Here is a 56,169-nt window from a genome sequence, read left to right on the forward strand (position 1 = left end):
ACGGGCAGTCGGCCCGCAGCAAATGGCCGGAAAAAATCAGCAACGACGAACAACTGAAATCTGTGGCCGCCAAGGAACAGCAACAGCTGAAAACCTGGCTGGCCGAGCGCGAAAAATCTTCGCTGGACAAGTTCGGTGGCTGGAATAAAGGGCCGGCGTTCAAGGCCAGCGGCTTTTTCCGCACTGAAAAGCGTGATGGTCGCTGGTATCTCGTCACGCCGGAAGGACATCCGTTCTATTCGCTGGGGGTCAACACCGTCAGCCCGCAGGTCAACCAGACCTACGTGGCCGGGCGTGAGTGGATGTTCGAATCCCTGCCCAAGGCCGATGAGCCGCTCGCCAGTCATTTCGGCGAAGGCGATAACCGTGGCGGCAACGGTGCCGATCAGGGCCGAGGCTATGGCAACGGGCGCTGGTACGATTTTTACGGCGCCAACCTGCAACGCCTGTACGGCGAACCTTGCGCAGCACAGGCGCATGCCGAACCGCCAGCCGCGCCGTGCAAGGCCACGGTCGATCAGCAGAAGTGGGCCACCCACACCCTCGACCGCCTGCAGGCCTGGGGCTTCAACACGGTCGGCAACTGGAGTGCCGACGCGCTCGCCGACGCCGAGCGGGTGCCATACACCTTGCCGCTGTCGATCGTCGGCGACTACACCAGCATCAGCACCGGCAGCGACTGGTGGGGCGGCATGCCTGATCCGTTCGACCCGCGTTTCGCCATGGCCACCGAGCGCGCCGTGGCCATCGCCGCCCGCGATCATCGTGATGATCCGTGGCTGATCGGCTACTACGCCGACAACGAACTGGCCTGGGCCGGTCCGGGCGATGATCCGCAGTCGCGCTATGCCTTGGCCTATGGCACGTTGAAAATGACCACCGACGTGCCGGCCAAACGCGCGTTTCTCAAGCAGCTGCGCGACAAGTACCGCAACCAGGCGGGCCTGTCGAAAGCCTGGGGCATTGATCTGCCGGCGTGGGAGTTGATGGAAGACCCGGGTTTCGTGCCACCGATGCCGAATCCGGAGCACCCGGAAATCGAAAACGACTTCAAATACTTCCAGAAGGTGTTCGCCGACACCTACTTCAAAACCATCTCCGATTCGCTGAAATGGCACGCGCCGAATCAGTTGCTGCTCGGCGGCCGTTTCGCCACCAGCACCCCGGAAGCCGTGGCGTCCTGTGCACAGTATTGCGACGTGCTGAGTTTCAACCTGTATACGCTGAAACCGCAGGACGGCTATGACTTCGCCGCTCTGCGTGCCCTCGACAAACCGGTGCTGATTACCGAGTTCAACTTCGGCTCCAGTGATCGCGGCCCGTTCTGGGGTGGCGTGACGCAACTGGCGAAGGAAGAAGATCGCGGCCCGGCGTATGCCAACTTCCTCAAACAGGCGTTAAGCGAACCGTCGATTGTTGGCGTGCACTGGTTCCAGTATCTGGACCAACCGGTAACCGGGCGTCTGCTTGATGGCGAGAACGGGCACTTTGGTCTGGTGGGGATTACCGATCTGCCGTATCAGGGTTTCGTCGAAGCGGTGCGCAAGAGCAATCTGCAAGCGGTTGATCAGCTCGGCAAAGAGGCCGAGAAGGCGGCCGCCGCTGCTGGTCATGAAGCTGAAGGAGGGCGCAAGGGTGAAGCCGGCAAGGGCCCGGGGGCCGGGCATGCGGGTGGGCATTCGGGGAATGGTCACTGAGGTTTGATGCCTTGAAGATCGCAGCCTTCGGCAGCTCCTACAGGGAATGGAATTTTGTAGGAGCTGCCGCAGGCTGCGATCTTTTGATTTTGCTTTGAAATGACCACCCGGCCCGCAGCTGTTCCCAAATCCTTCAAGGGCTGGAACAATGCGGGCCACTTTGTAGAGCGTTTTCGCGGGGGAGTTGCGGGTGCAGATTCAGGGTCATTACGAGCTTCAATTCGAAGCGGTGCGCGAGGCTTTCGCGGCACTGTTCGACGATCCCCAGGAGCGCGGCGCAGCCCTGTGCATCAAGGTCGGCGGCGAAACCGTCCTCGACCTCTGGTCCGGTACCGCCGATAAGGACGGCGCCGAGGCCTGGTACAGCGACACCATCGCCAACCTGTTTTCCTGCACCAAGACGTTCACTGCGGTCACCGCGCTGCAACTGGTGGCCGAAGGCAAACTGCAACTGGATGCACCGGTTGCCCGCTACTGGCCGGAATTCGCTGCCGCTGGCAAAGAAACCGTCACCCTGCGCCAATTGCTCTGCCATCAGGCCGGTCTGCCAGCGCTGCGCGAGTTGCTGGCGCCCGCCGCCCTCTACGAATGGCAGACCATGGTCGACGCCCTCGCAGCCGAAGCGCCGTGGTGGACGCCGGGCACCGGTCACGGCTATGCCGCCATCACTTATGGCTGGCTGGTCGGCGAGTTGCTGCGTCGTGCAGACGGTCGTGGGCCGGGCGAGTCCATCGTAGCCCGCGTCGCCAGACCGTTAGGGCTGGATTTCCACGTCGGTCTGGCGGACGAAGAATTCCACCGCGTGGCACATATTGCTCGCGGCAAGGGCAACGTCGGCGATGCCGCGGCCCAGCGTCTGCTGCAGGTGACCATGCGCGAACCGACCGCCATGACCACCCGTGCCTTCACCAATCCGCCGTCGGTGCTCACCAGCACCAACAAACCGGAATGGCGGCGCATGCAGCAGCCTGCCGCCAATGGTCATGGCAACGCGCGCAGCCTGGCCGGTTTCTACGCTGGCTTGCTCGATGGCAGCCTGCTCGAAAGCGAAATGCTCGAAGAACTGACCCGCGAACACAGTTACGGCGAAGACAAGACCCTGCTGACCCGTACCCGTTTCGGCCTGGGCTGCATGCTCGATCAGCCGGACATGGCGAACGCCACCTATGGCCTCGGCCCGCGGGCGTTTGGTCATCCGGGGGCGGGCGGTTCGGTGGGTTTTGCTGATCCCGAGCACGATGTCGCATTCGGTTTTGTGACAAATACCCTTGGGCCGTACGTCTTGATGGATCCGCGCGCGCAGCAACTGGCGCGGGTACTTGCCACTTGTCTGTAAAGCGTTACATGAGGTTCCAGGGTTGGAACCAGATCCGGTTTTTTGATTCAAAGCGTCTGTTTATCCGGGCAAAAGAGCTCTGATCTTTCATTACTTCACTTTGTGGATTTTCAATGTCATCCAAAAAAACTCTCGCCCTGGCCCTGTGTGTTGCGATCACCGGTTGCGCACAGACTCCTAAAAACGATGCGGACGGCGGCAGCTGGTGGCCGTTCGGCTCTTCCGACAAAGTGGCGGCCAAAGAGCCGGCCCCAGCCCCGGCTTCTGTCGCAGCCCCAGCCCCGCTCAAACCTGCCGCGACCGCACCTGTGGCCAAGGCTGAAAGCAGCAGCCACTGGTACTGGCCGTTCGGCAGCTCCGATGACGCGGCGGCCAAGGCCGACGTGAAACCCGAAGTCAAACCAGAAGCAAAACCGGCGGTAGTGGCCAAGGCCGATGCTGACACCGGCACAAAGTGGTGGTGGCCGTTCGGCGGCAAGGATCAGTCCACGGCCAAAGTGGTGCCGATGCCTGACCCGAAAGTCACTCAGGCCTGGCTGGATGACTACGAGCCACGCCTGCGTGCAGCGATCAAGGACAGCAATCTGCAACTCGAGCGCCGTGACAACGTGCTGGTGGTGATCGCGCCGGTTGAAGGCTCGTTCAACCCGAAACGTCCAGCGATGCTGTTGCCGGTGACCCTCAGCCCGTTCACCAATGTCGCGAAAATCCTCGAAGCTGACCCGAAAACCGCTGTCCTGGTGCTCGGTCACAGCGACAACACCGGCGCCGCGCCGGCCAACGTCAAGCTTAGCCAGGAACGCGCTCAGTCCGTGGCGGCGATTTTCCGCCTGAGCGGCTTGCAGCGTGATCGCCTGATGCTGCGCGGCATGGGTGGCGATGCCCCGCGTGCGGCCAACGACAGCGCCGAAGGCCGTGCCCTGAACCGTCGCGTCGAACTGCTGGTGACCCCGCAGAACACCATGGTGGCCCTGCTGAGCAAGTACAACATGCCGGCGCCCGCACCGACCACGATGCTTGCCGCACAGGACGTCAAGCCTGCAGCCAAACCGGTTACCCCGGCGCCGGCCGCTTCGAAGGCCGCCGTACCTGCAACCAAAAAGGCTCCGGCGAAGAAAGCCGCTGCCAAGGCACCAGCGAAGAAGGCGGCGAGCAAGGCTCCGGCGAAAACCCCAGCCAAGAAAACCGCTCCGGCCAAAGCTGCGACGACTGACAAGAAAGTTGCCGCCAGCGATACTTCCAAGCAGTGATCCGCTAACGAAAAGGAATGCGCCATGACCCAGGCTCTGGCAGATATGCGTCGTGATTACACCCGGGATGGTCTGACCGAGGCGCAAGCTCCGGCTGAACCCTTTGCGTTGTTCCACCAGTGGTTTGCCGATGCGGTGAAAACCGAACAGGCGCCGGTGGAGGCCAACGCCATGACCCTGGCCACGGTCGATGCGGACGGTCGCCCGCACTGCCGCATTCTGCTGCTCAAGGGCCTGGACGAGCAGGGCTTCACCTTTTTCACCAATTACGACAGCGCCAAGGGCCAGCATCTGGCGGCCAACCCGTTGGCTGCCATGACGTTTTTCTGGCCGACCCTGGAGCGCCAGGTGCGCATCGAAGGGCGTGTGGTGAAAGTCACGCCTGCTGAGTCCGATGCTTATTATCAGGTGCGTCCGCTGGGCAGTCGGCTCGGGGCCTGGGCTTCACCGCAGAGCCGGGTGATCAACGGGCGCGGCGAACTGGAAGAGCTGCTCAAGGCTACCGAGCAGCGTTTCAGCGATACGCAACCGCACTGTCCGGAACACTGGGGCGGTTATCGCCTGCTGCCTGAGCGCATCGAGTTCTGGCAGGGCCGTCCAAGTCGTCTGCACGATCGCCTGAACTACCGTCAGCAGGGTGCCGACTGGATTCTTGAACGTCTGGCGCCTTAAGCAGTCTACCGAGCGGGATAGCTTGCCGCAGCGGCCTCAAGCCACTTCGGCAGGTCCCGACGCTTGATCTTCTGCACGCGGGCATCGGCCAGTCGTTGCAGCATGAAGGCGCGTTTGTCTTCATCCTTGCCCGCCAACGACAGGGCCAGATCACGATCCATCCAGCGTTTGATCCGCACGTACAGCCACCCATGGAAGTACAGACCGGCGACGGTGGTGACGAAAATGATCAGGTAATCCATGAAAATCCTTGGGTTGGCAGGGCGGATTGGGCGATTTGGCGCTACTGTTGGGTGGGTCTGCAGGTGCCTGTACCGGGCCTGAATAAAATCAAGTTTATCCGGGCTGCGTCGTGACAGGCGTCAAGCAGCGGGGTTTAATGAACACCTGTTCTTTTGGAGTTGATGCTATGCGTAAGTCTGTTCTGCTGGTTGCTTCTTTTTCCACGATGGCGATGTTGCTGACCGGCTGCCAGTCGAGCCTGACCGGTGACTCCTACTCCCGTGACGAAGCGCGTCGTGTGCAGACGATTCGCATGGGCACCATCGAATCCCTGCGTCCGGTGAAAATCGAAGGCACCAAGACCCCGATCGGCGGCGCTGCAGGCGCAGTGGTCGGCGGTGTCGGTGGCAGCGCCATCGGTGGCGGCAAGGGCAGCATCGTTGCGGCGGTCATCGGCGCCGTGGCCGGCGGCCTGATCGGTTCGGCCACCGAAGAAGGCCTGACCCGCACCCAGGGCGTGGAAATCACCGTGCGCGAAGACGACGGCAGCATGCGCGCCTACGTGCAACAGGTTCAGGAAAACGAAGTGTTCCGTGTCGGTGAGCGCGTACGCATCTCCACCGTCGGTGGCACCAGCCGCGTTTCGCACTAAGCGGCAACGAGCGGTAAAGAAAAACCCCGATCAGGTGACTGGTCGGGGTTTTTTGTTGTGGTACTCACCACTTGTCGCGGTAGACGAACGCTATCTGATAGTCGAAACGAGTTAAATCAATAACTTGGTTGAAATGTGGTTGAAGAGTATCCGCCCAATGCGAAAGCATATCGAACCCTCCATTGTTCACATTGTTCTCGATCGGCATGCCAAGTGATTCGATGACGGATCCATCGTCACCGAAGTCTTTCGATAGCTCCTCTCCTTCATATAGTTCGGATTTCTTGTCATACCATTCAAGCCTGACTCTAAGTCCCATAGAACCCTCATAGATATTTTTTGATACTGCGTTTCTTCTTTTTCGGTGGATCTAATTGCTTACCGGTTCTATGGTCGAACGATCCCAAGTGCGTACCGTCACTTGCCCGGTATGTTTCAAGTTCACCGTGAAGAAAGTCCCATTCATATATTGTCCTGCCCTTCGCATCTGTCCAGCGATCTCGAAGACCACCCGCGTACGGCGTTTTCTTTTTTGCTCTTCTTAAACCTGGAAATGCAGTGATTTCGCTTGTTTCGGGGGCAGGGTGGTAGATATGGCCGGCCTCGGCTGTACCGTGGCGACGTACATTCAAAACAATGTAAACCGGCTTAACCCCCGAATCCGCCGGAAACACCAGAATGAAATCCCGATACTCCGGCGGATAAACCGGATTCACCAGAATCCCGTCCGCCGCTTTCGTCGGCGGATAAACCCAGATGTGCGGTGCTTGCGGGGCGGCCTCCAGTGCCGGGATGCCGAGAATGTCAGAACCATCCACCGCCGGTGTCCAGATCAATTCGACGCCTTCACCAAGGTTCGCAATGAATTGACTACCACGCGTGCTGAACTGCACGACATCGACCATTTCCCAATCGCGATTCCTGCCGGTATAGAAGCCGTAGCCCCTGAGGCTGCCGTCGGCCTGTTGTTCGACGCGCAGGCGCACGCGGGTACGGGCCTGTTTGAGGCTGCGCAGTTGCTCGTCGCTATAGAGTGCGCTGTCGCCGAGGCTGGAAGGCATGAGCAGCGCCACCAGTCCTGCCAGGGTGGCGGTGGCCGTTCCGGCGGCGATGGCGGGTAGCGCCTCAAAGGCGGCGCCGGCCAGGGCGAAATTGCCGAGCCCGGCGGGAATGGCTGCGGCGCCGATTTTCTTCAGGGCAATGCCGCCGTTCTCATCGCTTTCGCGTGCACCCAGCAGGATCAGCTCGCCGTAATCCTTGAGGCTGTCGGTCGGCACCATCCCCGAAGGATTCGCGTAGTCGATGATCGCGTCCGGCAATTTGCAGGACTTGGCGAACACGCATCCGGCACGCACCGGATCCGGCTTTTGGGCCGCTACCTCGTGGCTGCGCTCGAAGGCCTCCTGCCGCGCCAGCATGGCGTCGTAAGCGTTTTGCCGGGCTTCGCGCTCGGCCAATTCGGTGGCTGTCATGTAACGCCAGGTGACGTGATGTCCGTCGCCCGCCGGTGGGTTGGGAACCCGGGGAATGTCCTTGTTGCGAGCCACTTAGCGTCCTTTCGTTCATCCATCGACAACCCTTCGAAAGGGCTGTGCGACGTTAACGAAGCGGACAAATGCTGGCTGTAGGACGGATCTTTGATTAAGTGCGGATTGTTCGCTATTTGTCAGGCAGGGATTCGAGCAGGCCGCTTCAGCGCAGAGAACGGGAGGAAAGGTTCTGCGTCGTTACTGCAAAAGCCTGATACCCATTTGCACAGAACCTGGCAGTTGGTGGATGAATTGAGCCTCAGCTGTATCTGTGAGGCCTGCAGGTTTTTTCCTATGCTTGATAGCTGAGCCTGTGACGAGGCAATTCCTGCCTGAATCAACGAGAACATGACCATGAGCGACACCCGACAGTGGGCCCGTGAAGCGATCCGCATCATCGAAGCGGACTTCCAGCGCAGCGCCGACACCCACCTGATCCCTTTGCCGCTGCCGGGCTTCGCAGGCATCGAGTTGTACTTCAAAGACGAGTCGAGCCATCCCACCGGCAGCCTCAAGCATCGCCTGGCGCGCTCGCTGTTTCTGTATGCGTTGTGTAACGGCTGGCTCAAGCCCGGCGCGCCGGTGATCGAGGCGTCCAGCGGTTCGACGGCGATTTCCGAAGCGTATTTCGCGCGCATGCTTGGCTTGCCGTTCATTGCGGTGATGCCGGCGACCACTTCGAAAGAAAAGATTGCGCAGATTGCCTTCTACGGTGGCCAGAGCCATCTGGTTCAGGATCCGACGCAGATTTACGCCGAGTCCGAACGTCTGGCTCGCGAGCATGGCGGCCACTTCATCGACCAGTTCACCTACGCCGAGCGGGCCACCGACTGGCGGGCGAACAACAACATCGCCGAGTCGATCTTCCAGCAGATGCGTTTCGAGAAACATCCGGAACCGAGCTGGCTGATTTCCAGCCCCGGCACCGGCGGCACCACCGCGACTCTCGGCCGCTACGTGCGTTATCGCCAGCATTGCACCCGGGTGTTGTGCGCCGATGCCGAGCGTTCGGTGTTCTTCGATTACTACCAGACGGGCGACGCGAGCCTGCGCCTGGACTGCGGTTCGCGGATCGAAGGCATCGGTCGGCCCCGGGTTGAGGCGTCGTTCCTGCCGCAGGTGATCGATGCGATGGTCAAGGTGCCGGACGCCTTGTCGCTGGCGGCCATGCATTATCTGGCGCAGCGTCTGGGACGGCATGTCGGCGGGTCGAGCGGCACCAACCTGATCGGCGCGCTGATGGCGGCGCAGCAGATGAAAGCGGCGGGGGAGTCGGGGTCGATCGTGGCGATTCTGTGCGATGGCGGCGAGCGCTATGCCGATACCTATTACGATCAGGACTGGCTGAAGGCGCAGGGCTATGAGCTGGAGGGATTGATTGCAGCGGTGGCGGCGAGTGCCGAACGCGGTGAGCCGCTGCCAACCACAGTACTGCGCGCGAATATCTGATACACCAAAAACCATTGTGGGAGCTGGCTTGCCAGCGATAGCGGATTGTCAGTCAACATCAATGTCGAATCTGAGTCCGTCATCGCTGGCAAGCCAGCTCCCACAGGATTGCGCGTTTTGCAGATTTGGCTGATCAGGCTTCCAGACCGAGGATATCCCGCGCCACGGCCTCGGCAATCCGAATCCCGTCCACACCCGCCGACAGAATCCCGCCCGCATAACCCGCGCCTTCACCGGCCGGGAACAGACCTTTGACGTTCATGCTCTGCAGCGACTCGTTACGCGTGATGCGCAGCGGCGACGAGGTGCGGGTTTCGATGCCGGTCAGTACGGCATCGTGCAGCGAGTAGCCACGAATCTGCTTCTCGAACGCCGGCAACGCTTCACGAATCGCTTCGATGGCAAAGTCCGGCAGCGCCAGGGCCAGGTCGCCCAGGGCCACGCCCGGTTTGTACGACGGCTCGACTTCGCCCAGTTCGGTGGACGGGGTGCCGTTGATGAAGTCGCCGACCAGTTGCGCGGGGGCCTTGTAATCGCTGCCGCCGAGGATGAACGCGTGGGACTCCAGACGCTCCTGCAACTCGATACCGGCCAGCGGGCCGCCCGGGTAATCGACCTCCGGGGTGATGCCGACGACGATCCCGGAGTTGGCGTTGCGCTCGTTACGCGAGTACTGGCTCATGCCGTTGGTGACCACGCGGTTCGGCTCGGACGTCGCCGCGACCACGGTGCCGCCCGGGCACATGCAGAAGCTGTAGACCGAACGGCCGTTCTTGGCGTGGTGCACCAGTTTGTAATCGGCAGCGCCCAGCTTCGGGTGGCCGGCGTACTTGCCCAGCCGCGCACGGTCGATCAGCGACTGCGGGTGTTCGATGCGGAAGCCCACCGAGAACGGCTTGGCTTCCATGAACACGCCACGGCTGTGGAGCATGCGGAAGGTGTCGCGGGCACTGTGGCCGAGGGCCAGGATTACGTGTTTCGAATGCAGGGTTTCACCGCTCGCCAGCTCGACGCCGACCAGTTGGCCGTCTTCGATCAGCACATCGGTGACGCGCTCCTGAAAGCGTACTTCGCCGCCCAGGGCGCGGATCTCTTCACGCATGGTCTCGACCATGCCGGTCAGACGGAAGGTACCGATGTGCGGTTTGCTGACATAGAGAATTTCTTCCGGCGCGCCGGCCTTGACGAATTCGTGCAGGACTTTGCGGCCGAGGAACTTCGGGTCCTTGATCTGGCTGTACAGCTTGCCGTCGGAGAACGTGCCCGCGCCGCCTTCGCCGAACTGCACGTTGGACTCGGGGTTGAGCACACTTTTACGCCACAGACCCCAGGTGTCCTTGGTGCGCTGGCGGACTTCAGTGCCACGTTCGAGGATGATCGGCTTGAAGCCCATCTGTGCCAGCAACAGGCCGGCGAAAATCCCGCACGGGCCGAAACCGACCACGATCGGGCGCTGGCTCAGGTCGCTCGGCGCCTGACCGACGAATTTGTAGCTGACATCCGGCGCCACGTTGACGTTACGGTCGTCGGCGAACTTGCCGAGCACCTTGGCCTCGTCGCGCACGGTGAGGTCGATGGTGTAGATGAAGCACAGTTCGGAAGACTTTTTGCGCGCGTCGTAGCTGCGCTTGAACAAGGTGAAATCGAGCAAGTCATCGCTGGCGATGCCCAGGCGCTGCACGATGGCGGCACGCAGGTCTTCTTCGGGATGGTCGATTGGCAGCTTGAGTTCGGTGATTCGTAACATGGCGAGGATCCGGATTCGCGGGGCGCACAACGGCGCCAGGGCGTTTGAAGGCCGCGATTATAAGCCGCAAAGGCCGGATCCGGTGAGGCTAAAACGCTCAGTCGTTGCGCGATCCGCCGAAATACCCGCAACCACGCTCGACCTTGCCGTCGATGCGCAACTCGGCGCTCATGTGCTGCACGCTGCCGGTGCTGCTGTCGACGCAGCGTTGCGGCGCGACCCACAACTCGATGCGCTGGTTGTTGGCTTCGCTGCTGAGGTTGAAGCGGCCGTCGCCCAGTTGTTCTTCGACATACGGCACGGCCAGCGCCGGTTGGCCTTCACGGTCGATGACCATGCCCTTGCCACTGACTTTGACGTTCCACTCGGGACCGTGGCCGGCGGCGCGCAGGATCAACAGTTTGAAATTCGGGTCATCGCACGCGGTGCCGGAACGCTCGACGCGATACAACTGACCGAGGTCGAGGCGGTCGCCGGCGATCTTCCCGCGTACATCGGCAAACAGCTTGCCCTGCTGATCGGCGAGGGTCGCAGCCTCTTGCAGCACGCTGGTGCCGCCGATGTCATTGACCACGTACTGACGCTGTTCGCCACAGGGCTGGAACACCAGTTTGCCGTCGGCCGCCGTCAATTGCCCCTGCATCCGGGATTGCCCGACGTGGGACGCGCTTTCACGCGGGCCGTCGAGCAACTGGCAGGCGGCGAACAATGGCAGCAGGGCAACAACGATCAACGAACGGGCAACACGCATCTTCGGCTCTCCAGACAAGTGCCGCCACGTTACGCAGGCTGACCGTTGATCACAAGGGTTTAGCCCACGTGAAAGGTCTGACCGGTTTGCAGGCCTTCGACACTTTTCGCGTAGGCCAGCGCCACATCGGCTGCCGGAACCGGCTTATAGCCACGGAAGTACGGAGCGTAGCTGCCCATGGCTTCCAGCAGCACGGTGGGGCTGATGGAGTTGATGCGCAGGCCACGCGGCAACTCGATGGCGGCGGCTTTGACGAAGCTGTCCAGTGCGCCGTTGACCAATGCCGCCGAGGCGCCGGTACGGATCGGGTCGTGGCTGAGCACGCCGCTGGTGAAGGTGAACGAGGCGCCGTCGTTGGCGTATTCGCGGCCGATCAGCAGCAGGTTGACCTGGCCCATCAGTTTGTCTTTCAGGCCCAGTGCAAAGCTGTCAGCGTTCATCTCGCCGAGTGGGGCGAAGGTTACGTTGCCGGCGGCGCAGATCAGCGCGTCGAACTTGCCGGTTTGCTCGAACAGTTTGCGAATCGATGCGCTGTCGCTGATGTCCACCTGGAAGTCGCCGCTGCTGCGACCAATGCGGATCACTTCGTGACGCTGGCTCAGCTCTTTATCCACGGCCGAACCGATGGTGCCGGCGGCACCGATCAACAGAATCTTCATGGGACTGTTCCTCAATGGGTTGAACGAGGTTTCAGTCTAGAGTGGTTTTTTCCGCGGATAAGCGCACTAATAGGCAACCTTTGGTTTTCAAATGGAAACAATCCATGAGCGAAATGGATGATCTGGCGGCGTTCGCGGTGTTGATCGAGGCCGGCAGTTTTACCTTGGCGGCACAGCAACTGGGTTGCAGCAAGGGCCAGTTGTCCAAACGCATCAGTCAGCTGGAAGCACAGTTTTCCGTGGTGTTGCTGCAACGCACCACGCGCCGCTTGACCCTGACAGCGGCGGGCGCCGCATTGTTGCCGCAAGCCCAGGCGCTGGTGGTGCAAGTGGAGCGGGCACGTCAGGCGTTGGCGCGTTTGAAAGACGACATGGCCGGTCCGGTGCGGATGACGGTGCCAGTATCGCTGGGGGAAACGTTTTTTGACGGCTTGCTGCTGGAGTTCTCGCAGCAATACCCCGAGGTGCAGATCGAGCTGGAGCTGAACAACCACTATCGCGACCTGTCCCGGGATGGCTTCGATCTGGCGATTCGCTCCGAGGTGGCCAATGACGAGCGGCTGGTGGCCAAGCCCCTGCTGGCGTGGCAGGAGTTGACCTGCGCCAGCCCGATATACCTTGAACAATTCGGCGAACCGCTGACCCCGCAGGAGCTGGCCGAACACCGCTGCCTGCTCAACAGTCATTACAGTGGCCGTGAAGAATGGCTGTATCACCAACAGCACGAATTGCTCCGGGTGCGGGTGTCGGGGCCGTTCGCCAGCAACCATTACAACCTGCTGAAGAAAGCCGCCCTGGCCGGCGCCGGTATCGCACGGTTGCCGTCGTATCTGCTGCAAACGGAACTGGCTGACGGCCGGTTGCGCTGGCTGCTGCGCGATTTTCAGACGCGCCGGATGCCGATGTATCTGGTGCACCCGTACCAAGGTGGGTTGCCCAAACGCACGCAGGTGCTGGCGGATTATCTGATTGGCTGGTTCAAACGCAGCGGCGAGGCGCTGGATCGCCTGGCGCATTGACCACGATGCCCGTGATACCCGTGATACCCGTGATACCTGTGATACCTCTGGAGCTGCCGAAGGCTGCGATCTTTTGATTTTTAAGGTCAAAAGATCGCAGCCTTCGGCAGCTCCTACAGAGACATCAGAGACATCAGACATCAGCGTTTGTAGTACCTGGCGATCATGTGATCGATCGACAATTTCCCCGGCCCGGTCGCCATCAGGTACAGCAACACCGCCGCCCAGGTGCCATGGGTCGGGTAGGCATCGGGGTAGACAAACACCTCGATGACCAGCGTCATGCCCAGTAGCGCCAGCGCCGAAAACCTCGTGGCGAAGCCAATTAATATCAGCACTGGAAAGAAGTGTTCGGCGAACGCTGCCATGTGCGCGGCGATTTCCGGTGACAGCAGCGGCACAGTGTATTCGCTCTGGAACAACGGAATTGTCGAGTCCGCCAAGCGTGGCCAGCCGAGTTGAAAGGTGCCGTCGACCAAGTCGATGGCCAGTCCCTCGACCTTGGTCTGCCCGGACTTCCAGAACACCGCGGCAATCGAGAACCGGGCGATGAAGGCGATCAGGCTGTGGGGAATCTTTTCCATTAGCCCGATGGCGCGAGTGATGAGGTTGTTCATGGCGATACCTTGTTGTTCAGGTCGGTGATGGCATGGTGGCCGATCAGCAGGGCGAGGGTCTGCGGCAGATCGAAGGGCGGGCTGTCTTGCGCCGCTTGCAGCAGCGGTCGGTGATGGAGCAGATGGCGGATGAATACGCTGGCGCCGTGATCGAGGGCAAAGACCTCGACCTCCAGACCGTTGCGCAGCACCAGTGCGTGTTGCCCTTGATGGATATCGATATCCGCCAGTGTGGTGTCTTGCTGATGCGCGGCCCAGATCGAAACCACTGCGTAGGCGGAGTCGAGCAGGTGCAGCGAGGGGTGCAGGGCGATGTGCAGTTCGGCCAGTGTTTGTGGATCGGCCAGTGCAGCGCTGATCTGTTGCGCACTGACCGTCGCGGCATCGGCGGCGTGATAAGCGCGGGTGCGCAAGCGTTCGAGCCGTGCGACATCGGCCAGATACGGCACCTCGGCCGCCGGTTCGAATGCGTCAATGAAGTCCGCCAGACCGTCGCCGTAACGGCTCATCAACGGACTGTGCGGCGGCTGCTGCTGGATGAATATGCCGGCCATGCTACGGAAGAATTCCTCGCCGACCAACTGCTGCACCACCGGATAACTGTCGGCCAGCGCGTTGATCAACGAGCCTTGCACGTTATTGCGATACACCAGGAATCGGCTGGCAGGATCGGCACCGTTGGCGCTGAACAGGCCGGCGGGGCAGGGCAGGCGAGTGTCGAGCAGGGCGGCGCTGAAGTCGGCTTGAGTGTTCATGGCTGACTCCTTGAGCGCCGCAGCAACGCTTCGGCCTGCTGTGCCTCGGCCAGCAGCACGTTGAACGTCGGGAGGTGATTGTCCCGTTCGATCAAGGTTGCCACCGGGCCAACACGTTCGAGTGCCTGTCGGTATAACGCCCAGACGGCATCATCAACCGGCGCGCCGTGATCATCGATCAGCAAGCGGTCGCCGAGGCTGTCGGCGTCTTCGGCGAACCCGGCCAGATGAATCTCGCCAACCGCGTGCAAAGGCAGTGCGTCGAGGTAGGTCAGTGGATCGCGTTGATGGTTAATGCACGAGACGTAGACGTTGTTGACGTCAAGCAGCAGACCGCAACCGCTGCGGCGGATCACCTCGGTGATGAACGCCGGCTCGTCGATGGTCGAGCGCTCGAAGCCAAGATAGGTCGCTGGGTTTTCCAGCAGCATCGGGCGCTTGAGGGTGTTCTGCACTTGGTCGATATGCGCGCAGACGCGGTCAAGCGTCGGCGTGTCATACGCCAGCGGCAGCAGGTCATTGAGGAACACCGGGCCGTGGCTCGACCAGGCCAGGTGTTCGGAAAAGGCTTGCGGTTGATAACGCTCGATCAGTGTTTGCAGGCGTTGCAGGTGTTGCAGATCCAGTGGCCCTTCGGCCCCGATCGACAGCCCGACGCCGTGCAGCGACAGCGGATACTGCTCGCGGATCAACCCGAGAAAATGATGAAACGGACCGCCGTCGACCATGTAGTTTTCGGCGTGGACTTCAAAGAAACCGATGTCCGGTTGGGTGCCGAGCACTTCACGAAAGTGCCCGGTCTTGAGTCCCAGCCCCGCGCGGGGCGGGAGCCCGCAGAGGACTGCCCGAGTGCGCGGTGGGACAGGTTCGTTGAGGGTGAACATGAGCGTCACTCGGGCAGGTCGTGGATCAGGACTTGGCTTTGAAGGCTTCCATCTGACCGAAGCCGGTCGGCGAGGTTTTGCTCTCGGTGGTGGTGCAGGTGCCTTTTGGCACGAACTTCCAGGAGTTGGCCTGGTAATCCATTTTCGCGGTGCCGGCACATGTGGTGCCTGCGCCCGCGGCGCAATCGTTGTGACCCTTCATGGCCACACCGAAGCATTTTTCCATGTTGCTGTTGTCGGCGGCATTGGCGCTGGAAACGGCAGTCATGCTCAGGGCGGAACCAAGAGCCAGAACCAGTGCAGCGGCGGACAGGGTACGAGTGGTAGCAGTCATGATGTTTCTCCAGATTTGAGCTTGGGTTTTACAAGCGAAGTGCGCTTGCTTACCCCACTAGAGAACGCCCATGGCGATGCGTTACAGCGCCACCGAAATTTTTCAGAAAAAAATGCAAAACCCTGTAGGAGCTGCCGCAGGCTGCGATCTTTTGACTTTGATTTTAAAACCAGAAGCCAGATCAAAAGATCGCAGCCTGCGGCAGCTCCTACAGGGGATTTCTGTGGTTGCGCGTCTATAGTCATTGCAACGGCCCCTGTCACAGGCCGATTTACCAGGACGGTATCTCATGACGAAGGATCGATCAGTCCGCGCTGCGCTATTGCGCACGACTTCATCTTTTACGCTCGCCTGCACGCTGCCCCTGCTGTTCGGCACGGCTTGCGCCCAGACGCAGGTTGATCCGCTGGACACGCTCAAGCGCATCAACAGCAACTACAACACCCTCAAGGACGCTTGCCAGGAACCCGATACCGGCGCCGCGCGCGGGCTGTATTACTGCAGCGGCGTGACCCTGCGCATGGTCAATGACGGGCCCTTCAATCCGTGGGATTACAGCCCTTATGCAATCAAGATCGGCGCGACGTCCTACTCGTGGATTCGCAAGGATCTGAGTACGCGCATTCTCATTCACCCGGCCGGTTTCATCCTGCGCACACCCACCGATGCAGCGGCGCTGAAGCTGCCGGTCAAGGAGCAGGGCTTCACCTGCATCTATGCGTTTGATGGCGGTACCGGGCCGGAGCGCAAGTGGTATGGCTGCGGCTTCTTCGACAGCCGCGAACCGCCGCGTGCGGCGCAAGGCACGCTGAACAACCGCAATGCCGCACTGGCCTACGGCACTTGTGCCGAGGCGGGTGTCACCACCGCCGAGCAGTGGACGCAGAAATACACCGGGCTGATGAAGGGGCCGATCCAGTACAGCCAGTGTTCTTGGAACGCGGAAAAACCCAGCGACTGGCACGCGATGATCCGCGTGCATGAGTCGCGCCCGAACACCACCAACAAGGACCCCTTTGCCTTCAGTGCCCAGGTCAACGAGTTCATGTTGAAGAACGCCACCGCGAGCAACGATGGCAGCGAAAACATGAAGTACATCGATGCCTTCATCTACAACGTCAACAGCACGCAGAATTTTGCGACCCGCGGTGATCAGGCGCCGCCGAAACCGGAGAACGGTCTGAACAGCGCGCGCAATTTCCAGAAAAAACTCCAGGCCCAGGGCTACAGCGTGCCGATCCTGCGTCTGGACTTCACCAAGCCAGCCGAACAGCGTTTCAGCTATGTCGCTGCCGATCAGGCGATCGCCGAAATGGTGGTGGGTGGGGCCCCGGTGCCGCAATACATCGCCTCCGCCGACTGGATCAAACGTTACGACCCCGGCACCCGCAAGGATGAATGGAGCCTGAGCATCGTGCCCACCGCGGCGGGGCGCGCCTTGCCCGGTGAGCAGGTCGGCGCTCTGTACGATCAGTTGTTCGCCCTCAAGGGGCCGGACAGCAACTGGCGCGACAACGAAAAGTCCGCTGGCAGCATGCGTCAGCAACTGCGCTGCGTGCTGGTCAATTACCGCAACAAGACGCCATGGAATCTGGAACCGTTCAGGCCGGCGTTGTCGGACAGCGAGACTCGCGCCGCGGGTTGCAACCCGGTCCCGCGTTGAGTGTGTTGGCTAATCAAGGAGATGCAAGCCATGAAGAAACGTTTGAACAGGATCGCCCCGTTGCTCGTATTGCCGCTGTTGGTGCATGCGGCATGGGCCAGTGCCGAGTCATGCGACGAGACGCTGAGGAAGGTGGAAAAGCTCTATAACAATACCGTCGACAGTTGCGGGCAGGACCCCGCATCGGACTGCTCGGGGCTGCTGGTGCGCGGCACGCACCGCGCCGATCCGGCCAAGGGGCAAAAGTGGGACGTCTGGAACCCCAGCCCGAAAGCCGTGGAGCTGGGCACGTTTGCCGCCTCGTTCATGCGCGCCGACGGCATCAGTTATGAAGACCCCGGCATGAGCACGCAGAACGGCTACCTGATTACGCCACGGGATCTGGTGAAAGACCCCGAGACGCCGGTGCATGTCTATTGCGCGTTTCCCAACGATGCCTGGACCGACTTTCGCAACGACCGTGGCTGTGGCGACAACAAGAACACCGCCCCGACCGAAGCAGTCTGTCAGGCCATGAAACCACCGATCACCACGCCGAATGCCTGGGTCGCGCACTTCACCCAGTACAACAACAATCGCCAGCAGGACCAGTTGCAGTGCGGCTTCAACATGCGCAATCCGATGAGCAGCAAGGAGCGGGTCGACGCCTTTCGCAATTTCATGGGCGCGCGCAAAGTCATCAACAGCCGCGAGTTTCAGACTCAGACCGAGCTGCGTCTGGGTAACCCGAAAACCGATGAGCTGCCGATTCTGGCGTTCTTCTACAGCGATCAGCGCGGTCTGAACGATGCGTTGGCCAATCAAAAGGACTACAAGGCCAAGACCGGCAAGGATCGCAACATCATCAAGATCGACTTCCCGAGAACGCCGGTCGCCAAGGCCTCTTTCTCGTGCATCCAGACCTCGACGCCGGCCGCACCAAAATTTTGCGACAAGTACATCGAGTCCAGCACCTGGGTGCAGCGTCCCGATCCGAAACTGGGGCCGAACACCTGGTCGCTCTCGGTAGTGCCGACCGCGTGCGGGCGGGCAATCAAGGACGACCAGACCGACCGGATGTTTGCCGAGCTGTACAACAAGCACAAGGACGATGCGCAATGGCGCGAGTACAGCGTCAATGGCGGGTCGTTGCGGCGGCAGATGGTTTGCCATCTGGCGGCGGTCTACGACGGCAAACCGGTGAGGAACAAGCCTGAGTGGAACCTTGAACCGGCCCGGCCGTATGTCGATCAGGCGACGGCGGTGGCGCAGTACTGCAACCCGTACTGACGGCGCTTCCCTGTAGGAGCTGCCGCAGGCTGCGATCTTTTGATCTTGCAAAAGGCAAAGTCAAAAGATCGCAGCCTGCGGCAGCTCCTACACGGGGGATGTGTGAGGTATAAAAAAACGGCCCGAAGGCCGTTTTTTTGTTCAGCGAAAAGCCTCAACCGCCGAGGTACGCCTCGCGCACTTTCGGGTCGGTCAGCAGCGCTTCACCAGTACCTTGCATGACCACGCGGCCGTTCTCCAGAACGTACGCACGGTCAGCGATTTTCAGCGCCTGGTTGGCGTTCTGCTCGACCAGGAACACCGTTACACCGTCCTTGCGCAGTTGTTCGATGATGTCGAAGATCTGCTGGATGATGATCGGTGCCAGGCCCAGCGACGGCTCGTCGAGCAGCAGCAGTTTGGGCTTGCTCATCAGCGCGCGGCCGATGGCGAGCATTTGCTGTTCGCCGCCGGACATGGTGCCGCCGCGCTGGTTGAAGCGTTCTTTCAGGCGCGGGAACAGGCCGAGGACCTTGTCCATCTGCTCCTGATAGTCGCCCTTGTCGGTGAAGAAACCACCCATCGACAGGTTTTCTTCGACGGTCAGCCGGGCGAATACCCGACGACCTTCCGGCACCACGGCGATGCTCTTGCGCATGATCTGCGACGAGTCCTGGCCGACCAGTTCCTCACCCATGTAGCGGATGCTGCCGCTGTGCGCCTGCGGTGAACCGCAGAGCGTCATCAGCAGCGTGGACTTGCCGGCACCGTTGGCGCCGATCAGGGTCACGATCTCGCCCTGACGGACTTCGACGTTGACGCTGTGCAGGGCCTGGATCTTGCCGTAGAAGGTGGAAACGTTTTCGAACTGCAGCATTTACGCTTCCCCCAGGTAGGCTTTGATCACTTCAGGATTGTCGCGGATCTGTTCCGGCGTGCCATCGGCCAGCGGTGTGCCCTGGTTGATCACGACGATGTGGTCGGAAATGCTCATGACCAGTTTCATGTCGTGTTCGATCAGCAGCACGGTCACGTTGTGCTCTTCACGCAGCACGCTGATCAGCGCCTTGAGGTCTTCGGTTTCCTTCGGGTTCAGGCCGGCGGCCGGTTCGTCGAGCATGAGGATCCGCGGACGGGTCATCATGCAGCGGGCGATTTCCAGGCGCCGTTGCTGACCGTAGGCCAGGGTGCCGGCGGTACGGTTGGCGAACTCTTTCAGGTTGACCTTTTCCAGCCAGTATTCGGCGTACTCCATGGCCTCGCGCTCGCTCTTGCGGAACGCCGGGGTCTTGAACAGACCGGACAGGAAGTTGGTGTTCAGGTGACGGTGCTGCGCGATCAACAGGTTCTCGACCGCCGTCATGTCCTTGAACAGCCGCACGTTCTGGAAGGTGCGCACCACGCCCTTGAGGGCGATTTTGTGCCCCGGCAGGCCCTGGATGGGCTCGCCGTCGAGCAGGATGCTGCCGCCCGATGGCTGGTAGAAACCGGTCAGGCAGTTGAACACGGTGGTTTTGCCCGCGCCGTTCGGCCCGATCAGCGCCACCACTTGTTTTTCCTTGACGGTCAGGGCCACGCCATTGACCGCCAGCAAGCCGCCGAAGCGCATGCTCAGGTTTTCGACTTTCAGGATCTCGCGGCTCATTTTCGCAACTCCATGTGTGGGCGTTGCATCGGCAGCAGACCTTGTGGACGCCAGATCATCATCAACACCATCAGCGCACCGAACATCAACATCCGGTATTCGCTGAATTCACGCATCATTTCCGGCAACAGGATCATCACCACGGCCGCGAGAATCACGCCCAGCTGCGAGCCCATGCCACCCAGCACAACGATGGCGAGAATGATCGCCGACTCGATGAAGGTGAACGACTCCGGTGTCACCAGCCCCTGACGGGCGGCGAAGAAGCTGCCGGCGAAACCGGCGAAGCTCGCGCCCAGGGTGAACGCCGACAGCTTGATCACGGTCGGGTTGAGGCCAAGTGCGCGGCAGGCGATTTCGTCTTCACGCAGCGCTTCCCACGCACGGCCGATCGGCATGCGCAGCAGACGGTTGATGATGAACAGCGCCGCCAGTGCCAGCAACAGAGCAACCAGGTACAGGAAAATCACCTTGTTGATCGAGTTGTATTCGAGGCCGAAATACTCGTGGAAGGTTTGCAGGCCTTCCGCCGCTTTGCGTTCGAAGGTCAGGCCGAAGAACGTCGGTTTCTCGATGTTGCTGATACCGTTCGGACCGCCGGTGATGTCCGTCAGGTTACGCAGGAACAGCCGGATGATCTCGCCGAAGCCCAGGGTCACGATCGCCAGATAGTCACCGCGCAGACGCAACACCGGGAAGCCCAGCAGGAAGCCGAACGTCGCCGCCATCAGGCCGGCAATCGGCAGGCAGATCCAGAAGCTCAGGCCGTAGTAGTGCGACAGCAGCGCGTAGCTGTAGGCGCCGACGGCGTAGAAGCCGACGTAACCCAGATCGAGCAGACCGGCCAGACCGACGACGATGTTCAGGCCGAGGCCGAGCATCACGTAGATCAGGATCAGCGTGGCAATGTCCACCGCGCCACGCGAGCCGAAGAACGGCCACACCAGTGCACCGAGGATCAGCGCAATGATGATGTAGCGTTGCGTGGTCGGCAGGGTCAGGAAGTTGCTGGCTTTGGCCGGGATCAACGGCAGGCCCGGCGAGGATTTCCACGCCTTGCTGATCTGCTGGTTGAACAGCACCCGCAGGAACATCAGCACCGAGCACACGGCGATGGTCGCCAGAATGGCCGGGCTGGTGCCGTGCACTTCGAGGTTGATGCCGACAATGGTCAGTTTCAGACCGAGTACCGGGTAGGCCACGGCCCACACCAGCAAGGCACTGAACAGTGCCTGTTTAAGATTCCTAGTCATACTTTCTCAACCTCCGGACGGCCCAGAATGCCGGTCGGACGGAACAACAGCACCAGAACCAACAAGCCGAAAGCCACGACGTCCTTGTACTGGTCGCCGAAGATATCGGCGCCAAAGGCTTCCGCCACCCCGAGCACCAGCCCGCCGAGCATGGCGCCGGGGATGCTGCCGATCCCGCCGAGTACCGCAGCGGTGAAGGCCTTGAGGCCGACGAGGAAACCGGCGTTGGGGTTGATCACGCCGTACTGCATGCTCAGCAGCACAGCCGCAACGGCCGCCAGCGCAGCACCGATGACGAAGGTCAGGGCGATGATGTTGTTGGTGTTGATGCCCAGCAGGTTGGCCATCTTGATGTCTTCGGCGCAGGCGCGGCAGGCGCGACCCAGGCGAGAGCGGGAGATGAACAGCGTGAGGCCGAGCATGGCGACCAGGGTCACCACGAACACCACGATTTGCATGTAGGAAATCAGCACTTCATGTGCGCCACCTGGCCCGATGGAGAAGTTGCCGGGGATCAGGTTGGGGATGGATTTGTCCTTGGAGTCTTGCGCGAGCAGAACCGTGTTCTGCAGGAAGATCGACATACCGATCGCGGAAATCAGCGGAATCAGACGGTTGCTGCCGCGCAGGGGGCGGTAGGCGATCCGTTCGATGCTGTAACCGTAGGAACTGGTGACGACGATGCTCGCGATGAACGCGGCGGTCATCAACAGCGGGACGTTGTCGATTCCCATCATGGCCAGCCCGGCGATGGCGATGAACGCCACGTAGGAACCGATCATGTACACCTCGCCGTGGGCGAAGTTGATCATTCCAATGATGCCGTAGACCATCGTATAGCCGATGGCGATCAGGGCATACGTGCTGCCAATGGTCAGGCCATTAACCAGCTGTTGGAAGAAGTGATAGATGTCAGGCATTACAACGCTCCTAAAAACCTGATACGCATTTCACTGGTGGAGTCATTTTCCCGCCCGGCCCCGTGGATCTTTATCCACTTCGAATCCGGGTTTTGCCAGCGAACCGCTGATGACGGTTTTGAGATTTTCAGGTGGGGAGACTGGCGGATCACGCCAGCGCGGCCCATACATTCGTAAAACAAAGCCCACGGCACGCCGTGGGCTTTATTGGCAGTCAGTCAGGGCGCGCCTTACTGAGGCGAAACTTCAGTTTTCGGTTTGCCGAAGTGCCACTCGTAAACCACAAATTTGAAGTCCTTCAGGTCGCCCTTGGCGTCGAAGCTCAGGTCGCCGGTAGGGGTCTTGAAGGTGCCGGCGTGAATGGCTGCGGCCACTTTGGCTGCGTCTTCGGACTTGGCTGCCTTGATGCCTTCGGCAATCACTTCAACCGCCGAGTAGGAAGGGAACACGAACGGGCCGCTCGGGTCTTCTTTCTTCGCCTTGAACGCATCTGCCAGGGCAACGTTGGCCGGATCCTGGTCGAAGGATTTCGGCAGGGTCACCAGCAGGCCTTCGGAGGACTCTTTGGCGATCTGCGAAATGGAGTCGTTACCCACGCCTTCCGGGCCCATGAACTTGGCTTTCAGGCCTTTTTCCTGGGATTGACGCAGGATCAGGCCCAGCTCCGGGTGGTAGCCGCCGTAGTAAACGAAGTCGACGTTGGCTTGTTTGAGCTTGGCGATCATCGAGGAGAAGTCTTTGTCGCCGGCGTTGACGCCTTCGAACACGGCGACTTTCACGCCTTTCTTCTCAAGAGTCGCCTTGACGGCGGTGGCGATGCCTTCACCGTATTGCTGCTTGTCGTGCAGTACGGCAACGATTTTCGGCTTCACGTGATCGGCAATGTAGTTACCGGCGGCAGGGCCCTGGGCGCTGTCCAGACCGATGGTGCGGAAGACCATTTTGTAACCACGGGCGGTGATGTCCGGGCTGGTGGCAGCCGGGGTGATCATCACCACGCCTTCGTCTTCGTAGATGTCCGAAGCAGGCTGAGTGGAGCTGGAGCACAGGTGACCAACCACGAACTTGACGCCGTCGTTGACGACCTTGTTCGCGACCGCTACGGCTTGTTTCGGATCGCACGCGTCATCGTATTCAACGGCTTCGAGTTTCTTGCCGTCGACGCCGCCCTTGGCGTTGATCTGCTCGATGGCCATTTTCGCGCCACTGAACTGCATGTCGCCGTATTGGGCTACAGGACCGGTTTTAGGGCCGGCGATACCGATCTTGATGGTGTCAGCGGCGAACGAATGGCTGGCAACCCCGGCCAGAACCATAGCGGCAAACAGTTTGGAAATCTGCTTAGTAGCCTTAGTCATAGTGCTCCACTCTTACTGTTGTAATTTTTTTGAGTTCTGGCGCCGTAGCAGCAGAACCGGGTCAGATATCTTGGCGATACCCTCCGGAAATGCCCCCGGCAACTGTACCGGTACAGTGTAGAGCGCCGGTTGTTGGCCTGGGAAGCTGGCGCCAGGGGGCAAAACTTGTGGGTGTCGCATTTTTGAATGAAAAAGACAGAATTGCGGCGGGGCTTTCGGGGGGCTTATGCCCCAAACAGCAGCATTCCTTGGCGTTCCTGCTCTTTTCGTTCGGTGAAGCCATTTGCAACCGGGTTTTTCTGCCGAACCACCGACGTTATCATTCGCGTCGATTTCTTTTCCGGACAAACCCATGAATCAAGAACCTAGCACCCTCTATGCCAAGCTGCTTGGTGAAACCGCATCTATTACCTGGAAAGAGCTGGAGCCGTTCTTCGCCAAGGGTGCCCTATTGTGGGTCGACCCGGCCCTGGATTTGATCGCCGCTGCCGAGGCCGTAGCCTCGGATGATGGCGAGAAAGTCGCCGCCTGGCTGGCCGAAGACAAGGTCGCCAAGCTGTCTGAAACGCGGGCGCTGGATATTTTCGAGCGTGATCCGCAGATGTGGGCGGTGGTGGTAAGGCCGTGGATTCTGGTCCAGGAAAGGGCGCAGGCCTGAGTGTGTGCACCTTGATGGTGCGCTCTTCGTGCGCCGGAAAGTGTGTAGCCGAGTAGCGTGATGGCACGTTGCCGTAGAGAAAGGCCACAAGCGTGCGTGGCCTCACGGTGACGTAAACGTAACGGGAACAGTTTATTGAGCAGCCTGAGAGCTGCTTAATTGTTTCTTGATGTTGGCGATGAAGGTTTTGCAGTGTGTGGAGTGGCCTCTTCGCGAGCAGGCTCGCTCCCACATTTGGAATGCATTCCATTGTGGGAGCGAGCCTGCTCGCGAAGGGAGCGACTCGGTCTTCGATCAGACCGAGTAAGTCTTCCCGGTATGGTTATTCAGGGAAATAACCTTGGTCTTGCCGATGCGGTGACGGTAGATCTCGCGCAGGTACTTGATCGACTTCTTCACGCAGTCGCGCGACAGGCGAATGTCGTTGATCGAAACAAACTTGTCCTTGTCGTTGATCAGTTCGCGGTATTTCTTCTCGTACATCGGCTTGATCGCGTACCAGTTGGTGTCGAGGATCTTCGCCGGGTTTTCGAACTCGTTGAGCAGGTCGTCGATGCGGTCTTCGTCAAAGTCTTCATTAATGATGAAGTCGAGGATCGAGTTGTCCAGGGTCTCGTCGAAACGGTACGGGGTCTTGGCGAAGCAACGCTTGATGAACGCCACGATCAGGGTCAGGAAATCGTCCGACAGGCACGGACTCTTGGCGATCAGGGTGGTCAGCGACAGGTTGGCCGACGCACCGATCACCAGCGCATAACGCTTGAGTGTGGTGTTGGGGAACAGGCTGTTGAGGTGGGTCTTCAACCGGTTCAGATCCATGTAGGACAGCTTGTAGTCTTTCGGCAACGAAACGATCGACACCACCGATGAGCAGTTCTTGAAGAAGTGCAGGTCGTGCAGGGCGGCGGCGTCGTAGCCGGAATTCTTGTACTGCTCCAGCGACGCGCGATAGCGCTTGGATTCGATTGGCAGCAGGCTGATGCCTTCGATGGCCTGGGTGACCTTGTTGAAGTGCGGCAGGTCGATCGAACGGAAGAACAGATCGTCGATGTTCAGGCGCTGCGGCTCTTTGTCGAATACCTTGAACTTGTCGCTGCTCGGCGGCGGGGTTTCCGGCACCACCGATTCGGCGTAGGCAATCGCCACCGGGCCGGCCAGGCTCATGAACAAGTCGTTGGCATCCAGGCGAATTGTTTCGCCGATGTCGATGCCGGCGCGGCGGAAGTAGTTCTGGTCGTAGTCGGTGGTCACCGCCTGCGCCGTCAGAATGTTGAAGATCTGCTGGGAGATGTACTGGTTGGCGTGCTTCTCCATCGCATTGACATCAATGTTCTGGATGTTGCCGTCATCGCTCTCTTCGGCGTAACGCATGATGTCGTTGGAGATCAGCATCATCGCGTTCCAAGGGCGAATACGGCCCATGACGCTGGCTTCGCTGCTGTCTTCATTGGCGAAGTTGTAGGAGAAATCCCATTCTTCCGACAGGTATTTGCACAACAGGCGTCCGGCGTTGATGTGCAGCGCCTCAGACATTTCGCTGCGGTGATCGGAAATGTTCGGCAGCACGCAGATGCCGCTGGTGAAGATCGGCTCGAACACGAACGAATGCCCGCTCTTGCCGTCATGCTCGTCCATCGGCTTGGTGTCGAAGGTCTTGTTCATGTACGAGTGCTGCTGGGCCAGGCCGAATTCCGAAGCCATGCCCGAACCGGTACCGCCGCCGGCACTGAAGATCGAGAAGTACAGGCGCGACTGGTTGGCCTTGATGCCGCAGCTGTCGATCAGGTACGAGTGGATCATTTTCCAGTCAGGGCTGGAGAAGCGCTGGGTGTCCTTGTTGAGGATGATCTTGGCCAGGTACTGACCGAGGATCGGCGCGTTACCGGCGCCACCGGCATGGACTTCGGACAAGTCCATGATCTTCATTTTGCTGTAATCGCGCAGAAAGCCGCTTTTCTCGCCCTTGCGCGAGAATCGGATGCGCCCGGCGATGTCCTTGTCGAGGTCGCCGAGCATCACCAGCGGTTCGACCAGGAACACCGGTTTGCTCGACTTGTTCGGGCCGATCCGCAGATTCTGCTTGATCCACTGGGCCGGGCTGTAGCCCTTGTCGGCCAGACGCCGGTCAGCGGCGCGGTCTTCGTTGTTGAATTCGTTGAGGTAGAACTTGCGCGCGTTGTACACCAACTCCGCGACGTCGAGGGCGATGTTCGAGCCGCAGCGACCGAGGCCGATCAGGCATACCGACGGGAATTCCTGGTCGTTGTGCTGTTCGTTGTCGCCTTCCAGGTGCGGCGGGCGCGGGAACACCAGGTCACGCAGACCGTCGAGGTTGTCGAGGATGCGGTCGGTGTTGGTTTCGGTGTAATACAGATATTGCTGAGTGCCCAGCGGGCGCGAAGGAGGCAATGGCTTCATCGGAGCCGGGCTGTTCGCCGCAGGGCTCAGGGGCAGATCGGATACCGCAGTGGCCGGATTGTTTTTAGAAGTCATTGTGCGCCATATACCTGGACAGGGTTGGCTCGGCGACCGTTGTCATCGAGCCTCACGGAAAGAGGATCTCGCGTCTTTGACTGCGCGTATTTGGCCCGGGCGTCAGGGGCTTGGCCTGATCGTCGCGCGGGGGAATCCTTTCCTGATCGTTCATGAATCGGCCATTATTCGGTGATCTTTAATCGAAAAGAGGCAAAATGATGTCAACGCTACCTTCGTTGGGCTTTGCCGGAATCGGCCTGATGGGCTTGCCCATGTGCCACCGTTTGCTGGCGGCGGGCTACCCGTTGACCGTGTGGAACCGCAACCCGGCCAAGTGCGCGCCCCTGGTTGAAGCCGGCGCCCGGCAGGTGGCGACTCCAGCCGAGCTGTGCGAACACGCGGACGTGGTGATGCTCTGTCTGGCCGATACGGCGGTGGTGCGCGAGGTGGTGTTTGGCACTGGCGGCGTTGTTGAAGGTGCGAAAAACGGCCAGTTGCTGGTGGACTTCTCCAGCCTCGAACCGACGGCTACTCGCGAGATGGCCGCCGACTTGGCAGGCAGGACCGGCATGGCCTGGCTTGATTCACCGGTGTCCGGCGGCGTGGTCGGTGCCGAGGCGGGCAGCCTGGCGATCATGGTCGGTGGTGCGGTGACGGATCTGGATCGGGTACGCCCGATGCTGCTCAACCTCGGTCAGCGCGTCACGCACATGGGCGGCATTGGCGCGGGGCAGGTGACCAAGGCTTGCAATCAGATGATCGTCGCTTGCAACGCGTTGGTGATTGCCGAAGTGGTGGCGCTGGCCGAACAGGCCGGAGTCGATGCGCGCTTGATTGCCGAAGCGCTGGCCGGTGGCTTTGCCGATTCGAAACCGCTGCAGATCCTCGCCCCGCAAATGGCCGAAAGCCGTTTTGAACCGGTGAAATGGCACGTGCGCACGCTGCTCAAGGATCTCGATACGGCGGTGAAATTCTCCCGCGAACAAGGCTCGGCCACGCCGATCAGCGGATTGGCCGCACAACTGATGCGCCTGCATGGGGCACAGGGTTTTTTGCAGAAGGATCCAGCGACTCTGGTACGCATGTACCGCGCGCCAGACTCAGTGGATTGACCGAATGCGCGTGTTTGCGCTGGTTGATTTCCTCCAGCACCGGACGGAGTTCATCCAGCGGCACCGGGCGGCTGAGCAGATACCCCTGAATGAAGTCGCAGCCCGAACGTTCGAGAAACTCGTACTGCTCCAGGCTTTCCACGCCTTCGGTCACCACCTGCAAGTGCAGGGTGTGGGCCATGACGATGATCGCCTGGACGATCTCCATGTCGGCGGTCGCCGCAGGAATGTCGAGGATGAACGAGCGGTCGATTTTCAGCGTATTGAGCGGCAGACGTTTGAGGTAGGCCAACGATGAGTATCCGGTGCCGAAGTCGTCGATCGACAGCGATACGCCGAGGGCCCGGATCTGCCGCAACAGCACCAGCGTGTTGGCGATGTTGCCCATCAGTGCGTTTTCGGTGACTTCCAGCTCCAGCCGTTCCGGCGCGACCCCAGCGCTGCGCAGTGCACTTTCGATTTCGTTGGCCAGTTCTTCCCGGGCCAGGTTGAGCGGTGAGCAGTTCCAGGCGATTTTCAGTTCGTTGCAGCCGTGGCGCGTCAGTTCGCCGAGGTCGGTGCAGGCGCGGCGAAGCACCCAGTTGTCCAGTTCGGCGATCAGGCCGTTGGTTTCGGCAATCGCGATGAAACGGTCCGGGGCCAGCAGGCCATGCACCGGATGCTGCCAGCGAATCAACGCTTCGAGTTTGGTCACCCGGCCGGTTTTCAGTTCGAAGATGGGTTGGTAATACAGCGTCAGCCCGTGGTCTTCACGCAAAGCCTGGCGCAGTTCTTCTTCCAGTTGCAGTTCGAGGCTGGCGCGGGTCTTCATGTTCGAACTGAAAAAATGCAGGCCGTTACGCCCGGCACCCTTGGACTGATACAACGCCAGATCGGCGTGCTTGAGCAGTTCTTCGCAGCTGGTGCCGTCGTTGGGGAACAGGCTGATACCGATGCTGGTGGTCATCACCATACGACGTCCGGCCAATTCGATCGGCTCCTTCATTTTCTGCATGATCCGTTGCGCCATGCTGCGCGCTTCCTCGCGGTCGTGCAGGCCGATCAGGATGCAGAACTCGTCACCGCCAAAGCGTGCGACCACGTCTTCATGGCTGCGCACCGAGCCTTTGATGTGGTTGGCGATGACTTTGAGCAGGGCGTCGCCGGCGTCATGGCCGAGGCGGTCGTTGATCCGCTTGAAGTGGTCGATGTCGAGAAACATCACCGCGAGCATGCCGCCTTCGCTGGTTTTCTGGCTGAGTTTCTCGGCGAAGATCTGGTTGAAACCGCGACGGTTGATCAGGTTGGTCAGGGCGTCGTAATTGGCCACTTGTTGCAGCGACATCCGAGCCTGATCGAGCTGGCTGAGCAGGGCATTGACTCGGCGCAGATCCTGCTCCTTGCTTTGCAGTTTCTTGTCGGCCAGTGCCGCGCTGATCGCGCTGCCGAGAATCAACAGTGTGATCAGCGCGATGGTCAGGCCCAGTTGCAGGTGATTGGTTTCGGCACTCAAGGTCGGCGTGGCGCCTTCGGGCAACACCAGATGCAACGCGGCCATCCCGGTGAAATGCATGCTGATGATGCCGGCGCCGAGGATGATCGCGGCGGTGTATTTGAACAGTTGATGAAAACGCCCACTGCCTTCACGCAAGTAACCGGCGACCCACAGCGCGGCGAAACTGGCGCTGATCGCAATCACGATCGACAGGCAGAACAACAGCGGCTCGTAATAGGCGGTGGCCACCGAGTGCATCGCCGCCATGCCGACGTAATGCATGCCGGCGATGCCCAAGCCAATGACGATGGCGGTTTTCAGGTAATGCACCCGTGAGGGATGGGGCACGCTCAGGGTGTGCATCGCCAGCCACGAAGCGAGCAGGGCGATCACCAGGGAAAACAGGGTGGTGGCCAGTTCGTAATGGATTTCGATCGGTGTCTGGAACGCCAGCATGGCAATGAAGTGCATCGCCCAGATACCGCCGGCCAGGCAAGTGGCGCCGATCCAGCGCCAGACCCGTTGCGAGCCCGGGTCTTCGGCATGGCCGACCCGCTCGGCCATGTCGAGGGTGGCAAAACTCGCGGCGCAGGCGACCAGATAAGCCACCAGCACCAGCAAGGGATTGTGTGTGCAATCGAGAATGACCTGCCCGCCGTCCGGCAGCTCGGTAACAAACTGCAAACCAAGCCACTCCATAGCATCCCCGTCTCTGAAGTCGTCCCTTCTGCGTCAGAAACGCAGGCGAATGAGAGGAGTATAGAGGCGGTTTTTATCGTGCAAGCGATAGTGGCATATTGGCGCCAACCATTTCGGCATGAGCCTCATAGCGATTGGCGCTAAGCGTCAGGCGCTCTGGTCGTAGGGGATCTGATTCCAGTCCTTCTCAAGGGGCGGCAAGCCGAAGCGGGCGCGGGCCTTGTCGCAATCGACATTCTGTTCACCGTTCTCCCAGGACGATTCGAATTCGCGGCAGGGGCTGGAGCGCTGCTCATAAATCGAGCACTGCACCTGACTGCCCACCTCGCCGACCAACGCCGTACAACGCGGTGACTTGCAGTCGGTGCCGTTCATCGCCACCCGGCTGGGGCTGATCTGCGTCACCAGCTCATCGGGCACTGTGCCGCCGGAGGAGGCGCATTCACCCCAGAAAAAAGACACGCGAAAATGGGAACAGCAGGCACCGCAATTCAGACACGGACTGACTTCGGACATTAGGAGGGCATCAAAGGGGTTGATCGGCGAATCCGGACGGATCCGGCGGCTATTCTAGGCTTCGCCATGAACTTGGGAAGGGGGGCGCGAAAGTATTTTTTTGTAGCCGGGTTTTGCCTCTAAACCCCCGGTTTACGGGGGATTGCTGCGTTATCAAGGGCTTACGTTTCTTTACAGAGCCATGGCTCATTATCAGCTTGACGAATGATCACAGACAGCTACGCACCGCCTGTCTAGATTGCAGGTTCCGGGCTCGGATGCGTCGGCAGTGAAGCCCTCATAACAATAAAGAGACGGACCCATGCAGAACTCGACCCAAGCGGCGAATGCCTGGCGCATTCTGTTCCTGTTGTTCCTTGCCAACCTGTTCAACTTCTTCGACCGCACCATTCCGGCGATCATCATCGAGCCGATCCGCATGGAGTGGCACCTGAGTGACTTTCAACTGGGGATCGTCGGTACCGCGTTTACCCTGGTTTATGCGATTGCCGGTCTGCCGTTAGGCCGCATGGCCGACACTGGCTCGCGCAGCAAACTGATGGGCTGGGGCCTGGCGACCTGGAGCGCACTGACGGCGGTCAACGGTCTGGTTGGTAGTTTCTGGAGCTTTCTGTTGGTGCGCATGGGGATCGGCATTGGCGAAGCCAGTTATGCACCGGCCGCCAACTCGCTGATCGGCGACCTGTTCCCGGCACACCGCCGGGCGCGGGCCATGGGCATTTTCATGCTCGGGCTGCCCTTGGGATTGTTGCTGGCGTTCTTCACCATCGGTGCGATGGTCAAGGCGTTCGACAGCTGGCGTGCGCCGTTCTTTATCGCGGCGGTGCCGGGGCTGATCCTCGCGGTGTTCATGTTCTTCATCAAGGAACCCAAGCGCGGCGCGGCGGAAACCGTGCAGGTGTCCCAGGATAAAGTCGACAGACCGATCCGCCGTGTCCTCGCCGTGCCGACGTTCCTTTGGCTGGTGATGGCGGGCCTGTGTTTCAACTTCGCCACCTATGCCTGCAACTCGTTCCTGGTGCCGATGCTGCAGCGCTACTTCCTGATGCCGTTGCAGGACGCGGCGGTGGCAACCGGGGTGATTGTGGGGATCACCGGGTTGATCGGCCTGACACTCGGCGGCTGGCTCGCTGACAAGATTCATCAGCGAGTCGCCAACGGCCGGCTGCTGTTTGCCGGCTTCAGTCTGATCATCTCGACCCTGTGCACGGCCTGGGCGTTGCACGCCGGACGGGTCGAGATCGGCGTGTTCGTCGCGGTGTTCAGCGTCGGCTGGCTGTTTGCCTATAACTTCTACACCTGCGTGTACACGGCGATCCAGGACGTGGTCGAACCACGCCTGCGGGCCACGGCGATGGCGTTGTTCTTTGCCGGGTTGTACTTGCTCGGCGGCGGCTTGGGGCCGGTGGTGGTGGGGGCCTTGTCCGATCACTTTGCCAAGTCGGCGATGCTTTCGGCGGGGGCTGAGCAGATGACCGAGGCGTTCAAGGCTGTCGGCCTGCATGACGCGATGTATCTGATTCCGGTGGCGCTGTTTTTCACCATGGTGTTTCTGTTTCTGGCCGCGCGGTGTTTTGTGCGGGATGCGCAGCGGATGAAGGAGGGGTTGGTGGCAGTGGTTGAGCCTGATGTTTCTGTGGCGACTGCATGATTGCTATCGCTGGCAAGCCAGCTCCCACAGTGACCGAGTCACACGCATAATTTTGTAAACACTCCAAACCCTGTGGGAGCTGGCTTGCCAGCGATGGGGCCATCAGCATCAGCTGATAAATACCAGGCAAACAAAAAGGCCCGCATCACTGCGGGCCTTTTCATTTACAGCGGTGGGGCAGGGTGGCTTAACCCGCCACAAGTACCCGAATCGCTTCCAGACGCAGCGCCGCTTTATCCAGCATCGCCAGACCCTGTTCACGCTGCTGGCGCAACGCATCGAGTTCGCTGTCGCGCACGGTCGGGTTGACCGCTTGCAACGCGGTCAGGCGCGCCAGTTCTTCTTCGGTGTCGGCTGCCAGACGGCGCCGGGCCTCGGCCACGCGCTCGGCGTGACGCGGAGTGACCTTGTCTTCACCCGCGTTGATCCGTGGCGTCAGCTGATCGCGCTGGGCCTGGATGAACTTGTTGGCGCTGGCGCGAGGTACGCTTTCCAGTTGATCGTTGAGGGTTGCGAACGAGACCCGTGGCGACAGGTCGTTACCGTTGGCATCGAGCAGGCAGCGCAAGGCGGCCGGTGGCAGGTAGCGGCCCAGTTGCAGCGAACGCGGGGCAACCACTTCGCTGACATAGAGCAGTTCCAGCAGCACGGTGCCCGGTTTCAGTGCCTTGTTCTTGATCAGCGCGACGGCGGTGTTGCCCATCGAACCGGACAGCACCAGGTCCATGCCGCCCTGCACCATCGGGTGTTCCCAGGTGATGAACTGCATGTCTTCGCGCGACAGCGCCTGGTTGCGGTCGTAGGTGATGGTCACACCTTCGTCGTCGCCCAGCGGGAAGCTGGCGTCGAGCATCTTCTCGCTCGGCTTGAGGATCAGGGCGTTTTCCGAGTGGTCTTCGCTGTCGATGCCGAACGCATCGAACAGGGTTTCCATGTAAATCGGCAGGGCGAACTGGTCGTCCTGTTCAAGGATCGCCTCGACCAGCGCATCCCCTTCGCCAGCACCGCCGGAGTTGAGTTCCAGCAGACGGTCGCGACCGGTGTGCAGCTCTTGTTCCAGACGCTCGCGCTCGGTGCGGGCCTCGTCGATCAGTGCTTGCCACTCGCCGTCATCGGCTTCTTCGAGCAGCGGCAGCAGGCGCGGGCCGAACTGATGCTGCAAGGCGTTGCCGGTCGGGCAGGTGTTGAGGAACGCGTTCAATGCTTCGTGGTACCACTGGAACAGGCGCTCTTGCGGGCTGGTTTCCAGGTACGGCACGTGCAGTTCGATGATGTGCTTCTGGCCGATCCGGTCGAGACGACCGATGCGCTGCTCGAGCAGGTCCGGGTGCGATGGCAGATCGAACAGCACCAGGTGATGAGCGAACTGGAAGTTGCGACCTTCACTGCCGATTTCCGAGCAGATCAGCACTTGCGCGCCGAACTCTTCGTCGGCGAAGTAGGCGGCGGCGCGGTCACGCTCAAGGATGTTCATGCCTTCATGGAACACCGTGGCCGGAATGCCGGAACGCACGCGCAGGGCGTCTTCCAGGTCCATCGCGGTTTCGGCGTGGGCGCAGATCACCAGCACTTTGGTGCGCTTGAGCATTTTCAGCTGATCGATCAGCCACTCGACGCGCGGGTCGAATTTCCACCAGCGCTCTTCTTCGCTGGCGTCCGGCTGGGCCTGGAAGCTGACTTCCGGGTACAGCTCGGCGTGATCGCCCAGCGGCAGTTCGAGGTATTCGTCCGGGCATGGCAGCGGGTAAGGGTGCAGTTTACGCTCGGGGAAACCCTGCACCGCGGCGCGGGTGTTACGGAACAGTACGCGGCCGGTGCCGTGGCGGTCGAGCAGCTCACGCACCAGACGGGCGCTGGCTTCGCTGTCGCCATCGTTGACCGCGGTCAGCAGGGCTTCGCCTTCGTTGCCGAGGAAACCGTGGATGGTCTTGTGCGCTTCGGGCGACAGGCGTCCCTTGTCGAGCAGCTCCTGCACGGCTTCGGCCACCGGGCGATAGTTCTCGCTCTCGGCGCGGAAGGCGGCCAGGTCGTGGAAACGGTTCGGGTCGAGCAGGCGCAGACGGGCGAAGTGGCTGTCCTGACCGAGTTGTTCCGGGGTCGCGGTGAGCAGCAGCACGCCGGGAATCACTTCCGCCAGTTGCTCGACCAGCGCGTACTCCGGGCTGACCTTGTCTTCGTGCCACACCAGGTGATGGGCTTCGTCGACCACCATCAGATCCCAGCCGGCGGCGAACAAGGCGTCCTGCGCCTTCTCGTCGTCGACCAGCCACTCCAGGGCAACCAATGCCAGCTGGGTGTCTTCGAACGGGTTGGTGGCATCGCTTTCAATGAAGCGTTCTTCGTCGAACAGCGCGACCTGCAGGTTGAAGCGGCGGCGCATTTCCACCAGCCACTGGTGCTGCAGGTTTTCCGGCACCAGAATCAGCACGCGATTGGCGCGGCCCGAGAGCAGTTGGCGATGGATCACCAGACCGGCTTCAATGGTTTTCCCCAGGCCCACTTCGTCTGCCAGCAGAACCCGTGGCGCGATGCGGTCGGCGACTTCACGGGCGATGTGCAACTGGTGCGCGATCGGTTGCGCACGCACGCCGCCCAGGCCCCAGAGCGAGGACTGCAATTGGCGGCTGGTGTGTTCCAGGGTGTTGTAGCGCAGGGAGAACCATGGCAGCGGGTCGATCTGTCCGGCGAACAGACGGTCGCTGGCCAGACGGAACTGAATGAAGTTCGACAGCTGGGTTTCCGGCAGGGTGACGGCTTCGTTCTGCCCGTTGAGACCGTGATAGACCATCAGCCCGTCGACATCGTCGACTTCGCGCACGGTCATCTTCCAGCCTTCGAAGTGAGTAATGGTGTCACCCGGCGAGAACCGAACGCGGGTGAGGGGCGCATTCCGTAGCGCGTACTGGCGGGTTTCGCCAGTGGCCGGGTAAAGCACGGTCAACAAGCGGCCGTCCTGTGCCAGAACGGTGCCTAAACCAAGCTCTGCTTCGCTGTCACTGATCCAGCGTTGCCCCGGTTGATACTGCTGCGCCATGCTGCCTGACTCCCACCTTGAAAAAGCGGGCTATCTTAACGGAATGCAGGCCTCCAGACCAAAGGTTTACGAGTGTAGGAGCTGCCGAAGGCTGCGATCTTTTGATCTTCGGGAACGCTTGCGTTCTACGGTGTTCCATTAAAGATCGCAGCCTGCGGCAGCTCCTGCAGTGCCAACCCGATCACAGATTTGCGACGGATGGCTCAAGGCGCCTTTGCCGCAGCCGATAGCCTGCTGACAGGAGACCCTTTATATGCTGCCACCGATGCTCCCCCTGAGCGCTGTGCCGATCACTTCCCAGCAGGATCCGATTCGCCAGCGGCCGGACATTCCTCCGGTGGTGCCGGTGCAGGAAAGCTCCAACGAAAGCACGATCGACCTGCAAAAGCGCGACCCGGAAGAGGACCGTCTGCTGGCGCGCGAAGAACAGCGCCGTCAACAGGAACGCGATCGGCGCCGTCGCGAAGCCGATGAAGACCCGGAGGAGCATCTGGCCGTGCCGGGCACCGAGCTCAATGCCGACAACACCGTGCCGGTGGTGCCGCTGATGGAAGACCAGCCGCGCCAGGGCTTGTGGGTCGATATCGAGATCTGAGTCCGCCGATTTACACGAATTGTTGTCGGGTGCTGGTGTCAGGCTGCATGATTGGCGCAGCCCTGCCGCTGATGCGGCAGTTGTGTTTTCTTCAAGTGATGCGCTGAACGCCATGAGCCAAGATGAAAAACTGATCGACCTCGGCACTGAACGCGCCAAGCGTGTGCATGATCTCAACGAAAAGCGCCTGAACGAAGTGCGCAAGGCTTTCGAGCAGGCCATGCCGTTGGGAAAAACCCAGAAAAAGCCGAAAAAGAAACCGAAAAAGCGTTGATCTTCCCCTGCATCCTTTGATGCAGGTCAGTTATTTTCCCGCCTTTAGCCTCTGTGTTGACCGGACTTGATCCTGGTCAATTTCTGCGCCTGCGCGATTGGTTAACTTAGCTCCATCGCAGCAAAGCAGGGGCCAGGAGGCCACAGTCATGTTTTTCGATAACGTGGTGTTTGCCGGGGTTCTGACCGTAGGTCTCATGGTTCTGTTTTTTGCAGGGTTTGGATTTTTTATCTGGAAGGACGCGCATAAGCGCAAGAAGTAGTCCTTTCTGGATTGAATGAGCACGCAAGGCATTTTGGGCGACTTCGGTTGCCCTTTTTTTTTGTGTTCTTGGCGGCCTTTGGGCCGACCATGTTGTGGGTTGTTGGGTGTGAATATCCGTTGCTGCGGGTGTTGCTTATTACGGTTCCGCCCTTACGGCGGGTCACTTTGGCAAACGCCCCAAAGTAACCAAAGGGCTTTACCCTGACGTTCGGCCCTCGCTCAGGCTCGGGTTCCTTCGCTGCGGGATTCATCCGGGGGGCAGCGCCTACGGTTTGCTTCGCTGCACCTCCTCTCGCTGTGTTTGGCTGCGCCAAACGGTCGCTGCGCTCCCACCCCCGGATAAATCCCTCCACTCAGCCTGCCGACGGGCCCTGAGATCAAAAGCTTTACTCGAGCTAACGCTCATCGTGTTGAGTGGGGCGGCTTCGCCGCATGGGGTGTGCACGAATAAAATTGTGGGAGCGAGCCTGCTGGCGAAGGCGGCCTGACAGCCGACCAATTTCTAACTGAAAACACTCAATCCCATGTAGGAACTGCCGAAGGCTGTGATCTTTTGATCTGGCTTTGGCTTTGGCTTTGGCTTTTGATGTGGCTTTTGATCTTCAGCCCCTTCGGCAGGCCGAGCGTAGGTGTCCATCCGGGGGGGAGGCGCGCAGCGCCATGCGGCGAAGCCGCATGCATCGAGAGGAGGTGCAGCGAAGCAAACCGTAGGCGATGCCCCCGGATGGACACCGTAGCGAGGGAACACTGAGCCTAAGCGAAGTGCCGTACGCCGGGGCAAAGCCTTTTGGGTTACCTTTTCGGCGTCTGGAAAAGGTGACTCGCTGTAAGAGCGAAACCGCCAGCAGCAACACCCGCAGCAACGGATATGCCCCCAATCCAACTCTCGACCAAAACAAAAAAGGCGCGATCCTTACGAATCACGCCTTTCTCATGTGCAGCGGTCTATCAGCTACCCAGCGCTTTGGACGCCAACCAGAACAACCCGGCCGACAGCGCCACCGTCGCCGGCAAGGTCAGCACCCACGCCAGCAAAATGGTACGAACAGTCCCGCCTTGCAGGCCGCTTTTGTTGGCGACCATGGTGCCGGCCACGCCCGAGGACAGCACGTGGGTGGTGGATACCGGCAGGCTGAAGATGTTGGCCATGCCGATCAGACTCGCGGTGGTGATCTGCGCCGACATGCCCTGGGAATAGGTCATGCCTTGCTTGCCGATCTTCTCGCCGATGGTCAGTACCACGCGTTTCCAGCCAACCATGGTGCCCAGGCCCAAGGCCAGCGCGACCGCCAGAATCACCCAGAACGGGGCGTATTCGGTGGTGGTGGTCAGGTCTTTGCGCAGTTTGTCCAGGTCAGCCTTTTCACGCGCTTCCAGGCCTGGCAGCTTGCCGACTTTCTTCGCAGTGTCGTCCAGGCACAGCAGGTAGCGGCGCACTTCGATGCGGCTTTCCGAGGACAGCGAATGGTAGTCCGCTACACCTTTGAGCGTATCGAGCAGGGCGTTGATGGTCGGTTCGGTCTGCTGCGGGTTGCAGCGGAATTTCTCCGGCAGGTCGCCTTGAACGCTTTTGCCCAGGGCCAGGAATTCGCCCAGGGAATCAGCATTGCGCTTGTAGAACTGGCTCAGGTGCAGGGTCGCATCACGAGTGCGTTCGATCTGGTAAGTGGTGCTGCTCAGGTCGAGGACGAACTGCGCAGGCACGATACCGATCAACACCAGCATGATCAGGCCGATGCCTTTCTGGCCATCGTTGGAGCCGTGCACGAAGCTCACGGCCATGGCCGAGATCACCAGGACCAGGCGGTTCCAGAACGGCGGATGTTTCTTGTCGTCGATCTTGCGGCGCTGTTCCGGGGTCTTGTGCATCTTCGACAGCGGGCGCCACCACTTCAGGCCGATCAGGATCAGCGCGGCGATCAGGAAGCCGGCCATTGGCGAGAACACCAGCGAGGCGCCGATGTCTATCGCTTTCTGCCAGTTCACACCGTCGGCCAGCGGGATGTTGTTGATCAGGGCGTTGGCCAGGCCAACGCCAAGGATCGAGCCGATCAGGGTGTGGGAACTGGAGGCCGGGATACCGAAGTACCAGGTGCCCAGGTTCCAGGTGATCGCCGCGGCGAGCAACGAGAACACCATTGCCAGGCCATGGCCGGTGTTCACATTGATCAGCAGTTCTACCGGCAGCAGGTGAACAATGGCATACGCCACGCCAACGCCGCCCAGCAACACGCCGAGGAAGTTGAACACACCGGAGAAGAACACCGCCAGGTGAGGCGGCATGGCTTTGGTGTAGATAACAGTGGCTACCGCGTTAGCGGTGTCATGAAATCCATTGATGAACTCGAAGGCGAGGACAAACGTCAGGGCGAGCAAGAGGCTCACAAGCACCCAAGCATCCAGTCCGCTGAATAAATCGATCATGAAGGTTTTCTGACCCGGTCATAAGGGGGCGCGATTATGCCAGAAAAGACTGGAAATCGATCCCCTACCTGCTCATCGGTAGCAATCAATGTCGAATTAAATTGTTGCAAGGTGCAAAGCCCGAGCGTGTTGCAGGGTTTTTCAAGTGTTTGATTCTCCTGAAAAAACCTTCAGGCAGCAGGCGTTTCGTCGAGTGCGCGAGGGCCTCAAACGCTTGTGTGAAATATCTCTGAAATGAGTCAGACACGCTCCTTTCCCGCGCAACACGGGGGAGGTGGCCGCTGCCCGCGGATAGCGGGCGCGCAAGGCATTGTCGGGTCACCGCGCTTGTAGCCGGTGGCGACGCAGACCCTCGAAAAACTCACAATCGCCGGTTCATGGCTCTTCGGTTTTGAGTTCTTCTTCCATCTTTTTCAGTTCTTGCTGGAAAACCTGATCCTGAACAGTGGGGCGTTTACGCCATGCTTTGCGTTCCGGTTCCGGTTGAGCGGCGTAGGTGGTGACTTCCCCGCCGTAAACTTCCTTGTAACGTTGTTCCTGGCGCTCAAGTTCCGCGCGCAGTTCGTCTTTCGTCACAGTGCTACCTGTTTGAGTTGAGATGAATGTCTGGTGAAACGCACGGCAACGAGTCGATTGAGCGCGTCCACCGAAAGGTCATGCCCGTAAAGGCATTGGAGTTATCGGCAGGGCGGTCAAGACTTCCATGTTGCAGGCGGCTACGACACCAGATTAAAACTGACGCAGCATCAGTTGCCTGTTTCAGCGGGCGCTGTCGTTGCATGAGTCATGCGCGTCAGCGCTGGCCGGAGCTGTCGGCGATTGGCATCGCTTCGGCAGGTGGCGGCTTCGGTGAATAAAACCGGCCCCACTGAGAGGCATTATAGCGGTCGATTCGGGATTGACTATCTTTGCCAAATTAAAAACGGTTCCGGATGTGTGATTGTTTTTGTGACTGACAATTTTTATCGCTAGTTGAAATCCGCTGAAACCTTTATGCGCTCAGTGTTGTGTTTCTGACGCCATTAAGTCGAACAACTAACGCACGATGGAAAGTTGGATTAACCCGCTCCATGGTCGATCAGGCAAACCATGAAGAGCCTGTGCCGCGGATTGCGATAATCGGTCGACGGTTCGATAATCGCCCAATCTTGGCGTCCCGGTCCTTGTGCATTTGCCGGCGAGCCGCTTGTATAGCCATTGATCCGCGCCGCAAAAAAGGACAAGAAATGAACGATCAAATGCGCAACTCCTTCACCTCCGTGGCGCCGCCGATCGTCGCGTCGCCAGCCAAGCGTATCCAGGCGCTTACCGGCGATCCGGATTTCATGACCTCGCTGGCCCGTGGCCTGGCAGTGGTGCAGGCGTTCCAGGAGCGCAAGCGGCACCTGACCATCGCCCAGATCAGCCATCGCACGGAAATTCCCCGCGCCGCCGTGCGCCGTTGTCTGCACACCTTGATCAAACTGGGTTACGCCACCACCGATGGCCGCACGTACTCGTTGTTGCCCAAAGTGTTGACCCTCGGCCACGCATATCTGTCGTCGACGCCGTTGGCGGTCTCGGCCCAGCCGTACCTCGACCGCATGAGCGAGCAACTGCACGAAGCCTGCAACATGGCCACGCTCGAAGGTGACGACATTCTGTACATCGCCCGTTCAGCGACCACACAACGCCTGATTTCGGTGGATTTGTCAGTGGGTGGACGCCTGCCAGCCTACTGCACATCCATGGGCCGCATCCTGTTGGCGGCACTGGACGACACCTCGCTGCGCGAATACCTCGACCATGCCGAACTGGTGGCCAAGACCAGCCGCACCCTGCATACCCCGGAAAGTCTGCTCGCATGCCTGCAGGAAGTGCGGCAACAGGGCTGGTGCATCGTCGATCAGGAGCTGGAGCAGGGCCTGCGCTCGATTGCGGTGCCGGTCTACGATGCATCGGGCCAAGTGGTGGCCGCGCTCAACGTCAGTACCCACGCCGGCCGCGTCAGCCGCACCGAGCTGGAACAACGCTTCCTGCCGGGCCTGCTCAGCGCCAGCCGCGACCTCAGCGCACAACTGTTCGCCTGATGAAGCTGTTCGATAAACGCACAGTGTTGCGTTTATCGAATTGACGCTAAAACCCTCGGATCATTAATGTCGCGGCAGCGTCATCCGGCGCCGATATGAATGAACCTGCCGGATTGTCGACTCCCATAATAATGACAAGAGGCAACTCACCATGCGCATGCTCCCCGACTGTCTCAGCTCCGTTCCCTGTTGCCGGATTCACCGCAACGCCTGATCCCGACCTTCTATTCTTGTGACCGTGCCGCTCTCTGGCCGGCCGCCGTTCGACTGCGTTTTTTGCGTGGAATAAAAATAATGAACCAGCCTCAGTCCGCTGTAGGTAACTGCCTCGACGTGCAGACCTTCATCAATGCCCAACCGATCTCGCGCTATCAGTGGCGGGTGGTGATCCTGTGTTTCCTGATTGTGTTTCTCGATGGCCTCGACACAGCGGCGATGGGCTTTATTGCCCCTGCGCTGTCTCAGGATTGGGGCATCGACCGCGCCAGCCTCGGCCCGGTGATGAGTGCCGCGTTGATCGGCATGGTCTTTGGCGCTCTGGGTTCGGGCCCTCTGGCGGACCGTTTCGGGCGCAAAGTGGTACTGGTCGGCGCGGTGCTGCTGTTCGGCGCTTTCAGCCTGGCCTCGGCCTACAGCACCAACGTCGAGCAATTGCTGGTGCTACGTTTTCTGACCGGTCTCGGCCTGGGCGCCGGCATGCCCAACGCCACCACGCTGCTCTCGGAATACACCCCGGAGCGCAAAAAGTCATTGCTGGTGACCAGCATGTTCTGCGGCTTCAACCTCGGCATGGCCGGCGGCGGTTTCATCTCCGCCAAATTGATCCCGGCGTTCGGCTGGCACAGCCTGCTGCTGATCGGCGGGATCCTGCCGCTGATCCTCGCGGTGGTGCTGCTGTTCTGGCTGCCTGAGTCGGCGCGTTATCTGGTGGTGCGCAATCGCGGCACCGACAAAGTGCGCAAGACCCTGTCGCCAATCGATCCGGTCGCCGTGGCCCAAGCCTCGAGTTTCAGCGTTCCGGAGCAGAAAACCGTCAAGGCGCGCAACGTCTTCGCGGTGATTTTCTCCGGCACTTACAGTGTCGGCACTTTGTTGCTGTGGCTGACCTACTTCATGGGCCTGGTCATCGTCTATCTGCTGACCAGTTGGCTGCCGACCCTGATGCGTGACAGCGGCGCGAGCATGGAGCAGGCGGCGTTTATCGGCGCGCTGTTCCAGTTCGGCGGGGTGTTGAGCGCGGTCGCTGTCGGCTGGGCGATGGACCGCTTCAATCCGCACAAGGTCATCGGCACGTTCTACCTGCTGGCTGGGGTGTTTGCCTACGCGGTGGGGCAGAGCCTGGGCAATATCACATTGCTGGCGACCCTGGTGCTGGTGGCGGGGATGTGCGTCAACGGTGCGCAATCGGCGATGCCTTCGCTGGCTGCGCGGTTTTATCCGACGCAGGGACGCGCGACCGGAGTGTCGTGGATGCTCGGGATTGGCCGCTTTGGCGCGATTCTCGGGGCGTGGATGGGCGCGACGTTGCTGGGGCTGGGCTGGAACTTCGAACAGGTGCTGACGGCGTTGGTGATTCCGGCGGCGTTGGCGACCACGGCGGTGGTGATCAAAGGTGTGGTCAGTCATGCGGATGCGACCTGATATTTCGATGTAAAGCGAAAAGATCGCAGCCTTCGGCAGCTCCTACATGTGAACGCGTAACCCTGTAGGAGCTGCCGCAGGCTGCGATCTTTTGGCGGTCAACACGGAACGATAGGGTGATAACAATCCGTTCGATAAACGAACACTCAGTCGATTATCGGATTGTTTGGCGATTTTCAGCGGCTTAATCTGCAGTGACTCCGGCGCTGAACCTCGCGCCTTTTTCTCACTGGCGATTCACTACAAAAACGGGAGCCTGCTCCATGGCTGAGATCCTTTCGCTGCACGACGCGGTGAAGCAATTCGTCAACGACGGCGACACCGTCGCGCTCGAAGGCTTCACTCACCTGATCCCTACGGCGGCGGGTCATGAAATCATTCGTCAGGGCAAGAAAGATCTGACCCTGGTGCGGATGACGCCTGACCTGATCTACGACCAACTGATCGGTGCCGGTTGTGCACGCAAGCTGATCTTTTCCTGGGGCGGCAACCCCGGTGTGGGTTCGCTGCACCGCCTGCGCGATGCAGTCGAGAAGCAATGGCCGCATGCCCTGGAAATCGAAGAACACAGCCACGCCGACCTGGCCAACGCCTACGTTGCCGGCGCTTCCGGCTTGCCGTTCGCCGTGCTGCGGGCCTACGCCGGTTCCGACCTGCCGAAGGTCAATCCGCTGATCAAATCCGTGACCTGCCCGTTCACCGGTGAAGTGCTGGCCGCGGTGCCGTCGGTGCGTCCGGACGTGACCGTGATCCACGCGCAGAAAGCCGACCGCCAAGGCAACGTGCTGTTGTGGGGCATTCTCGGGGTGCAGAAAGAAGCCGCGCTGGCAGCCAAGCGCTGCATCGTCACGGTTGAAGAAATCGTCGACAACCTCAACGCGCCGATGAACGCCTGCGTGCTGCCAACCTGGGCCTTGAGCGCGGTCTGCCATGTACCCGGCGGCGCGCATCCGTCCTACGCCCATGGTTACACCGAACGCGACAATCGTTTCTATCAGGCGTGGGATCCGATCGCCCGTGACCGTGAGACGTTTACCGCGTGGATCAACGAATACATCCATGGCTGCGCTGACTTCAGCGCGTTCCAGGCCAAGTTGGCCGCTGCTTCGGAGGCCAAGTAATGACTTACACCACCAATGAAATGATGACCGTCGCTGCGGCCCGTCGCCTGAAGAACGGCTCGGTGTGCTTCGTCGGCATCGGCCTGCCGTCGAAAGCCGCCAACCTCGCGCGCCTGACGTCGTCGCCGGACGTGGTGCTGATCTATGAATCGGGCCCGATTGGCGCCAAGCCAAGCGTGCTGCCGCTGTCGATCGGTGATGGTGAACTGGCGGAAACCGCCGACACCGTCGTGCCGACCGGTGAGATTTTTCGCTACTGGCTGCAGGGCGGGCGCATCGACGTCGGTTTTCTCGGCGCCGCGCAGGTCGACCGTTTCGGCAACATCAACACCACCGTGGTCGGCGACTATCACGCACCGAAAGTACGCCTGCCGGGTGCCGGTGGCGCGCCGGAAATCGCCGGTTCGGCGAAGAGCGTGTTGATCATCCTCAAGCAGTCGGCGCGTTCGTTCGTCGACAAGCTCGATTTCATTACCTCGGTCGGTCACGGCGAGGGCGGCGATTCGCGCAAGCGTCTGGGCCTGCCGGGGGCCGGTCCGGTCGGGATCATCACCGACCTGTGCATCATGGAGCCGGAAGCGGGCACCCACGAATTCGTGGTCACCGCCCTGCATCCGGGCGTGACCCGTGAACAAGTGGTCGCCGCCACCGGTTGGGCCATTCGCTTTGCCGACAACGTGGAAACCACGGCGGCACCGACCGAGACCGAACTGACCGCGCTGCGCGATCTCGAAGCGCGCACCGCCGCCGCCCACGGCCAGGCACCGGGAGAAGCATGATGCGTGACGTGTATATCTGCGATGCGATTCGTACGCCCATCGGCCGCTTCGGCGGTGGACTGGCCGCCGTCCGTGCCGACGATTTGGCCGCTGTGCCGATCAAGGCGCTGATGGAACGCAATCCGTCGGTGGACTGGAATGCAATCGATGAAGTGTTCCTCGGCTGCGCCAACCAGGCCGGCGAAGACAACCGTAACGTGGCGCGCATGGCGCTGTTGCTGGCCGGTCTGCCGGAGAGCGTGCCGGGCGTGACCCTCAACCGTCTCTGTGCCTCGGGCATGGACGCGATTGGCACTGCGTTCCGCGCCATTGCCAGCGGCGAGATGGAGCTGGCGATTGCCGGCGGCGTCGAGTCGATGTCCCGTGCGCCGTTCGTGATGGGCAAGGCGGACGCAGCGTTCTCGCGCAACATGAAGCTGGAAGACACCACCATCGGCTGGCGTTTCATCAACCCGCTGATGAAAGCCCAGTACGGCGTCGATGCGATGCCGCAGACCGCCGACAACGTCGCCGACGACTATAAGGTGTCGCGCGCCGACCAGGACGCGTTCGCCCTGCGCAGTCAGCAACGCACGGCTGCTGCAGAATCGGCGGGCTACTTTGCCGAAGAAATCGTCGAAGTGCGGATCGCCCACAAGAAGGGCGAAACTGTGGTCAGCCAGGACGAACATCCGCGCGCCGACACCACGCTTGAAGCGTTGGCCAAATTGAAGCCGGTCAACGGCCCGGACAAGACGGTTACCGCTGGCAACGCGTCCGGCGTCAACGACGGTGCTGCTGCGCTGATTCTCGCGTCTGCCGAAGCGGTGAAGCAACACGGCCTGACCGCCCGCGCCAAAGTACTCGGGATGGCCAGCGCCGGAGTCGCACCTCGGGTGATGGGCATTGGCCCGGTACCAGCGGTGCGCAAACTGATCGAGCGCCTCGGCGTGGCGGTCAGCGATTTCGATGTGATCGAACTCAACGAAGCCTTCGCCAGCCAGGGCCTGGCGGTGCTGCGTGAATTGGGTCTGGCGGATGATGCGCCGCAGGTCAACCCGAACGGTGGCGCGATTGCCTTGGGCCATCCGTTGGGCATGAGCGGCGCGCGACTGGTGCTGACTGCGCTGCATCAGCTGGAAAAGACCGGCGGCAAGAAAGGTCTGGCGACCATGTGCGTCGGCGTCGGGCAGGGTCTGGCCCTGGCCATCGAACGCGTCTGACGCAGCGCGTCGACTGATAAGAACAGAGGAAAGCGAAATGACTGACAAGCCTGGCTACCGTCGTCCGCAGGAAGGCACCCAGCCTGAATATCTGCACCCGACGTATCAATCCACCAACCTGCGCTCGCCGTCCAAGCCGTTGGTGTTTCTGCCGCATTCGTTGTCGGAGATCACCGGCCCGACTATCGGTGCCGAACGTGTCGCCGACAAGGACAACGACCTGACCGCCCAACACGACGGCGAGCCGTTGGGCGAGCGCATCATCATTCACGGCCGTGTGCTCGACGAAAACGGTTTGCCGGTACCGGGGATTCTGGTGGAGATCTGGCAGGCCAACGCCGCCGGTCGCTACAACCACAAGCGCGACCTGCACGACGCGCCGCTGGACCCGAACTTCACCGGCACTGGCCGAACTGTGACCGATGCCGACGGTTGGTATCAGTTCCAGACCATCAAGCCCGGCGCCTATCCGTGGGGCAACCACCACAACGCGTGGCGTCCGGCGCACATCCATTTCTCGCTGTTCGGGCCGAGCATCCTCACCCGTCTGGTGACGCAGATGTACTTCCCCGGCGACCCGCTGCTGGCCTACGACCCGATCTACAACTGCGTGCCGGACACTTCGGCCAAGGAACGTCTGATCGCCGCTTTCGATCTGGAAAAAACCATTCCGTCCTACGCCCTCGGCTATCGCTGGGACATCGTCTTGCGCGGCCGCGACGCCACGCCGATGGAGAAATAAGATGACGCTGACTGCCACCACGTCCCACACCGTCGGGCCGTACTACCACATCGGCCTGACCTGGCTGAATCGCGAAAACCTCGCGGTCGAACAAACCCTCGGCGAGCGCGTGGCGATCACCGGCCAAGTCGTTGACGGCAACGGCGATGTGGTCAACGACGCGATGCTCGAAGTCTGGCAGGCCAACGCCGCAGGCAAGTACGCGCACCCGGAAGACGAGCAGGACAAACCGCTGGATCCGCACTTCGAAGGTTTTGGCCGGGTGCCGGTGGACGCCGAAGGGCGCTTCCGTTTCACCACGATCAAACCAGGCACGGTCGAGGGCCTGAAGGGCACGACCCAGGCGCCGCATCTGGTGGTGCTGGTGTTTGCCCGTGGCTTGGTCAAGCACTTGCTGACGCGCATCTACTTCGAAGGTGAGCCGGCGAACGTCAATGATCCGCTGCTCGAATGTGTGCCGGCCGAGCGACGCGCCACGTTGCTGGCGAAGCCGGATGCGGCGGGTGTGTATCAGTGGAATGTGATTTTGCAGGGCACTGAGGCGGAGACGGTGTTCTTCGATTATTGATCGCACCTCATTCCATTGGAGTGAGTTTGTGGTGAGGGGATTTATCCCCGATGGGCTGCGAGGCAGCCCCAAGACCGGAGTTCACGGTGAAACTGACACACCGCGTCTGCCGGATTTGCGAGTGCTGCGCACTCGATCGGGGATGAATCCCCTCGCCACAAAAGCCCTCTTTCAGAAGAGGGGCTGTGTAATGCCTAGTGGATGTATCTGTGGAACGGGACTGTTGCGAAGTGTGTCTAGACTCTCACCTGTCCCTTCAGAGTAAAAAACAATGACAACTACCACCGCTCATTACACCGGCGAGGAGCGCAGCAAGCGTATCTTTGCGATTGTCGGTGCCTCGTCCGGCAACCTGGTCGAATGGTTCGACTTCTACGTTTATGCCTTCTGCGCGATCTATTTCGCCCCGGCGTTTTTCCCCTCCGACAACCCGACGGTGCAACTGGTCAATACGGCCGGGGTGTTCGCTGCCGGGTTCTTGATGCGCCCGATTGGCGGCTGGATCTTCGGGCGGCTGGCGGACAAGAAGGGCCGCAAGACCTCGATGATGATTTCGGTGCTGATGATGTGCTTCGGCTCGTTGCTCATCGCCTGCCTGCCGACTTACGCCAGCATCGGCGTCTGGGCACCGCTGCTGTTGCTGTTCGCGCGTCTGCTGCAAGGCCTGTCGGTGGGTGGCGAGTACGGCACCACCGCGACCTACATGAGTGAAGTCGCGCTCAAGGGCCAGCGCGGCTTTTTCGCCTCGTTCCAGTACGTGACCCTGATCGGCGGCCAACTGCTGGCGGTGTCGTTGGTGGTGATCCTGCAACAGTTCCTCAGTGAAGATGAACTGCGTGCCTACGGCTGGCGGATTCCGTTTGTGGTCGGTGCGGTGGCGGCGGTAATTTCACTGTTCCTGCGTCGCTCCCTGAAAGAAACCACCAGCAAGGAAATGCGCGAGAACAAGGACGCCGGCAGCATCCGCGCGCTGTTCCGTGATCACAAAGCCGCGTTCATCACCGTGCTGGGTTACACCGCCGGTGGCTCGCTGATTTTCTACACCTTCACCACGTACATGCAGAAGTACCTGGTGAACACCGCCGGCATGCACGCCAAGACCGCCAGTTACATCATGACCGGCGCGCTGTTCCTGTATATGTGCATGCAGCCGCTGTTCGGCATGCTTGCCGACAAGATCGGCCGACGTAATTCGATGCTCTGGTTCGGCGCGCTCGGTACGTTGTTCACCGTGCCGATCCTGTTGAGCCTGAAAAGCATCAGCAGCCCGATTCTGGCTTTTGTGCTGATCACCGTGGCGCTGGCGATCGTCAGTTTCTACACCTCGATCAGCGGCCTGGTGAAAGCCGAAATGTTCCCGCCGGAAGTCCGCGCCCTTGGCGTCGGTCTGGCCTATGCGGTGGCGAATGCGATCTTCGGCGGTTCGGCCGAGTACGTGGCCCTGAGCCTGAAAGCCGGGGGCATGGAAAACGCGTTCTACTGGTACGTCACGGTGATGATGGCGGTGGCGTTCCTGTTCAGCCTGCGCCTGCCGAAACAGGCGGCGTACTTGCACCACGATCTGTAAACCGATGTGCGCGGGCCGCATTGGCCCGCGCCGGCAAGGACTGTTTATGACTCAGCGACCGGGCAATCAATTGTTCGATGCCTACTTCACGGCCCGCGACATGCGCGAGGTGTTCTGCGATCAGGGCCGGGTGCAGGCCATGCTCGATTTCGAAGCGGCGCTGGCCCGGGCCGAGGCGCGGGTCGGGGTGATTCCGGCGTCTGCCGTGGCGCCGATTGCCGCCGCTTGCAATGCCGGTCTGTATGACTTCGCGGCGCTGGGCGAGGCGATTGCCACGGCCGGCAACTCGGCGATTCCACTGGTCAAGGCGTTGGGCAAGCAGATCGCCGCGCGCAGCGCCGAGGCCGAGCGCTATGTGCATCTGGGCGCTACCAGTCAGGACGTGATGGATTCCGGGCTGGTCCTGCAATTGCGGCAGGCGCTGGAGCTGATTGAAAGCGATCTGGCAGCGCTCGCCGATTCGCTCTCCACCCAAGCCAAACGTCATGCGACGACGCCACTGGCCGGGCGCACCTGGCTGCAGCACGCCACGCCCGTGACCCTCGGGATGAAGATTGCCGGTTGGATCGGCGCGGTAACCCGCAGCCGTCAGCGTCTGCGCGAACTCAAGCCGCGGCTGCTGGTGCTGCAATTCGGCGGTGCTTCCGGCACCCTCGCGGCGCTCGGCGAGCAAGCGCTGCCGATCGCGCAGGCGCTGGCCGAAGAGCTGCAATTGGCCTTGCCTGAACAACCGTGGCACACCCAGCGTGATCGCATCGTTGAGTTCGGCGCGGTGCTTGGTTTGATCGCCGGCAGCCTCGGCAAATTGGGGCGCGACGTCAGTCTGTTGATGCAGACCGAAGCGGCGGAAGTGTTCGAGCCGTCGGCGCCGGGCAAGGGCGGTTCGTCGACCATGCCGCACAAGCGCAATCCGGTGGGTGCGGCGGTGTTGATCGGCGCAGCGACGCGGGTGCCGGGGCTGGTCTCGACGCTGTTCAGCGCCATGCCCCAGGAGCACGAACGCAGCCTCGGTCTGTGGCATGCCGAATGGGAAACCCTGCCGGAGATCTGCTGCCTGGTGTCCGGTGCGCTGCAACAGGCGCGCTTGCTGGCCGATGGTCTGGAGGTCGATGCCGAGCGCATGGCGCGCAATCTCCAATTGACCCAAGGGCTGGTGCTGGCCGAAGCGGTGAGCATCGTCCTCGCGCAGCGGGTCGGCCGCGACACTGCGCATCACCTGCTCGAACAATGTTGCAAACGCGCGGTGGCCGAACAGCGCCACCTGCGTGCGGTACTTGGCGACGAGCCGCAAGTGACCGCCGAACTGAGCAGCACCGAACTGGATCATCTGCTCGACCCCGCGCATTACCTCGGCCAGGCGCAAACCTGGGTCGAGCGCGCGGTGGCCGAACACAACGCATTGTCTGTCTGAAAGGAGAGGGCTGTGGCTTTCGTTCAACTCGCCGATGGCGAACTGCATTACGTTATTGAAGGCCCGGTCGATGCGCCGGTGCTGGTGCTGTCCAATTCGCTGGGCACCAACCTGCACATGTGGGACGCGCAGATGCCGGCGTTCACCGAGCACTTCAGGGTGCTGCGTTTCGACACCCGTGGTCACGGTCAATCCCTGGTGACGCCGGGGCCGTACAGCATCGAGCAATTGGGCCACGATGTGCTCGGCTTGCTCGATGCGCTGCACATCGAGCGCGCACATTTCTGCGGACTGTCGATGGGCGGGTTGATCGGTCAGTGGCTGGGGATCAATGCCGGCCACCGTCTGCACAAACTGATCGTGTGCAACACCGCGGCGAAGATTGGCGATCCGTCGGTGTGGAATCCACGCATTGACACCGTGCTGCGTGATGGCCCGGCGGCGATGGTCGCCCTGCGTGATGCGTCGATTGCCCGTTGGTTCACCCCGGACTTTTCCGCGGCCAATCCGGCTGCAGCGAAGAAGATCACCGACATGCTCGCGGCCACTTCGCCTGAAGGTTATGCGGCCAATTGCGCGGCGGTGCGCGACGCCGATTTCCGCGAGCAGCTGGCGTCGATCAACCTGCCGCTGCTGGTGATTGCCGGCACCGAAGATGCGGTGACGCCACCGTCTGGCGGGCATTTCATTCAAGAGCATGTGCGCGGCGCCGAGTACGCCGAGTTCCATGCCGCGCACCTGTCCAACGTGCAGGCCGGTGCCGCATTCAGTGATCGTGTGTTGGCGTTTCTGAACGCTCAGTGAGGAAGTTTTTGTGGACGAGAAACAACGTTATGACGATGGCATGCAAGTACGCCGTGCGGTGCTGGGCGATGCGCATGTCGATCGCAGCCTGACCACGCTGACCGAGTTCAACTCGGAATTTCAGGAGATGATCACCCGTCACGCCTGGGGCGACATCTGGACCCGCCCGGGCCTGCCGCGGCATACCCGCAGCCTGATCACCATCGCCATGCTGATCGGGATGAACCGCGAGGCCGAGCTGAAATTGCATCTGCGTGCGGCGGCCAACAACGGTGTGAGCCGGAGCGAGATCAAGGAAGTGATCATGCAGAGCGCGATTTATTGCGGGATTCCGGCGGCCAATGCGACGTTCCATCTGGCGGAGTCGGTGTGGGATGAGCTTGGGATTGAGTCTCGGAAATAAACATTAGAATCAAAAGATCGCAGCCTCCGGCAGCTCCTACAGGGGAGTGCATTCCAAAGTAGGAGCTGCCGCAGGCTGCGATCTGTTGATCTTCAAACCCTGGCCACAATGAAAATCCGCTTGAACGGAAACAGCGTCTGCCCGTTTTTCTCCGGCGGATAATACTCATGCACGCGCATCAGGAAGTGGTAGATAAACCGCGCCTGCTCCTGTGACGTCAGCGCCTGCATCACTGGCCGCAACGCCGAGACCTTGACCCAGTCGTACACCGGCGACTTGCCGTCTACCACTTGCAGTTGCTCGGTTTCCCAGATGTCCAGCGAAGTGGTCAGCGGCGCCAGCAAGCGATAGTAATCCTCCAATGCCAACAACGGCCGCGCGGCCATTCGCTGGCGCAATTGCGGTGTGCCGATGGGGGTGTGTCCCGGTCCGGCATCGTCGAGGGTGTCGAGCATCAGTCGATACCACAAGGCATCGCGCCAGTCCGGCATGTGTGCTGCCAGACAGCCACCGGGCTTGAGATGACCGAGCAGGCGCGGCAGCCGTTGTTGATGATCGCCAATGAAATGCAGCACCGCCGCCGCGAGCAGCAGGTCGGCGGGTTGCTCGGGGTGCCAGTCGAGCAAGTCGCACTCTTGCCATTGGGCGTTGATCGGCAGACTTCGGGTCTGATCCAGCATCTGCCGTGAGCTGTCGACGCCCAGCAACTGCGCTCGCGGCCAGCGCTCGGCCAGCAACTGCGTGGCAATGCCGGTGCCGCAGCCCAGGTCATAAATGTGTTTGGGGTCGTGCAGATCGATACGGTCGAGCAATTCGTTGACCGGGCGTTGCCTGAGACGGGAAAACTGCTGGTACGCCTTGGCGTCCCAGTGGGTGCAGGCGTTCCCTGCCGTTTCGAGTTTGGCGCTCATGAGGAGGTCCTCTCTGGCGGATTACAGTTGTCGTCCAATGACGTTGAGGGTTTTCAGGACAACGGCCACGCCTTTGCGTGTGTCCTCTTCATTCAGCAGTTTGAGCAACGCCAGAGTGCCCGGCGCCGCTGACTGTGCCGATACTTCGGCTTTGGCCATGCGCAGTGCATTACTGACTGTCCAGGTGGCGGCAGTGCCGCTCTCGAACAATTGCGCGAGTTTTTCCACCATGGCCGCGTCGAGCAGATCGGCGATATCGGAAACCAGGGAAAGCAGGTCGACAATATTCTCCAGGCGTCCGCCATCGATTAACGGCTGCAGTTTCGCCATCAGTGCAGTGAACCCGGGCGTGGCTGACATTTCCTCGGGCATGTTCATGAGCAATCACTCCTCCCTGTGCAGGGTCAAAGCATTCCCCGGGCCACCGCCCAGTAAAGACCGCGATTGAAGCCGTTTCTGAGCAGACCGCCCAATTTGGTCGGGGGTGTCGGCAATACATCGTGGGCGTAGTCGTACCAGAGTGGCATCCCGGCATTCAGGCCCATTTGGGCTACCGCCTGTACCCGACCGTCATATACCGAGTTGGGTGCGCCAAGACGGATCTGGGCCGTGATGTTGTTGGCGATCACCGGCGCCTGGTTATGACAGGCGCCGCCGGCCTTGCTGACCGGCAGGTCGACGGTGTCGCCGATCACGTAGACATTCTCCAGACCGTAGACCTGCAGCGTTTCGTGATTGGTCGGCAGCCATCCTTCATCATTGGCGGCTTGTGAGATGCCGCACTCGCGCACGACCTCGACGACCTGGATTGGCGGAGTAGCCATCAGGATGTCGAAGGGTTGCGCGTCGCCCTCGGCTGAGTGGGCGATTTTTGCATCAGGATCCACATGGCTCAGGGTGAAGCCGCGCTGAAATTGAATGTTTTTCTGGGCAAAAATGCTCGGCAGGATTTCACCGGTGGGACGCTGCAAGAACAGACAATTGCGCAATAGCTGGGCAACTGTCGGGTAGGTGTAGATGATTTCCACTTGCTCGCGAACGCCCCGGCGACGCAACAAATCATCCAGCATCAATGTCGTTTCCACGGGCGCGATTCCGCATTGGTGCGGGACGTTCGGTGTCTGCGGGAAGGACACGGTAATGAAAATCCGGCCTTTTTCGATGGTGTTCAGGCGTTGCGCCAGTTGCCGGGCAGGAAGGTATTGATAGAAGTGGTCGCCGGCTTCTTGCAGACCCTCGATACGTTCCGGCGCCGGCACGCAGCCGGTGGCGATCACCAGAAAATCATAGGCGAAGCGTTTGCCGGTTCGGGTGTGCAATTGCTGCCCGGAAAAGTCGAAACGGGTGACTTCTTCAACGTGGAAACTGATTTCCGGGCGCAACAGTGAGCGTTCCGGACGTTTGAGTTCCTCTTCGAAGAACTGGCTGAACGCCACATACATGAACGCAGGTTTGTAGTAATGATCGGGGGAACTGGACAGTAATGTGATCGAGACGTCGCCGCGTAGAACTTCCGGATACAGCTTGCCGACCAGTTGATTGGCCAGCATGGTTCCACCTACACCGCCACCGACGATAACTATTCGCTTGCTCATACCTGACCTCCGTGGCCAAGGCAGCTTCGCGTACAGCATCCGGAGATAACGGAAGAAAACTAAGGGCTCCTACAACTGGCTGGAGAATTTACACACCCTTTTGACTGTATCTGCGCCTCGACAAATCGCCAGTCCGGGCTGACCAGTGGTTGATGCCGGCGCCACTCATGCAGCGCCGGCGTGCGGGTTCAGAGCAGGCTGATCGGATAGCTGATGATCAGGCGGTTTTCGTCGAACTCGTTGTTGCTGAAGTCGCGGCGCATGGTCGAGTTGCGCCAGCGCACGTTGAGGTTGCGCAGGGTACCGCTTTGTACGGTGTAGCCCAGTTCCGATTCGCGGCCCCATTCCTTGCCGTCGGTGATGGTGCCGGTGTGCACGTTGTCGCCGCTGATGTAGCGGTTCATCAGGGTCAGGCCGGGGATGCCCAGGGCGGCAAAGTTGTAGTCGTGACGCACCTGCCAGGATCGTTCCTGAGCGTTGTCGTAGCTGGCGTTGTAACTGTCGTTGGCCAGGGTGCCGCCGCTGGTGCCGTTGACGCGCATCCAGGCACTGTCGCCGGTGAGTTTTTGCAGGCCGACGTAGAAGGTGTTGCCGCCGTAGCGGGCCGAGAACATCCCCGACCAGGTCTTGTTTTCGAGTTCGCCGGCGCGGGCGCTGCCGTCGTCCTTGCCGTAGAAGAAGCCCAGGTTGGCGCCCAGCGTCCAGTCGCCGAGTGGCTGGCTGTGAGTCAGGTTGAGGTATTGCTGGCTGTAGATGTCCTTGAGTTCGGCGTTCCACAGGCCGATCTGCGTGCGTTTTTCGTTGAAAACGTACTCGCCGCCCTGAAAGTTGAAGCGATCAGAGGTGAACGCCGCTTTGCCGAACATCGACATGTCGCTCATGCTGCTGTCGTCGCGCGGGCTGTTGGCGCGGAACTGCCCGCCGTAGAGGGTCAGGCCGTTGATCTCCTTCGAGGTGATCTGGCCACCACGGAAGGTTTGCGGCAGCGAACGACCGTCGTCCGAACGCAGGATCGGCAGCACTGGCATCCATTCGCCGACCTTGATTTCGGTCTGCGACAGCTTGGTCTTGAACGCGACGTTAGTGCGGCCGAAGTTGTCCGCCGGACGCCCGTCGTGATCCAGCGGCAGCAGTTGCGTGCCGCCGGTGCCTTTACCGCCATCGAGTTTTACCGAATACAGGCCGAGCACGTCCATGCCGAAACCGACGGTGCCCTGGGTGAAACCGGATTTGGCGTCGAGGATGAAGTTCTGCGTCCATTCTTCAGCCTTGCCCTGCGCCTTGGTCGGGTTGGTGAAGTTACGGTTGATGTAGAAATTGCGCAGATTCAGGTTGGCGCTGGCGCCCTCGATAAAACCGGCTTCTTCGGCTGCGGCGGGCAGGGCGGCGCCGGTCAGGGCCAGGGCGATCAGGCCGGGGAGGGCGTACGGCGCAGTGGGATGAGTCATCGCAGGGTCTCTTGTTATTTTTTTAGGTCGAACGGAGCCGTTGCCGCCATTTTCGGGGCGGGCACGAGCTTGCAGAATCAGGGATGAAGCGGCGGAGATCAGCCGGACGGGACAGGGCGCGGGAGCATGGTGTCGAACCTGTTGTTATTGGTTTTGTGGAGCGAATGGTGCGGGGGGCGGATGTTTTGATTCAATTGGTAAAAGCGGGTTCTGGGCGATTATCGAACGCAAGATTCAGTTGGATTTCAGGGTGCCTGTGAAGGCCTCATCGCTGGCAAGCCAGCTCCCATAAGGATCTTCAGTGAACACATATTTTGCGGACCTCTGAAAACCTGTGGGAGCTGGCTTGCCAGCGATTGGGCCAGTGCAGGCACCTAAACTTTTCCTGAGGCAACAAAAAGCCCACCAATCGGTGGGCTCCTTGTATTCAACCGATGATCAGAACAGCTTCATCTTCGGTGCTTCTTCTTTCAGCGGTTCGTTCTGCGCGGTCTGCGCATTCCAGCCACCCCCAAGGGCCTTGTACAGGTTGACCGCACTGGTCAGCTGCGCGAGGCGGTCGGTGATCAGTGCCTGTTGCGCGCTGAACAACTGACGCTGGGCGTCGAGGAAGGTCAGGTTGCTGTCGACACCGATGCGGTAACGACGCTCGGCCAGGCGGTAGTAATCCTGGTTGGCCGCGACGAAGTCACGCTGCGCTTGCAACTGCTCGGTGTAGGTCTGGCGTGCGGCCAGGCCGTCGGCGACTTCCTGGAAGGCGGTCTGAATCGACTTCTCGTAGTTCGCCACGCCAATGTCCTTCTGGATCTTGGCGTAGTCGAGGCTGGCGCGCAGGCTGCCGGCGTTGAAGATCGGCAGGTTGATCTGCGGCTGGAACAGCCATGTGCCCGAACCACCTTTGAACAGACCGGACAGGTCCGGGCTCAGGCTGCCCGCATTGGCGGTCAGGCTGATGCTCGGGAAGAACGCTGCACGGGCGGCGCCGATGTTGGCGTTGGCCGCTTTCAGGTTGTACTCGGCTTGCAGGATGTCCGGACGACGTTGCAGCAGATCCGAAGGCAGGCCGGCCGGT

Annotated in this window: 54 protein-coding genes (2 of these 54 running past the window's edge); 27 read left to right on the top strand and 27 right to left on the bottom strand. The window is 60.6% G+C overall.

Annotation, left to right across the window (positions count from 1 at the left end; genetic code table 11):
- The 4 genes from ACYZUM_RS02630 to pdxH all read left to right on the top strand — a co-directional run.
- Positions 1–1,697, top strand: the 3' portion of a protein-coding gene (locus ACYZUM_RS02630; protein ID WP_108181886.1) for a beta-galactosidase. Its footprint begins 643 nt before the window's first position; only the last 1,697 of its 2,340 coding nucleotides appear in the window; its start codon lies off the left edge, out of view; its stop codon occupies positions 1,695–1,697.
- 190 nt (positions 1,698–1,887) lie between these two features.
- A complete protein-coding gene (locus tag ACYZUM_RS02635) occupies positions 1,888–3,033 on the top strand; it encodes a serine hydrolase domain-containing protein (RefSeq protein ID WP_108181887.1) in 1,146 nt (381 codons plus the stop codon).
- 113 nt (positions 3,034–3,146) lie between these two features.
- Positions 3,147–4,283, top strand: a complete 1,137-nt coding sequence (locus tag ACYZUM_RS02640) for an OmpA family protein (RefSeq protein ID WP_108181888.1) — start codon at positions 3,147–3,149, stop codon at positions 4,281–4,283.
- A 24-nt stretch (positions 4,284–4,307) separates the two neighbouring features.
- Positions 4,308–4,955 (top strand): pyridoxamine 5'-phosphate oxidase, encoded by a 648-nt coding sequence (gene pdxH, locus ACYZUM_RS02645; RefSeq protein WP_041070601.1) that lies wholly within the window; start codon positions 4,308–4,310, stop codon positions 4,953–4,955.
- Between the two features lie 5 nt (positions 4,956–4,960).
- Here the strand turns inward: pdxH and ACYZUM_RS02650 are convergent, their stop codons facing one another.
- Positions 4,961–5,197 carry a hypothetical protein gene (locus tag ACYZUM_RS02650; RefSeq protein WP_047292092.1) on the bottom strand — a complete coding sequence of 79 codons (237 nt, stop codon included), beginning with the start codon at positions 5,195–5,197 and terminating at the stop codon, positions 4,961–4,963.
- Positions 5,198–5,364: 167 nt separating this feature from the next.
- On the opposite strand from ACYZUM_RS02650, the gene ACYZUM_RS02655 reads away from it, so the two are divergent.
- Complete coding sequence (locus ACYZUM_RS02655; RefSeq protein WP_007969461.1) at positions 5,365–5,829, top strand: outer membrane lipoprotein; 465 nt, start codon at positions 5,365–5,367, stop codon at positions 5,827–5,829.
- Between the two features lie 64 nt (positions 5,830–5,893).
- On the opposite strand, the gene ACYZUM_RS02660 is transcribed toward ACYZUM_RS02655, so the two are convergent.
- Both ACYZUM_RS02660 and ACYZUM_RS02665 read right to left on the bottom strand, forming a co-directional pair.
- Positions 5,894–6,148 carry a colicin E3-like toxin immunity protein gene (locus tag ACYZUM_RS02660; RefSeq protein ID WP_108181889.1) on the bottom strand — a complete coding sequence of 85 codons (255 nt, stop codon included), beginning with the start codon at positions 6,146–6,148 and terminating at the stop codon, positions 5,894–5,896.
- 7 nt (positions 6,149–6,155) lie between these two features.
- A complete protein-coding gene (locus ACYZUM_RS02665; RefSeq protein ID WP_108181890.1) occupies positions 6,156–7,376 on the bottom strand; it encodes an S-type pyocin domain-containing protein in 1,221 nt (406 codons plus the stop codon).
- 336 nt (positions 7,377–7,712) lie between these two features.
- Here ACYZUM_RS02665 and ACYZUM_RS02670 point away from each other — a divergent pair, with 336 nt between their 5' ends.
- Positions 7,713–8,807 carry a PLP-dependent cysteine synthase family protein gene (locus ACYZUM_RS02670; RefSeq protein WP_108181891.1) on the top strand — a complete coding sequence of 365 codons (1,095 nt, stop codon included), beginning with the start codon at positions 7,713–7,715 and terminating at the stop codon, positions 8,805–8,807.
- Between the two features lie 133 nt (positions 8,808–8,940).
- On the opposite strand, the gene ACYZUM_RS02675 is transcribed toward ACYZUM_RS02670, so the two are convergent.
- From ACYZUM_RS02675 to ACYZUM_RS02685, 3 genes are all read right to left on the bottom strand, one after another.
- Positions 8,941–10,554 (bottom strand): NAD(P)/FAD-dependent oxidoreductase, encoded by a 1,614-nt coding sequence (locus tag ACYZUM_RS02675; protein ID WP_095667341.1) that lies wholly within the window; start codon positions 10,552–10,554, stop codon positions 8,941–8,943.
- 97 nt (positions 10,555–10,651) lie between these two features.
- The gene (locus ACYZUM_RS02680; RefSeq protein WP_103485731.1) at positions 10,652–11,305 is read right to left on the bottom strand and encodes a COG3650 family protein; all 654 of its coding nucleotides are present in this window, start codon (positions 11,303–11,305) and stop codon (positions 10,652–10,654) included.
- Between the two features lie 59 nt (positions 11,306–11,364).
- A complete protein-coding gene (locus ACYZUM_RS02685) occupies positions 11,365–11,964 on the bottom strand; it encodes a short chain dehydrogenase (protein WP_108181892.1) in 600 nt (199 codons plus the stop codon).
- 104 nt (positions 11,965–12,068) lie between these two features.
- Here ACYZUM_RS02685 and ACYZUM_RS02690 point away from each other — a divergent pair, with 104 nt between their 5' ends.
- Positions 12,069–12,983, top strand: a complete 915-nt coding sequence (locus ACYZUM_RS02690; RefSeq protein WP_108181893.1) for a LysR family transcriptional regulator — start codon at positions 12,069–12,071, stop codon at positions 12,981–12,983.
- 140 nt (positions 12,984–13,123) lie between these two features.
- On the opposite strand, the gene ACYZUM_RS02695 is transcribed toward ACYZUM_RS02690, so the two are convergent.
- Genes ACYZUM_RS02695 through ACYZUM_RS02710 form a run of 4 tightly spaced genes read right to left on the bottom strand, consistent with a single transcriptional unit; the run spans position 13,124 to position 15,573 of the window.
- The gene (locus ACYZUM_RS02695; RefSeq protein WP_108181894.1) at positions 13,124–13,600 is read right to left on the bottom strand and encodes a DoxX family protein; all 477 of its coding nucleotides are present in this window, start codon (positions 13,598–13,600) and stop codon (positions 13,124–13,126) included.
- Positions 13,597–14,355: an HvfC/BufC N-terminal domain-containing protein gene (locus tag ACYZUM_RS02700; RefSeq protein ID WP_108181895.1), complete on the bottom strand. Its 759-nt coding sequence runs from the start codon at positions 14,353–14,355 to the stop codon at positions 13,597–13,599. Before ACYZUM_RS02700 ends, ACYZUM_RS02695 begins: the two co-directional genes overlap by 4 nt.
- Positions 14,352–15,239: an MNIO family bufferin maturase gene (bufB, locus tag ACYZUM_RS02705; protein ID WP_108181896.1), complete on the bottom strand. Its 888-nt coding sequence runs from the start codon at positions 15,237–15,239 to the stop codon at positions 14,352–14,354. The genes ACYZUM_RS02700 and bufB overlap by 4 nt, the downstream gene beginning before the upstream one ends.
- Before the next feature lie 25 nt (positions 15,240–15,264).
- The gene (locus tag ACYZUM_RS02710) at positions 15,265–15,573 is read right to left on the bottom strand and encodes a BufA1 family periplasmic bufferin-type metallophore (RefSeq protein ID WP_007969475.1); all 309 of its coding nucleotides are present in this window, start codon (positions 15,571–15,573) and stop codon (positions 15,265–15,267) included.
- Between the two features lie 70 nt (positions 15,574–15,643).
- On the opposite strand from ACYZUM_RS02710, the gene ACYZUM_RS02715 reads away from it, so the two are divergent.
- The 3 genes from ACYZUM_RS02715 to ACYZUM_RS02725 are packed head-to-tail and all read left to right on the top strand — an operon-like array spanning position 15,644 to position 18,505.
- The gene (locus tag ACYZUM_RS02715; RefSeq protein WP_262947960.1) at positions 15,644–15,814 is read left to right on the top strand and encodes a hypothetical protein; all 171 of its coding nucleotides are present in this window, start codon (positions 15,644–15,646) and stop codon (positions 15,812–15,814) included.
- A gap of 48 nt (positions 15,815–15,862) precedes the next feature.
- Complete coding sequence (locus ACYZUM_RS02720) at positions 15,863–17,236, top strand: DUF2599 domain-containing protein (RefSeq protein WP_108181897.1); 1,374 nt, start codon at positions 15,863–15,865, stop codon at positions 17,234–17,236.
- Between the two features lie 30 nt (positions 17,237–17,266).
- Entirely contained in the window at positions 17,267–18,505 is a 1,239-nt protein-coding gene (locus ACYZUM_RS02725) for a DUF2599 domain-containing protein (protein ID WP_108181898.1), read from the top strand.
- Between the two features lie 154 nt (positions 18,506–18,659).
- Here ACYZUM_RS02725 and ACYZUM_RS02730 read toward each other — a convergent pair whose 3' ends face one another.
- The 5 genes from ACYZUM_RS02730 to ACYZUM_RS02750 all read right to left on the bottom strand — a co-directional run bounded on the left by ACYZUM_RS02730 (position 18,660) and on the right by ACYZUM_RS02750 (position 23,660).
- Complete coding sequence (locus ACYZUM_RS02730; RefSeq protein ID WP_003222380.1) at positions 18,660–19,361, bottom strand: ABC transporter ATP-binding protein; 702 nt, start codon at positions 19,359–19,361, stop codon at positions 18,660–18,662.
- Positions 19,362–20,129, bottom strand: a complete 768-nt coding sequence (gene livG, locus ACYZUM_RS02735) for a high-affinity branched-chain amino acid ABC transporter ATP-binding protein LivG (RefSeq protein ID WP_007969480.1) — start codon at positions 20,127–20,129, stop codon at positions 19,362–19,364.
- Positions 20,126–21,382 carry a high-affinity branched-chain amino acid ABC transporter permease LivM gene (locus ACYZUM_RS02740; RefSeq protein WP_041070567.1) on the bottom strand — a complete coding sequence of 419 codons (1,257 nt, stop codon included), beginning with the start codon at positions 21,380–21,382 and terminating at the stop codon, positions 20,126–20,128. The genes livG and ACYZUM_RS02740 overlap by 4 nt, the downstream gene beginning before the upstream one ends.
- On the bottom strand, positions 21,379–22,302 hold the full coding sequence (gene livH, locus ACYZUM_RS02745) for a high-affinity branched-chain amino acid ABC transporter permease LivH (RefSeq protein WP_027614381.1): 924 nt from the start codon (positions 22,300–22,302) through the stop codon (positions 21,379–21,381). The genes ACYZUM_RS02740 and livH overlap by 4 nt, the downstream gene beginning before the upstream one ends.
- Before the next feature lie 230 nt (positions 22,303–22,532).
- A complete protein-coding gene (locus ACYZUM_RS02750; protein ID WP_041070565.1) occupies positions 22,533–23,660 on the bottom strand; it encodes a branched-chain amino acid ABC transporter substrate-binding protein in 1,128 nt (375 codons plus the stop codon).
- A gap of 352 nt (positions 23,661–24,012) precedes the next feature.
- Here ACYZUM_RS02750 and ACYZUM_RS02755 point away from each other — a divergent pair, with 352 nt between their 5' ends.
- On the top strand, positions 24,013–24,318 hold the full coding sequence (locus ACYZUM_RS02755) for a DUF2288 domain-containing protein (RefSeq protein ID WP_041070563.1): 306 nt from the start codon (positions 24,013–24,015) through the stop codon (positions 24,316–24,318).
- A gap of 294 nt (positions 24,319–24,612) precedes the next feature.
- On the opposite strand, the gene ACYZUM_RS02760 is transcribed toward ACYZUM_RS02755, so the two are convergent.
- Entirely contained in the window at positions 24,613–26,811 is a 2,199-nt protein-coding gene (locus tag ACYZUM_RS02760; RefSeq protein WP_041070561.1) for a hypothetical protein, read from the bottom strand.
- A 197-nt stretch (positions 26,812–27,008) separates the two neighbouring features.
- Here ACYZUM_RS02760 and ACYZUM_RS02765 point away from each other — a divergent pair, with 197 nt between their 5' ends.
- Positions 27,009–27,905, top strand: coding sequence for an NAD(P)-dependent oxidoreductase (locus ACYZUM_RS02765; RefSeq protein WP_262949603.1), 897 nt, complete (start codon positions 27,009–27,011; stop codon positions 27,903–27,905).
- On the opposite strand, the gene ACYZUM_RS02770 is transcribed toward ACYZUM_RS02765, so the two are convergent.
- Together ACYZUM_RS02770 and ACYZUM_RS02775 are read right to left on the bottom strand one after the other, a co-directional pair.
- A complete protein-coding gene (locus ACYZUM_RS02770; protein ID WP_473061230.1) occupies positions 27,796–30,078 on the bottom strand; it encodes a putative bifunctional diguanylate cyclase/phosphodiesterase in 2,283 nt (760 codons plus the stop codon). The two genes, ACYZUM_RS02765 and ACYZUM_RS02770, sit on opposite strands and share 110 nt — an antisense overlap.
- 147 nt (positions 30,079–30,225) lie before the next feature.
- Positions 30,226–30,594, bottom strand: a complete 369-nt coding sequence (locus ACYZUM_RS02775) for a YkgJ family cysteine cluster protein (RefSeq protein ID WP_041070557.1) — start codon at positions 30,592–30,594, stop codon at positions 30,226–30,228.
- Between the two features lie 301 nt (positions 30,595–30,895).
- Here ACYZUM_RS02775 and ACYZUM_RS02780 point away from each other — a divergent pair, with 301 nt between their 5' ends.
- Positions 30,896–32,245, top strand: coding sequence for a spinster family MFS transporter (locus ACYZUM_RS02780; RefSeq protein WP_108181900.1), 1,350 nt, complete (start codon positions 30,896–30,898; stop codon positions 32,243–32,245).
- A 187-nt stretch (positions 32,246–32,432) separates the two neighbouring features.
- Here ACYZUM_RS02780 and rapA read toward each other — a convergent pair whose 3' ends face one another.
- Entirely contained in the window at positions 32,433–35,279 is a 2,847-nt protein-coding gene (rapA, locus tag ACYZUM_RS02785; protein WP_108181901.1) for an RNA polymerase-associated protein RapA, read from the bottom strand.
- Positions 35,280–35,532: 253 nt separating this feature from the next.
- Here rapA and ACYZUM_RS02790 point away from each other — a divergent pair, with 253 nt between their 5' ends.
- The 3 genes from ACYZUM_RS02790 to ccoM all read left to right on the top strand — a co-directional run bounded on the left by ACYZUM_RS02790 (position 35,533) and on the right by ccoM (position 36,410).
- On the top strand, positions 35,533–35,874 hold the full coding sequence (locus ACYZUM_RS02790) for a hypothetical protein (RefSeq protein ID WP_003222394.1): 342 nt from the start codon (positions 35,533–35,535) through the stop codon (positions 35,872–35,874).
- A gap of 19 nt (positions 35,875–35,893) precedes the next feature.
- On the top strand, positions 35,894–36,148 hold the full coding sequence (locus ACYZUM_RS02795) for a hypothetical protein (RefSeq protein ID WP_131669914.1): 255 nt from the start codon (positions 35,894–35,896) through the stop codon (positions 36,146–36,148).
- 148 nt (positions 36,149–36,296) lie between these two features.
- Positions 36,297–36,410, top strand: a complete 114-nt coding sequence (gene ccoM / locus ACYZUM_RS02800; protein ID WP_041070550.1) for a cytochrome c oxidase subunit CcoM — start codon at positions 36,297–36,299, stop codon at positions 36,408–36,410.
- 950 nt (positions 36,411–37,360) lie between these two features.
- Here ccoM and ACYZUM_RS02805 read toward each other — a convergent pair.
- From ACYZUM_RS02805 to ACYZUM_RS02815, 3 genes are all read right to left on the bottom strand, one after another.
- A complete protein-coding gene (locus tag ACYZUM_RS02805) occupies positions 37,361–38,836 on the bottom strand; it encodes an inorganic phosphate transporter (protein WP_108181902.1) in 1,476 nt (491 codons plus the stop codon).
- A gap of 375 nt (positions 38,837–39,211) precedes the next feature.
- Entirely contained in the window at positions 39,212–39,412 is a 201-nt protein-coding gene (locus tag ACYZUM_RS02810; protein WP_003222398.1) for a hypothetical protein, read from the bottom strand.
- A gap of 482 nt (positions 39,413–39,894) precedes the next feature.
- Complete coding sequence (locus tag ACYZUM_RS02815; RefSeq protein WP_142579987.1) at positions 39,895–40,074, bottom strand: hypothetical protein; 180 nt, start codon at positions 40,072–40,074, stop codon at positions 39,895–39,897.
- Between ACYZUM_RS02815 and pcaR the strand changes: the two genes are divergently transcribed.
- From pcaR to pcaC, 11 genes are all read left to right on the top strand, one after another.
- Positions 40,063–40,905 carry a pca regulon transcriptional regulator PcaR gene (gene pcaR / locus ACYZUM_RS02820; RefSeq protein ID WP_041070522.1) on the top strand — a complete coding sequence of 281 codons (843 nt, stop codon included), beginning with the start codon at positions 40,063–40,065 and terminating at the stop codon, positions 40,903–40,905. The genes ACYZUM_RS02815 and pcaR overlap by 12 nt on opposite strands.
- Before the next feature lie 294 nt (positions 40,906–41,199).
- Positions 41,200–42,546 (top strand): 4-hydroxybenzoate transporter PcaK, encoded by a 1,347-nt coding sequence (gene pcaK, locus ACYZUM_RS02825; RefSeq protein ID WP_086792080.1) that lies wholly within the window; start codon positions 41,200–41,202, stop codon positions 42,544–42,546.
- Positions 42,547–42,809: 263 nt separating this feature from the next.
- Positions 42,810–43,667 carry a CoA transferase subunit A gene (locus tag ACYZUM_RS02830; RefSeq protein ID WP_041070518.1) on the top strand — a complete coding sequence of 286 codons (858 nt, stop codon included), beginning with the start codon at positions 42,810–42,812 and terminating at the stop codon, positions 43,665–43,667.
- Positions 43,667–44,446: a CoA-transferase subunit beta gene (locus ACYZUM_RS02835; protein ID WP_095667332.1), complete on the top strand. Its 780-nt coding sequence runs from the start codon at positions 43,667–43,669 to the stop codon at positions 44,444–44,446. Before ACYZUM_RS02830 ends, ACYZUM_RS02835 begins: the two co-directional genes overlap by 1 nt.
- Entirely contained in the window at positions 44,443–45,648 is a 1,206-nt protein-coding gene (gene pcaF, locus ACYZUM_RS02840) for a 3-oxoadipyl-CoA thiolase (RefSeq protein WP_473061231.1), read from the top strand. Before ACYZUM_RS02835 ends, pcaF begins: the two co-directional genes overlap by 4 nt.
- Positions 45,649–45,685: 37 nt before the next feature.
- A complete protein-coding gene (gene pcaH, locus ACYZUM_RS02845) occupies positions 45,686–46,390 on the top strand; it encodes a protocatechuate 3,4-dioxygenase subunit beta (protein ID WP_041070512.1) in 705 nt (234 codons plus the stop codon).
- A 1-nt stretch (position 46,391) separates the two neighbouring features.
- Positions 46,392–46,958: a protocatechuate 3,4-dioxygenase subunit alpha gene (pcaG, locus tag ACYZUM_RS02850; RefSeq protein ID WP_047292153.1), complete on the top strand. Its 567-nt coding sequence runs from the start codon at positions 46,392–46,394 to the stop codon at positions 46,956–46,958.
- A gap of 271 nt (positions 46,959–47,229) precedes the next feature.
- A complete protein-coding gene (locus ACYZUM_RS02855) occupies positions 47,230–48,525 on the top strand; it encodes an MFS family transporter (RefSeq protein ID WP_041070509.1) in 1,296 nt (431 codons plus the stop codon).
- 46 nt (positions 48,526–48,571) lie between these two features.
- Complete coding sequence (locus ACYZUM_RS02860) at positions 48,572–49,936, top strand: 3-carboxy-cis,cis-muconate cycloisomerase (protein ID WP_108181904.1); 1,365 nt, start codon at positions 48,572–48,574, stop codon at positions 49,934–49,936.
- A gap of 12 nt (positions 49,937–49,948) precedes the next feature.
- Positions 49,949–50,740: a 3-oxoadipate enol-lactonase gene (pcaD, locus tag ACYZUM_RS02865; RefSeq protein WP_108181905.1), complete on the top strand. Its 792-nt coding sequence runs from the start codon at positions 49,949–49,951 to the stop codon at positions 50,738–50,740.
- Positions 50,741–50,750: 10 nt separating this feature from the next.
- On the top strand, positions 50,751–51,143 hold the full coding sequence (gene pcaC, locus ACYZUM_RS02870) for a 4-carboxymuconolactone decarboxylase (protein WP_108181906.1): 393 nt from the start codon (positions 50,751–50,753) through the stop codon (positions 51,141–51,143).
- Between the two features lie 92 nt (positions 51,144–51,235).
- Here the strand turns inward: pcaC and ACYZUM_RS02875 are convergent, their stop codons facing one another.
- The 5 genes from ACYZUM_RS02875 to emhC form a co-directional block, all read right to left on the bottom strand.
- On the bottom strand, positions 51,236–52,054 hold the full coding sequence (locus ACYZUM_RS02875; RefSeq protein WP_473061232.1) for a methyltransferase domain-containing protein: 819 nt from the start codon (positions 52,052–52,054) through the stop codon (positions 51,236–51,238).
- Positions 52,055–52,075: 21 nt separating this feature from the next.
- Complete coding sequence (locus ACYZUM_RS02880) at positions 52,076–52,432, bottom strand: DUF1641 domain-containing protein (protein ID WP_108181908.1); 357 nt, start codon at positions 52,430–52,432, stop codon at positions 52,076–52,078.
- A 26-nt stretch (positions 52,433–52,458) separates the two neighbouring features.
- On the bottom strand, positions 52,459–53,649 hold the full coding sequence (locus ACYZUM_RS02885; RefSeq protein ID WP_108181909.1) for an NAD(P)/FAD-dependent oxidoreductase: 1,191 nt from the start codon (positions 53,647–53,649) through the stop codon (positions 52,459–52,461).
- 188 nt (positions 53,650–53,837) lie between these two features.
- On the bottom strand, positions 53,838–55,097 hold the full coding sequence (locus tag ACYZUM_RS02890) for an OprD family porin (protein WP_108181910.1): 1,260 nt from the start codon (positions 55,095–55,097) through the stop codon (positions 53,838–53,840).
- A gap of 438 nt (positions 55,098–55,535) precedes the next feature.
- Positions 55,536–56,169, bottom strand: the final stretch of a protein-coding gene (emhC, locus tag ACYZUM_RS02895) for an efflux RND transporter outer membrane subunit EmhC (protein WP_108181911.1). The gene runs 827 nt beyond the window's last position; only the last 634 of its 1,461 coding nucleotides appear in the window; the start codon falls outside the window, past its right edge — the gene reads right to left on this strand; the stop codon is at positions 55,536–55,538.

Source organism: Pseudomonas sp. m6p (genome assembly GCF_055760375.1).

Bases quoted from the DNA above. Each gene is read 5' to 3' on its own strand.
- ACYZUM_RS02640 (WP_108181888.1), top strand. From the start codon at position 3,147: ATGTCATCCAAAAAAACTCTCGCCCTGGCCCTGTGTGTTGCGATCACC.
- pdxH (WP_041070601.1), top strand. From the start codon at position 4,308: ATGACCCAGGCTCTGGCAGATATGCGTCGTGATTACACCCGGGATGGT.
- ACYZUM_RS02650 (WP_047292092.1), bottom strand. From the start codon at position 5,197: ATGGATTACCTGATCATTTTCGTCACCACCGTCGCCGGTCTGTACTTC.
- ACYZUM_RS02655 (WP_007969461.1), top strand. From the start codon at position 5,365: ATGCGTAAGTCTGTTCTGCTGGTTGCTTCTTTTTCCACGATGGCGATG.
- ACYZUM_RS02660 (WP_108181889.1), bottom strand. From the start codon at position 6,148: ATGGGACTTAGAGTCAGGCTTGAATGGTATGACAAGAAATCCGAACTA.
- ACYZUM_RS02670 (WP_108181891.1), top strand. From the start codon at position 7,713: ATGAGCGACACCCGACAGTGGGCCCGTGAAGCGATCCGCATCATCGAA.
- ACYZUM_RS02675 (WP_095667341.1), bottom strand. From the start codon at position 10,554: ATGTTACGAATCACCGAACTCAAGCTGCCAATCGACCATCCCGAAGAA.
- ACYZUM_RS02680 (WP_103485731.1), bottom strand. From the start codon at position 11,305: ATGCGTGTTGCCCGTTCGTTGATCGTTGTTGCCCTGCTGCCATTGTTC.
- ACYZUM_RS02685 (WP_108181892.1), bottom strand. From the start codon at position 11,964: ATGAAGATTCTGTTGATCGGTGCCGCCGGCACCATCGGTTCGGCCGTG.
- ACYZUM_RS02690 (WP_108181893.1), top strand. From the start codon at position 12,069: ATGAGCGAAATGGATGATCTGGCGGCGTTCGCGGTGTTGATCGAGGCC.
- ACYZUM_RS02695 (WP_108181894.1), bottom strand. From the start codon at position 13,600: ATGAACAACCTCATCACTCGCGCCATCGGGCTAATGGAAAAGATTCCC.
- ACYZUM_RS02700 (WP_108181895.1), bottom strand. From the start codon at position 14,355: ATGAACACTCAAGCCGACTTCAGCGCCGCCCTGCTCGACACTCGCCTG.
- bufB (WP_108181896.1), bottom strand. From the start codon at position 15,239: ATGTTCACCCTCAACGAACCTGTCCCACCGCGCACTCGGGCAGTCCTC.
- ACYZUM_RS02710 (WP_007969475.1), bottom strand. From the start codon at position 15,573: ATGACTGCTACCACTCGTACCCTGTCCGCCGCTGCACTGGTTCTGGCT.
- ACYZUM_RS02715 (WP_262947960.1), top strand. From the start codon at position 15,644: ATGGCGATGCGTTACAGCGCCACCGAAATTTTTCAGAAAAAAATGCAA.
- ACYZUM_RS02720 (WP_108181897.1), top strand. From the start codon at position 15,863: ATGACGAAGGATCGATCAGTCCGCGCTGCGCTATTGCGCACGACTTCA.
- ACYZUM_RS02725 (WP_108181898.1), top strand. From the start codon at position 17,267: ATGAAGAAACGTTTGAACAGGATCGCCCCGTTGCTCGTATTGCCGCTG.
- ACYZUM_RS02730 (WP_003222380.1), bottom strand. From the start codon at position 19,361: ATGCTGCAGTTCGAAAACGTTTCCACCTTCTACGGCAAGATCCAGGCC.
- livG (WP_007969480.1), bottom strand. From the start codon at position 20,129: ATGAGCCGCGAGATCCTGAAAGTCGAAAACCTGAGCATGCGCTTCGGC.
- ACYZUM_RS02740 (WP_041070567.1), bottom strand. From the start codon at position 21,382: ATGACTAGGAATCTTAAACAGGCACTGTTCAGTGCCTTGCTGGTGTGG.
- livH (WP_027614381.1), bottom strand. From the start codon at position 22,302: ATGCCTGACATCTATCACTTCTTCCAACAGCTGGTTAATGGCCTGACC.
- ACYZUM_RS02750 (WP_041070565.1), bottom strand. From the start codon at position 23,660: ATGACTAAGGCTACTAAGCAGATTTCCAAACTGTTTGCCGCTATGGTT.
- ACYZUM_RS02755 (WP_041070563.1), top strand. From the start codon at position 24,013: ATGAATCAAGAACCTAGCACCCTCTATGCCAAGCTGCTTGGTGAAACC.
- ACYZUM_RS02760 (WP_041070561.1), bottom strand. From the start codon at position 26,811: ATGACTTCTAAAAACAATCCGGCCACTGCGGTATCCGATCTGCCCCTG.
- ACYZUM_RS02765 (WP_262949603.1), top strand. From the start codon at position 27,009: ATGATGTCAACGCTACCTTCGTTGGGCTTTGCCGGAATCGGCCTGATG.
- ACYZUM_RS02770 (WP_473061230.1), bottom strand. From the start codon at position 30,078: ATGGAGTGGCTTGGTTTGCAGTTTGTTACCGAGCTGCCGGACGGCGGG.
- ACYZUM_RS02775 (WP_041070557.1), bottom strand. From the start codon at position 30,594: ATGTCCGAAGTCAGTCCGTGTCTGAATTGCGGTGCCTGCTGTTCCCAT.
- ACYZUM_RS02780 (WP_108181900.1), top strand. From the start codon at position 30,896: ATGCAGAACTCGACCCAAGCGGCGAATGCCTGGCGCATTCTGTTCCTG.
- rapA (WP_108181901.1), bottom strand. From the start codon at position 35,279: ATGGCGCAGCAGTATCAACCGGGGCAACGCTGGATCAGTGACAGCGAA.
- ACYZUM_RS02790 (WP_003222394.1), top strand. From the start codon at position 35,533: ATGCTGCCACCGATGCTCCCCCTGAGCGCTGTGCCGATCACTTCCCAG.
- ccoM (WP_041070550.1), top strand. From the start codon at position 36,297: ATGTTTTTCGATAACGTGGTGTTTGCCGGGGTTCTGACCGTAGGTCTC.
- ACYZUM_RS02805 (WP_108181902.1), bottom strand. From the start codon at position 38,836: ATGATCGATTTATTCAGCGGACTGGATGCTTGGGTGCTTGTGAGCCTC.
- pcaR (WP_041070522.1), top strand. From the start codon at position 40,063: ATGAACGATCAAATGCGCAACTCCTTCACCTCCGTGGCGCCGCCGATC.
- pcaK (WP_086792080.1), top strand. From the start codon at position 41,200: ATGAACCAGCCTCAGTCCGCTGTAGGTAACTGCCTCGACGTGCAGACC.
- ACYZUM_RS02830 (WP_041070518.1), top strand. From the start codon at position 42,810: ATGGCTGAGATCCTTTCGCTGCACGACGCGGTGAAGCAATTCGTCAAC.
- ACYZUM_RS02835 (WP_095667332.1), top strand. From the start codon at position 43,667: ATGACTTACACCACCAATGAAATGATGACCGTCGCTGCGGCCCGTCGC.
- pcaF (WP_473061231.1), top strand. From the start codon at position 44,443: ATGATGCGTGACGTGTATATCTGCGATGCGATTCGTACGCCCATCGGC.
- pcaH (WP_041070512.1), top strand. From the start codon at position 45,686: ATGACTGACAAGCCTGGCTACCGTCGTCCGCAGGAAGGCACCCAGCCT.
- pcaG (WP_047292153.1), top strand. From the start codon at position 46,392: ATGACGCTGACTGCCACCACGTCCCACACCGTCGGGCCGTACTACCAC.
- ACYZUM_RS02855 (WP_041070509.1), top strand. From the start codon at position 47,230: ATGACAACTACCACCGCTCATTACACCGGCGAGGAGCGCAGCAAGCGT.
- ACYZUM_RS02860 (WP_108181904.1), top strand. From the start codon at position 48,572: ATGACTCAGCGACCGGGCAATCAATTGTTCGATGCCTACTTCACGGCC.
- ACYZUM_RS02875 (WP_473061232.1), bottom strand. From the start codon at position 52,054: ATGAGCGCCAAACTCGAAACGGCAGGGAACGCCTGCACCCACTGGGAC.
- ACYZUM_RS02880 (WP_108181908.1), bottom strand. From the start codon at position 52,432: ATGAACATGCCCGAGGAAATGTCAGCCACGCCCGGGTTCACTGCACTG.
- ACYZUM_RS02885 (WP_108181909.1), bottom strand. From the start codon at position 53,649: ATGAGCAAGCGAATAGTTATCGTCGGTGGCGGTGTAGGTGGAACCATG.
- ACYZUM_RS02890 (WP_108181910.1), bottom strand. From the start codon at position 55,097: ATGACTCATCCCACTGCGCCGTACGCCCTCCCCGGCCTGATCGCCCTG.